Genomic DNA, 57191 nt, shown 5'->3' with positions numbered 1-57191 from the left:
CAGCTCGGCTGGGTGGAGCTGGTGCTGTACGACGAATGACCTGTGCTTGATCCGCCACAGACCCTGGCCCGTGCCCAGGGTCGGCAGGAGCGACTGCTCCGTGCCGGTCAGCCCCAGAGCGGCAGCCGTGGAGCCGAGTTGGTCTGACTCCTGCCGGTAGACCACCCGGGTCTCGGCGTTCGCCAGCAACGACAAGGCCAGGGCGCGCATGGCAGAGCCTTGGTCGCCGACGTTGTCGAGGTCGGAGAGCTTGTGGAAGATCAGCATGTTCGCGATGCCGTAGTGCCGCGCCAGCCGCCAGTGAGCATCCATTCGTCGCAGCAGTGCGGGGTGGGACATGAGTCTCCACGCTTCGTCGTAGACCACCCAGCGTTGCCCGCCATTGGGGTCGAGCAGGGCGGACTCCATCCACGCCGATGCGCACGTCATCAGCACGGAGATGAGCGTTGCGTTCTCCGTGACCCGGGACAGGTCGAGCGAGATCATCGGCAACTGGGGGTCGAACCGCACCGTGGACGGCCCGTCGAAGAGTCCGGCCAGGTCACCGGCGACGAGACGCCGCAGCGCGTGACCAGCCAGCCGCCCGTCCTCGGCCAGTCGACCGTCGGAGTCTGTCGCTTGGTCGGGCGCAAGCAGCCGGTCGACCACCATCGGCAGCACCGGCACGTCAGAGGACCGCACAGTGTCAGCAAGTGCAACGTCGATCGCGGTGTGCTCCAGCGGCGTGAGTCGCCGGTCAAGCACCGTCTCCGCGAGAGCGCCGACCAGTTCGCGCCGCCGTGCAGTCACCTGAGCTGCCCACTGGAGGTCGTCGAGCCCGGTGGGTCGGTGGCCCTCGTCGAGTGGGTTGAGCCGGTTCGCCATGCCGTGCCCGAGCAGGATGGCCTTCCCGCCGACCGCCTCGGCAACAGCGGTGTGCTCGCCCTTCGGGTCGCCAGGGACGTAGACACGGCGACCGAACGGGATCGAGCGGGTGTAGAGGCTCTTCGCCAACGCCGACTTACCTGACCCGACGATCCCGGCGAGCACCAGATTCGGTGCAGTGATCAGCCCCCGGGCGTAGAGCACCCACGGGTCGTAGACGAACGAGGACCCGGAGTAGAGATCCTGGCCGACGAACACTCCGTCGCTCCCGAGACCACCCTCGGCAAGGAATGGATAGGCGCCCGCCAGGGTGGCCGAGGTGTCCTGATGGCGTGGCAATCGCAAGCGACCAGGAGTGCGCAGTGCGGCGGGACCGGTTTCGCCGGCCTTGGGCAATACGACGGTCGCGCGCCGCTCGGCCGCCAGCTCCTCTGCCTTCGCTTTCGCGGCGGCCTTGCGGGAGTCACGGTCCTCAGCGAGCAACGACTTCGCAGCGGCTTTGCGTGCCCGCCGGTCACGGCGACGCTCACGTCGAGGGGCGACGAGGACCGTACTGTGCAGACGCCCTTCGTCCCTGCCGCTCACAGTGACAGCCCGTGGTCTGCGGAGGTGCGTGACACGGGTGGCTCAGGAAACTCGCGGTGGTAGGCAAGGATCGCTTCCGCCTCGTGGGCGTTGGCGATGACTTCGCCGACCTGGCGCACCATCTCGCCGGCTCGGTGGAGATCCCACGACACTCGGTACGCCGCCGAGCGAGCTTTCGGCGAGTCCATCGGTGTCCACTCCGTCTGCTTCTGACGTCCGTCGTGGAACGCCGCGATCTGGTGCAGCGACTGGCTCAGCGACGCAACCGCCGACGTGAGCGACCCGAGCACCGAATAGATCTCGCGCGGGTCATCGATGGAACGCGTCGCGTGCGCCAGAGCGCGCAGCGCGGTCTGGACTTCGTCTGCGTCAGCCGCCGGGTTCTCGAACGTGGGCATCAGAGCCTCCTTCTCGATCTGGTCGAGAAGGAGGTGTGCGGGTCAGCCCGCTGCCGAGGCCACACGATTGTCGGTTCCGCCGCCTATTCTCTGGACGGGCCCGAAGGAGATCACCGGATGAGTAGCAACCACACGAGCAGCGAGGCCGAGGCTGTCTACGACGCTTGCGCGAGCATCCCCGAGGGCATGGTCATCACCTACGCCGACCTCGCGCAGCTCGTCGGACGTCCGACCACTCACGCGCGCACGGTGTCGACGATTCTGGGTCACCGCCCCAACGGAGGCACGTCGCTCGACCCGTTGCCTTGGTGGCGCGTGGTGCGCTCCGACGGGTCGTTGCTCGACGCTTCGCAACTCGCCGGTCCCCGGGCGCAGTGGGTCAACTGGGCGCTCGACCGACTCGCCGATGAAGGCGTGCCGCTGATCGGCGAAGGCGTCAACCGCCGCGTCGAGATGGGGCGAGTGCGCCGCATGCCCATTCCCGACGGCATAGCACCGCATGTCCCGTTTGATCGAGCGAGGACAAGCCGTGCCACCGTGCGCGCCGCTGAGCCCTGCTGGCGACACGACACGGTGCAGTACACCTGCCGCGACTGCACCGCGTAGGGCGCCGACTTATGTCACTCGCGGCAAGGCCCGAGGCGGCCGCCACTACACCTGACGACACAGCGGTAGCGCGGCTGCGCTGAACGCCTGGGCCTGTTGCCCCCACAACCTCCGAGTCTCGCACGACGCTTGGATCGCGGCCTGCTCGATGTCAGCGACCGCGCGTTCGAGCTCTTCGAGATCTTGGGCGCTGACGGCGATGAGGCCCGTGGTACGGAGGATGCCGTGGCCGGCGGTCAGGTCGGCTTCCTGCTGGAGGACGTCGCTGTACTCAGCCGACTGCTGGGCGTCCTCGATCTGGCCGATGCGTTGGCGTTGGGCGGCGTCGGAGATGTACTCGGTCTTCTTCTTGCGGATGTCGCGCGCGGCCTGGTCGGTGCGCATCGGGGTGTAGAGCAGGGTGAAGGTGCGGCGTACGCCCGACGACAGCAGGACCGGGGCTAGGAAGCCCGGGTAGACGAGGGACCGCGGCCATTCGCTGATCCAGAGCACGCAGTGATGCGCGGAGTCGGAGCGCACGCTCGACCAGTTCTCGGTGACAGCGACCGGACCGGCGGTGGCGAGGTCGCGGCCGAGGTCGCCGTGACGCTCCAAGGCACCTGCCACGACGGGGTCGTACGCCGAGCGCAGGATGACCGCGAGGTCGCCCGGCTCCAGCCACCCCGACGGGGCGAGGTCGGCGGCCCTCAGGGCAGCGGTCATGGTCGACATCTCCTGCCTCAGCACCGCTGCGGCGCCACGATTGCCGCCACCAGCAGCTCGGATCGCTCGGCCTGCTGCCTTCATGTCGAGGGAGATCGAGACGGTGCTGGCGTGACGCTCACCGGCCGGTCCGGCTCGGTTGATGAGTTCGCCGTACGTCGAGGATGTCCACGAGTCGTCGTGCCGACCGTGCTGTGACCACCACTCGGCCAGGCCTTTGCCGGAGTCGGGCAGGGTCCGCTCCATCACCTGCAACGAGGCGATGCGTCCCGAGCGGCAGGCGGTGGCGAGCGCGCGGCCCCAACTCGTGACTCGGCGTTGCTGTTCGAGTGGGTCGAGCAGGATGAACGCGGGATGTGTGACGCCGATGATGGCGGTGAGCGTTGCGGCATGCGGGTCGTGGACCATCACTGCACCCGACTCGGGATCAAGCCACTGGCGCAATCGGGCCGCGTCACCCGGCAACGACAGCGTGCCCGCAGGGCGCGGCCTGACGATGTGGCGACGGAACAGCAGTTGCCCGCCAGTCGAGCGCCACAGCCACTTGGTCACGACGGGGAGCCACTCGACGATCTTGCGACCACCGACGCCAACGAACGCGAGGGCCGCGCAGAGCAGAAGAATCGGGACGACGTACAGCAGCGACGGCCCGCCGCCGAAGTAGAGCGCGAAAACCAGGACGATCGCTCCGAATCCGACGACGACGAGTTGGGATCCGGATAGGCCGAGGAGCAGGCCACGTCGGGTGAGGCGGGAGAACTTCACCGGCGCGAGCTCGTAGTCGTGGATAGCCGCTTGGTTGCTCATTGTTCAGACCTTCTTGCTGTTGGCCTGGGCAGGAATCGAGTCCGCGACGTGAGGCGACAGCGGCGCGCCGTCCGGTGCTACAGGTGTCTTCTGTGCCGCGTCTGTCTGCTGGGATGTGGCGCCACCCACGGCTCTTCCAGTGCGGACGCCAGCGGTGGCGGCTTCCTTGGCCACGACAACGCCGGCCGCGACGCCTCCCGCTGCCGCACCACCGGCGGCAGCGCCTCCGCCACCGGAGGATGCGCCGGCGGTGCCGGTCGACGGACCGGTGCCCTTGGCGGGAGCGGCCGGTGCCGGTGAACCGCCAGAGCCACCCGATCCGCTCCCACCGGCGCCGCTCGACCCGCCGTCGAGCACCTTGCTCGGCTGGGAACTCGGCGCGCGGTTCATCGGGATCGGCATGGGCCGGTTGAGCGCCGACTTGCCTTCCTGTTCGGCCGACATCGCGTGGTACATGTCGAAGCCCATGAAGTTGATCGCCTTGTAGGTCATGTACGGCGCGAACCCGGCCATCAGCATCAGCACGACACCAGCAATCGGTTCGGAGACCGACTGGATGTCGCCGTCGATGGGCGCGGAGACCTGCGCGGTGGCGAGGAGGAAGATCACCACCAGGACGACCTTCGAGACGATCAGCGCGATCACGAACGACGCCCACTTGCTCACCCAGCCGCGAGTGTGGTCCCAGCTCGACCCGGCCAGCGCGATCGGGGCGAACACGATCGCGATCAGCAGCAGCGCCTTGCGGACCAGCAGGCTGATCCACACGATGCCCGCCGCGCCGATGGCGAGGCCGGCGATGAAGATGGTCAGGATCGCGCCCGCACCGGGAGCGGCGAGGTTCATCCCGACCAGGCCCGTGGTCAGCAGGGCGATGCGGTCGCCCATCTGCTCCATGTTGGTCCCAGCAGCCTTGACGATGCCGATGCAGAGCTGGTCGGTGACCTCCAATGCCGTCGCCAATAGGGCGAGCGCGACGAAGGAGCCGAGGATGGACTTCGCCAGCCCGAGCGCTGCCCGCGACAGCGCGGCGGGTTCGCGGCGGATCATGCCGCCGATCACTTGGAGCATGAAGAATCCGAGCATGACGAAGACGGCGACGCCGAAGAGGATGTTGTAGACCTTCGTGTGCTGGCTGCTGGTGACGTCGACCATCGTGGTCGAGTCGAAGACCTTCCACACCGCCTCGAACATCCAGCCCGCCGCGTGCCCCATGCCCTGAGCCAGCCAGTCGAACGGCGCCGACACCAGGGCTCCGGCTGCGTCGCCCGCGACGTCGCAGACTCCAGAGATAACAGGTACGTCGCAGACGTCGACCATCGTCGTACTCCTCTCAACTCGGTGCAGCTCAGACCTGCTGGCCGACGTTCCAGAAGAAGTTGACGAGCGCGACGGACGCGCCGGTGATGATCGCGGCGCCGAGGCCGACGAGGACGCCGAACTTGCCGCGGCCCGCCAGGTGGGGGTTGGACGAGTTCGCGCCGAGCGCCCACACGATCGCGGAGATGATGAGGGCGAGTACGGCGAGAATGAGCCCGACGGTCATCGACGCTCCGACGATGTTCTTGAGCTGGCCGATGCCGGGCAGGCCGTTGGAGTTCGGGCCGATGTTGATGTCCTGCGGCAACAGCGACACAACCGTGGTGGGTAGACCGAGATGGATCACGGTGTCCTCCTGGGTGAGTGGATGGGTTCACTCGCTCAGGTGTTCTCACAGGTCCTCCGTGAATGTCGGAGGTGTGCGGAACAATGTCGGTGTGGACGAGGAACGGGCATCGGAGGACAGCGGGCTGGTTGCTGCCGAAGGCGGCGAGCACGTCGTGATCAGAGACGGAGATAGCCTCGCGGTCATCGGTGAACCCAGCGCCGTTGAGCAGTACCTCCGTCGAGCGGGTCTTTGGGAGGATTCGGCGCGCCTGGACCTGAGTTGGCTTCGTCCGCTGCTCATGTTCGGTGCAGACGCGGCAGACGCGGTGGCCGACGCGGCAGCAAGCTCGGGTCGTTGGGTGAAGTTGACGAAAGAGTCAGCGGAGGCCGTCGATGAGCATGGCTTCATGGACACGAAGACGCCGGGTGTGCGTTGGTTGATGGCCGGGAAGCGCGGCGACATCAGCAAGTGGCTTGCGACAGAGACCGGCCCGATCGCTTCCAACGTCACCAACCCGCAGACCCTCGGTGGCCTTGGATCCCTCCTCTCGAATGCCGCAGGGGCGATGGCCCAGATGGAGCGGAAGCAGGAGGTCCGTGAACTCACGGAACTCCTCACCGCCATTGACGGGAAGCTCGACGACCTGCGACGGGGTCAGCGGGATGCTGTTCTCGCGAAGTTGGATGGAGTCTCGTTCGCAATCGGCGAAGCCATGAGCATCCGCGAGAAGACAGGACACGTATCTGCGCCGTCGTGGTCGAAGGTGCAGCATCTGACCGCCGACATCGCGGAGATCGAGTCGAACGCCATCCGAGCGCTCGACGCGCTGGCGTCAAAGGCCGGCTCGGCCGCGAAGGTTCGGGCGCTTGCGAAGCTCGCGCCCGAGATCGCAAGCGAAGTGGACGTCTGGCTGTCGGTGCTCGCGCGGTGCTTCCAGTTACACGAGGAGGCCGCCGTTCTCGAACTCGACCATGTCCGAGAGGTGGCACCCCAGGATCTCGATGGACACCGCCTTGTACTGAATGAGTCGCGGGACGGACTGCGCGAGCGCATTACCCAAACGACGGTTGGGTTGGTTCGAAGGCTCGACCAGGCGGCCAGTGATGCCGACCTCGAAGTCCTGCTCCACTCCCGCAGCGTCCGGGCCATCGTGCAGTCGAGCAACCAGATCGGTGACTCCGTGATCGCGTTCCACGGCCCGTTGGGCATCGAGACCGATCGCGAGCTCGTGTCTTCGACCCGTTGGCGGTCCGCCCTGGCGAACCCTCAGCAGCTCAAGGTGGCCGCCAAAGAGGCCGGAACGAAGACGCTGTACGGAGCAGGAGCCGCTGCCTTGACAGTCGCGAGCATCGTGACGGCCCGAGCGGCAAGCGAGAAGGACTACAGAGCGTAGAGCGGGCCGCTCGGGCACAACCCGAGATGCTCAGTCGACGAGCCCGATGGCGGAATGCGCGGCGCTGCGGGTGAGCTCCGGCCGGAGGTCGTGCGGGTGACGAAGGCACTTCGCACCCTCGACAACTCGGTCCGGGTCGACGGCGGTGTGCGAGAGGTCGTAGCCGCCCCACGGCGAGCGGCCGGGGACGTGCCGTGTGCCATACGGGCGGCGCTCGGTGATGATCGGGGCGCCAGGCACTTGCATGGACTTCGGGTAGTGCTCGGAGATCCATTGGCGCGCGGCCTTCGACAAGCCGTCCTTGTCCATCATCCGCAGCCGCGACGGCACGATCGGCAGCTCGCGCCAACCGGGTAGCGCGTGGTCGTGCCACATCTCGACCGCGTCGTTCTCACTGTCTGTGATTCCGTTCCACCCGCACGGCTCGCAAATCGCCTGGTACATCAGTTCGCCCAGGCAGGTGCAGTCTCCGTGCTTCTCGGTGTGCTTCCAAGGCTCGCAGCGGAGGTCGGCTGTGTAGAGGACGAATCCGTGCCCGGTGACCCGGGCTCTCTCGGGGACGGTGATCGAGCGGTGCCACATCCGGCTGTTGACGTGGGCCTTGTCGTGGGCGTGGAGGAACTGCCAGTGCTCGAAGGCGGCATCGAGCTCGGCTGGCGGATAGTAGGCCGTGGTGAAGTGCAGCGGAGCGCCTCTCCACTCGGGCGCGGCCTCGACCGCCGCGTCGTGGAGCATCCCCTCGATATCGAAGGCGAGCTGCTTGTCGTTCACAACGTCGCTCCCACGTCTAGCAGCCAGTTGGCCCACGCGAGCGCGCCACCGGTGAGGACCGCGCCGCCGAGCGCGACGAAGAGGCCGGTCTTACCCTTGCTGGCCGTTTGCCAGCTCCCGTTCGCGGAGCCGATCGCCCACGTCGCCGCGCAGATGATCACCATCAGCACGGACACGATCAGGCCATAGGTCAGCAGGGCGCCGACGATCGCCCGAAGTTGGCTGGATCCACCGACGGCACCGAAGTCAGGGCCGACGAGAGGGAGCAAGGAGGGCAAGGTCTTCATGGTGGTCAGGTGCTATGCCCGAGCTGTCCAGTGCACGTGATCGAAGTGGCCGCCGGTTACGTCGGCCGGATTGTGCATCCCTCCGCCGTCGTACGGGCGCCAGCCCTCGGCGGCTCGTGCAACCGACCAGATGCGGCCTTGCCAGATGAGGTACTCGACGCCGAGTGACTTGGCGTTGTCCTTGAGCCAGTTGGTGATCTTCCAGCCGTAGTCGAGCGCGTGTCCGGTCGCGGCGGTGCCGATCGAGTTCCCGAAGGTGCCGTCGCAGGCCCGGCCGAGCGGGTGCTCCGACTTGGTCCCCGGTCGCGGCGACCAGCACGCCCAATGGGAGTCGGGGAAGTTCTTCTGGACCTCGGCGAGGATGTGCGCGGTCCGCTTGGTGATCTGGCCATCCGAGGTCGGGTCGTCCACCAGACCATCGGGATTGGTGCCGTTGTACGGCGATGCTGGGCCTTCGTCGCTGCACCCTGCGTCACCCGCGGCTGAGCCACCCGCCACGTCGGCTGCTCCGTTGGAGGCCAACCAAGGCTCCGGGTCCACGGGTGCGGCGTCGGCACCACCGGGGCGCACCTCGAAGTGCAGGTGCGAGCCGGTGGAGTAGCCGTCGCTGCCGACGTCAGCGACGTACTGCCCAGCCGTCACCGTGTCACCGACTTTGACGTGGATGCCGTCGGCGTACATGTGCGCGTATCCGGTCGCGACTCGCTTCCCGTCGACGGTGTGCTCGATCAGGATGAGGTGGCCGTATCCGGTGGCAGGCCCAGCGAAGGTCACGCGACCGTCGGCTGCGGCAAGGATGTGCGTACCGGTGGGAGCGGCGAAGTCGACGCCGGTGTGCAGCTTGCGTACTCCGGTGATCGGGTGAACGCGCATTCCGAAGCCGCTGGTCCGGACCCATGTGCCGGCCGGGAGCGGGAAGACCACCCGCGCCGTCTCGGGCAGCGTCCCCGCGACGGTCGAGACCGACGAGGTCGATGGCGCGATGAGGCACCCGCTGTGCGCTTGGGCAGCTGGGCTAAGCAACGCCCCGAGCCCGAGTAGGAGGCTGGCAGGCGCGAATAGCAGTGTGACCAGTCCGAGGGCGGCGACCTTGCCCATTGCTCAGTCCAAGGGCTTGTCGAGCATCGACAGCCGGAGCAGGTGGCACTCGGGGTACGAGGGGCCGCAGACGAGGAAGATTGTGAACGCGACGTCGTGTTGAGAGGCGACCGGGTCGCCTTCCCAGATCCCGGCGCGGTGCCGAGTGCCGTGGATCGTGAGGGCGGTCGTTCCCGGTAGCAGCTCGTTACCGGCCTGGATTTGGGCTTCGGCCCACTTGGTCGGCATGTTCACCGAGTCGACCGTGAGCCACTGGCGGGTCTCGTATTTCGCCAGCTCAACCCAGGCGCCCTGGGTGGGCAGGTAGTTGTCGAGGTCGGCGACCAGACCGGGGGTCGACTCGCCGGTCGGATCGGCGACCGCGACGAGCTGCTCGATGTGATCGGTGCGGGTCAGGAGCGTGGCGGTGTCCCAGGCGAACATTGCCTCCGCTACCTGCTGAGCGAAGGTCTCGGGATCCGAGGTCGGGCGGAGCGCCGGGAGTTCGGTGATCACAGGCTTCGTCTCGACCGGCGTCAGCTCGACAGTGTCCTGCGCGGTGTCGATCTGTGCGTTGGTGCTCGGCGAGTGTGTCCGGTGGACCAGGAGGGCGTACGTCACGAACGCGATCAGCAACAGTGCGGCTGCGATGCCGGCGACGATGAGGCGGCGTCGGCGGAGGTCGTCGGGAGTGGTCGGATAGAGCATCGGCTTGCCTTCGAGAGTCGGGTGGTCACGACTCAGGTGTGCCGCCCGACTCCTTCGCGAGGGAGACTGCTTCGGCGAATGCTTTGGTCTCGTCGATCACGCGCAGGAACAGCGCCCAGTCGTCGGGCTTGATCTCGCGGGCGATCTGCTCGACGTCGTACTTCTTCGACCAGCCGTCCATCTCGGCCCACTTGAGGTTGAAGGAGCGGGTCGAGCGCTTCCTGTTGGCCGCTTCTGCCTGGCGGCGTGCACGGTTCTCCCGGGCGCGACGGAGGCGGTCCTCATGCTCGTCCTTGACGGCGTCGTCCAGGTGCTCGTCGAGGGGAGCATCGCCGGGCTTCATCAGTTCGTAGAGGCGCTTTGCTGCCCTCACACGCTGGTAGCCAGGGTCAACGGGACCACCGTTGCGGATGAGTGCCAGCTCGTCTTCGGCGACCTTCCGTAGGTCCTTCGGGAGGTCGCGGTCGGCGGCGACCCGCTCCATTTCCAGGATCTGCTCCAGCCGGTTGTACGACGCCTTCCCGGTCACCATCTCCGCGGCGCGTCGACGGGCGTCCCCGAGACCGGCAAGCTCCGGCCCCGCCGATTCGGCGGGGCCGGTCTGACCTGCAGTTTTGTCGCTGTCGTGCCCGAACTGGTTGGCCTTCATCCGACGCTCCGCGTCCTCTTGGAGCAGGACCTTCATCTCCTTGTAGAGCGCCGTCGCCTCCATCGTCGACAGTGGCTTGTGGGTGACGTTCTCGTCGCGTTCCGCCAGGAGCCGGGTCAGCTCGTCGCTGATCCCGGACCTCACCCACACCCGCAAGGTGTTCCACCCGAGCTTTTTGGCGGCTTCGAGGCGTCGGTAGCCACAGATCAGGTAGCCGTCGGGCGTGATCGTGACGGGCTGGAGCAGGCCGACGCGCTTCAAGGAGTCCATGAGCGGGGTCAGGTCGCCGGGGTCGCGGCGGTGACGTTCGCCGACGACGATCGAGGCGATACTGCGTTCGAGTTCGATGTGCCCGCGATCAGACATGACTCTCACCGACCTGCTTGGCAACCGGATGAACGGGGGCGATCGACTCGACTGCTTCCGCCAGGGCGTCATCGGCGAAGAGGTCGTCCAGGTTCTCGCCAGAGCAGAGCCTCAGCAGGACTCCGCGGGCGCGGTCGGTGCCCTGGTAGTCGACGCGCGGATCGCCCAGCACCACTCGCAACATCGTGAGCCAGCCCTGTTGGTCGACGTCGAGCCACCCGGGGCCGTTGCCGTCGCGGCGCAGGGAGATGTACGCGGTCCTCGGGTCGCCGCAGCGGTCGAGGCGTGCGGTGATGTACTCCAGGCCGAGTCGGGCGTCCCGTTCGGGCCAGCGCAGCTCCTCGAAGAACTTCACCGCCTCAGCGAGCGCGAAGAAGGCATTGGTCGGCTCGTCCTCGGGCTCGTTCGGCTTCGTCGCGTACGGGTCGGCCATCTTCGCGAAGAAGTGGAACGCCGGGTGGTAGTCGGCGATTTCGGAGTCGCGATCGGCGAACCGCTCGGCGTCGTGGTATTCGAGGCCGGCCGTCTTTCGTGCTTGTCCGGTCGAGCAGAGCAGACCCTCGGCACGCGACTCGTAGATCAGCGTCAGCTCGACCGCGTGAGTCACGACGGCCCACGGGTCGTCGGCCACGCGGGTGGAGCGCATTCGCATCACCTCGAAGGCGGCGGCAGCGGCGTCGGTCGGCTCCATGCCGTACTTGTGGGCGAGCCCGGCGTACTTCTCCATCGTGTAGGTCATCAGCTCGGCGGCTTCCGGGCTGGTCTGCCACGCGCGCCGTCCGGCGTAGGCGAGGTCGAGCAGGAGGAGCCGCAGCCCCTCGGCGGTTGCGAAGGCGGGTTGGTTCATAGCCCGAGTCCTTCCTGGTCGGTGATGCTCGGGCTTGCCGTCTCAGATCGAGCGATCGAGGTGCGAGTGATACGGCGCGACGCCTTGGAGACGGCGGCGCCTGGGGTACGACGTGCGCGGCGGGTCAGCTCGGACTGGAGGTCGATTCCGCGGCGTACGAACTTCGATCCGAGCAGGGTCGGCATCTCGCTCGGCCGGACCCAGGCGACACTGGGCTGGGAGCGTTCGGTCTCCTGCGTGACTCCGGCCGTGGGCACGGAGGGGTCGCGATGCACGGCTAGAGCATCGATGGCCTTCTCAGCTTCGGGTGGCGGAGCAGGTTCAGGGAGGGTGCGGTCGAGGCGGCGCTCGTAGGGGTCTGGAGTGTTCACAGTCCCACCGCCTCAACCGCCTGCGTAGGGCGCGGCTCGTTCGCCGGACCCAGGCGCGTCGCGATCCGGTACGCCGACCGGATCGTCGCCATCGCCTCCCGCTCGGGCAGGCCAGCGGCGTACGCCGCTTCGCCGAGCAGCGAGGTCGTGGTGCTCAGGTCGTGGCCCTCCTCGGCCATCCGGCAGGCCGCCCAGAACAGGCCACCATTGCGGCCACCCTCCGGGCGGGAAGCCACCCAGGCGGCGAGCTTGTCCGGTCGAGCGCCGACGGCCGGGATGTCGGTCGGAGGCCGCATCGGCCGGGGTGGGTCGAGGAAGCCGCGCAGCCCGTTCGCGTCGACCGGCCACGGGTTGTGGTGCTCGGCGACCGCTATCTGCTGGTAACTGCGGCTGACGCCGTCCTCGCCGGTGACCTGGGATGGCGGGATGATGATGTAGCCGCCGTCACCCCGGAAGTCGATGTGCTTGCTCGGTACCTGCCATGAGCGTTGCTCGCGTTCGGACGTGCGTAGGAAGTAGGCGTGCAGGCCGCCCGACGGGGTGCGGACCAGCCAGGCCCAGCCCTCGACGAAGCCAGCCCTTCGGGCGTGCTCGAAGGCGGCGAAGCCGGAGCCGGTCTTGTGGACGTCAACGTCGACCACGTCGATGCCGCTGGCCGCTCCCGTCGGGACGCCGATGTTGGCGTCGGGCTGGCGACGCCACCAGAAGCTGATGACGTCGGCTTCGGCGCTGGCGTCTTGGAAGCCGTGGGCGGTCAGCGGGCGCTTGCCGCCGGGGACGCATGGGAAGACCGGAATGCCGCTGGCTCCCAGGTGTCCCGCCGCCGTCGCGAGATCCGGTGCTGTGACGATGCTGTTGAGGAGCCGCGGAGTCCACCGGACCGTCGCGGCTCGCCGTTGGTGCAACTGGTTCATGCACTCGACAGTCCTCAGCCTGCGCACCAAAAATCGCCCCTCCAGAGAGCGCCCCTCCGAGGGCGGGCGCAGGACGGGCGCAAAGGTTCAGTCGGAGTTTCCGCAGGTCACACGCAAATTCGGACGCGCCCCTCCACGAGTTGAGAATGTTTCCGGGAGGGGTTGCGCGCCCAGGATCGGCAGGGGGCTCCCGTGGTCGAATCGTCCATATCGTCCCCCCAAGAGCAGTTACGCTTGTCAGCGTGTGCACGTTCGAGGGATGTGACCGACCGCTTGGCGAGAAGGGCGGTAAGTCCCAAGGGCTGTGCAGCGGTCACTACCAGCAGCTCGTCCGCGGGAAGCCGCTCGCACCTCTCCAAGCCAAGCGCCCCAAGGGAGCAGGTCGGGGTGTCTGCACCTTCCCAGAGTGCGGGCGAGAGGCTTTCGCGCGCGGTCTTTGTGCGGGACACAACAGGCAGCGCCGACTGGGGAAGGACCTCACCCCGCTGTCGGTCAAGGCCAAGCCGTCGGCCATGACGAAGGACCTCCCGTGCGACTACCTCGGGTGCGAGAACACCCAGTACGCCAAAGGCTTGTGTGCGGGTCACTACGAGCAGCAGCGTTCCGGACGCTCGCTTGTTCCACTCCGAAAGCCGACCCGGCCGTAGCCACGGTCGCCAGCTAATTCGGACGGCGGTTGCTGCCCCACCCCTCCTTGCGCGCGATGTCGCTTGTCCTCTGGGGCGGGTCGATGGGCGGGAGGTAGTCGTCGGTGCGGTTGAACACGTCGTCGTTGAGCATCTTGTCGACGGCCTCGCCGTGGCCTTCAATGGCAGCGACCTTGACGAGATCGAGGCGGCAGATGTCGTCGTAGGGCGCCGCCTCGCATGCGGTCTCGGCGACCTCACGGGCGTAGTCGACGTCGCCCTTGGCGAGCGCATCGACCACGAGGATGTGTGCGGTGTCGACGATGGCGCAGCCGACCGTCTCGTGGACGCGTTCGGTGTCGAGCAACCAACTCCAGCCCTTCGCGCGCAACAGGCTGAACGGCATCCCCTGGACGAGCGACATGGCCGTCTTCAGATCCTCGATGCCCTCCGCGCCGCGACCCTCACCGCGAGCACGCAGCCGTCGGAACAGGTCGAGGTCAACCAGCACGTCGAGGACTTGGTAGGTCTTCACACCGGACTCGTGGTACACCGGCGACTCATTCGCGGCTGGAAGATAGGGAGTCTTCGTCCGAGGGTTCGTCCCGAGCCAGTCGCGCAGCGCGCTGACGTCCGTGCGTGCCCGTGACGCGGCGATGCCGAAGTTGTCGGAGATCTCACTGGCGGTCGCGCCTTTGGGGTGCAATGCCAAGTACGCGAGGATCTCGACGATGTACGGGCGTCGCTTCAGGATGATCGGCTTGACGATGCCGAAGGCTTCGGCGTTGACGGCGCCCAACAGGGTCAGACGGGGGCGCTCGCTGTCCGAGTTGAACCAGTCGGCCACGTCCTCATCGAGTGTGGGGTCGGCCTCCTCGACGGTGCGGCGTACCGGCTCAGGGACGACGGGAGCCAGGCTCTCGACGTCCTCGAAGGTGGTCGCGGCTGCCTCAACGTACTCCTCGGCGGCCCCGGGAAGCAGCGAGCCGTCGCCTGCGGGTCCTTCCTCGCGGATGTGAGTCAGCTCTTCGCGGAGCCCCCCGGCTTGGTCGGCGAGGGCACGCCAGCCGTCGGCGACCTGCTCGAAGGGCGGGACCTTCACCGGCTCGCTCTCGCGGGTCAGGTCGACGATGGCTGCGCACGCCTTCGCTTCCTCGCTGGTCAGGCCGGCGGCTTGGAGGTCGAGTCCGAGGACGGGCGCCGTCAGCCGCCCGGCGTGGTCGACCTGGAACACGGTCGACTCCGCGATCGGCGCAGCCAGCGACACCAGCGCCGTGCCGACTCGTGAGGAGGGCGCGGCAAGGAGGGGCGCAAGGTCGGCTGTCCCGTCGCTGGCGGTGATGACGGCCCGATACGGGTCGGGGTCCCCCCAGCCGTGCTCCAGCGAGGTCGTCACGTCACGCACGAAGCCGGGCACGGTCTGCTCGCCGTCGGTGTGGTGGCGCAGTCGGAGCGTGTCGAGCGGGGCAAGTTCTTCGCCGACTCCGATGACGTTCACCTCGACGATGGTCGACCACGGGTTGAGCGCCAGCTCGGCCGCGATGTGCCGAGCGAGTGCTTTGGCTCGCTCTGGATCACCTGCGAGCGTCACGACACCGAGGTGCTCCAGGTTCACCAGGTGGAGGCCGCCGTCGTCTTGGCCGACGGTGACGAGCAACGGGTACGGCGGGAGCACGTCGGCGCGCTCGACCAGGGCTTCACCGAGCGTGAGGGACCACTCGGAGCCTGCGCCCGTCCACGGCCCCGGCAGGTCGGAATCCTCGGCAAGGTGCAGGGCCACCGTGTCTTTGGCGAGGGTGGCGGTGACGACGTGGGGCAGCGCCCGTCCTGCGTCGGCGCATTCGCCGGCCAGGTGCAACAGCACCCGGTCGAGGTCCTCGATGGTCGCCGTGAGCGGCGCACCGGACACGAACGCTGTCTTCTCGACCGCGCGCAGTTCCTCGGGCGGAGCGGCGATGGTCTGGCCGGGCCGACGGTAGCGGAGCTGGGTGTTGCGGTGGGCGCGTACGGCGAGCAGGACCAGCCCAGCGAGGATCGCGCCCGCCCCGGTCAGACCCGGAAGCAGCCAGCCGGGGGCTGACGACTCCACATCGTCGGCATCGTCAACGGCAGCAACCTCAGGCTCCGCCTCTGGTTCGGCGGCGGCCGTGGGCTCTGGCGTCGGCTCGACGGAGGGCGTCTCGACCGGAGGTTCATCCTCGACAGGCGGCACCACCTCGGCGGGAGGTTCCTCGGGCACCTCGGCCCTGTGCTTGGCCTGCCCGGGGATGGTGATCTCCCAGCCTGGCCGGATCAGATCGGGATCGGTCAACGTGGCCCCGTCGGGCTGCACGGTGTCCCGCGACGCCTCGAAGAGCTCCGGGTAGCGCATCGGGTCGCCGAGCTTGTCCTCGGCGATCTCCGACAACGTGTCGCCGGGCTGCACGACGTACTCCTCGGCCTGGCGATCGCCGTCGACCTCGGTGACCTCGTTCGGCACCTTCAGCAAAGTGCCCGAGACGATGAAGTCGGGCCGACCGTTGAGCACGTCCTTGTTCAGCTCGACGATCTCGGTGAACCGCGTGCCATCGCCGAGCAAGCGCTCCGCGATCTTCCACAGACTGTCGCCGCGCTTGACCGTGTAGTCGATGGTCGACTGCTGCTTAGTCGGTGCCTCGGCAGCAAGGAGGGGCGCAGCTTCGAGCAGGACGGGCGCAGTCGTTTCGACCGCGAGTCGAGGAGCTTCGAGGACGGGCGCGGCCGCAGCGGCGTGGGCGGGTGGAGCTGGGAACGCTGCGACGACGGTCGGCGCTGCAACGAACAAGAGCGCCGCCACCGCGACGAGCTGTCCGACCGCACGCTGGGGAGCGCCGAGACCAGGCAGCGACGGTGTCGGCAGCCCCCGTACCTGCGAGATCACTTCGAGCAGCACCGAGACGGCGACGAACGCCCACGCGATCCAGGCGACGGCAGCGATGACGCCCATCGCGAGCGTGCCGTCGTCGGGGCTGGTCAGCAGGGTCCGCAGCTCCTCCAGGTCTGCCTGCCACGGGGCGGCACCGATGGCGATGAGGAGGAACGGAACTCCGGCGACGAGCAGCAGGATGAGCAGGGTGGCCGCGAGTCCCTGGAGTCGCTGGGCGAGAGTGGGCTGGTTCATTGTTCGCTCCCTCCGAGGCTGCGGATCAGTCGTGCTGAGGCATGGCTGGTGACGGTGAGGTCGCCGATGCCGATGAAGCCCAGGAACTTCGGGCTGTAGGTGTCGGTCACGTTCACCGCGATGGTGTCGCCGCCGGTGATGGTCACGGTGCCGGTGACGCCGGAGGCGGAGAGATAGTCCTCGGCGGCGTTGCGGGCTGCGACTGCGTCGACCGCGACGTACTGCCCTTGGATCGCAGGAGCGGCCTGAACCTGTTCGCCGCCCGTCCTGGCGGCTTCGGCGGCGACGTTGTGGGCCCGCTGCTTGGCGTGGACCTGTCCACCGAGGTCGACCGCCAGCCCGACGAGGATCATCATCACGAAGCTCGACACCGCCAGCCAGATGCTGATGGAGCCGCGTTCGTCGCGAGTACGTCGCTTCATCCGCGCTCCCTGAAGGTGTCCAACGGCGAGGTGCTGGTGGCCTTGATCAGGCGACTCCCTGGGACTCCGGGCACGGACAGGTCGCCCAGGTCGAGAAGGCATTCCACGGTGGCGGAGACCGAGCCGGCCTGCCCGACGCTCTTGGCGAAGTCGGAGACGTCGACGGTCACGGTGACGCTCAGGCAGCGGATGTCCTGGTTGGCGAGGCTCGACTCTGCTGCGGTCTTGGCGTCGGACTTGGCCGCGGCCGCCGTACGTGCGATCGAGGCGGAGCGGGCGGCGTCGGCGGCGGCGGACTCGACGGCCGAGTGGGTGGTGGCGGTGCGGCCACCGAAGATGATGAGCCCGACGAACAGCACGAAGGCGGGCACGCCGACAGCGGCCTCGACCGCCGCCGAGCCGCGCTCGTCCCTCACGCGTCGCCGCAACATCATGGTGCCGTGACCCTCTCCACCGGGAGCGAGGCCGACTGGACGATCACGGGGTTCCATCCAGGGATGACGCTCAGACTGTGCCCTCGAACTGTCACGGTGACAGTGGTCGCGGTGCGGTTGGCCGTCGCGGTCGCGCCCGACAACACGTCGTCGCCACCGGCTTCGTCGACGAACGAGGAGGCAGCCGAGACGCCGTCGGCCTCCTTGCCGTTCTCACCGCCAGCGGCCTTGGCGCCCTCTTGCGCGGCGGCGATCGCCACCGTCCGGGCGTGGTAGAACAACGCGGCCTGCATCCCGAGGAACATGACCGCGAAGAGAGCGGGCAGCAGGATGACCAGCTCGATGGAGACCGAGCCGCGTTCGTCCTGCCGCCTACTTGATCTGGCCCGCTTGGCTTTCAACGTAAGCCTTGATCGCCGCGACCACGATGCCGACGATGGCGATGACGGCCACCGCCCAGAGCACGTGCTCAGTGGTGACAGAGCCTCGCTCGTCGCGGGCACGCAGACGCGCATCGACTCTCAGATGGAGCGTGAGCAGGAGGGCGAGCAATCGGTTCATAGGGGCTTCTCCCTTTCGTTGATGGGTTCCCTTTCTCGGTGGTGAGGTGGGGGTCGTGGGTGTCAGGTGTTGCTGAACATCCGCAGCAGGGATGGGGCAACGAGCAGCGCCATGAAGATGACGCCGAGCAGGGAGCCGGGGATGGTCATGCGCTCACCGACGGCATTGGCCTCGGCGATCTCGTCGTTGAGCATCGCGGTGCGCATGGCTGCTGAGCGGGCACGCAGGTTGGCGTAGACCGACGCGCCCTCCTCCCCGGACAGCCGCATGATGTCGGCGAAGTCGTCGAGCTCGGGCAGGCCCAGCTCGTCGGCAAGGGCGTGCAGGGCATCCCACGGCGGCTGGCCCGACCAGCGCGACCTCGTCAGCTCCTCGGAGAGTCGGGTGAAGACCCACGAGTCGCCGACCTCAGCCGCGGCTTCCATCGCTTGCCGTACGCCGGAGCCGTTGTGCCGCTCCAATGCGACGAGGTCGATGTAAGCGCCGAGCGCACGCGCGAACTCGAGCCGGGCCTTCCGGGCATCGTCGACCGCGTTGTAGTTGGGCAGGAAGAACATCACCACAGCCAGACCGACCGACGCGATGGCCGGGACCGCGCCCGGAAGGCCCAGGCCGATCTGCTCGAAGAAGAACGCCAGCAGCGGCGGGATCACCAACCCCATGAGTGCCATAACGATCTTGTCGCCGTAGAACCGGGCCAACGGGATGCGCAGCAGCGCAAGCTCCCTCGTCGGCGTCCTGATCCAGACGGCCGGCGGGAGTGCCTTGATCGCCCACACGCCGATCCGCTCCTTGCCCTTGGCGGTCGTGACCGGGCCACCGGCGTTCGCCCGTCCCTTGGCGGGCGTCAGTCGTGACAGAGCTTCGGCGAGGTCCGGCTCGGCCGGCATCAGGCGGGCGATGAGCAGCACGACGCCGAGACCGAGGAACGCCCCTCCCAGCAGAGCAACTTGCAGTCCGGTGGTCATGCTGCGCCCTCCCTGGTGACGGGGACGGGCGACAAGAACCTGGGCATCGCCCGTCCGAGCGCCATGCGTTTCATCCAGACGAGCGTTGCGATGTAGAGCGACAGCAACACCACCAGGACGACCTGCCCGAGCGGGCTCTGGTACGGCCGCACGTAAGTCCCCGACACCGCGAGGATCACCAGCACGCCGACGCTGATCAGGGTGACCCAGCGTGCGGTGGCACGAGGCTTGGCGCGGTCTGCCTCGACCTGACGACGAGCGCGTACGTCGGCCGCAACCGACTCCGCGAGACCTTCGAGCACGCTCGCGAGCCCTGCGCCCCTTCTGCGGGCGCCGAGGATCAGGTTGGCGGCCACGAGGTCGCCGGTTGCATCGTCGAGCTCGTCGGCGAACGCGCGCAGGGCGTCCTCGGTGGGCCAGCGGGCGCGCAGCCGGGCCACCAGTCGGGTCACCTCGGGGGCAATCGCGGCAGGAGTCGAGCGCAGCGTCGCGACCAATGCCTGCTCCAGGCCGACGCCGACCGTGAGCACGCCGGAGAGGGAGCGGGTCCATTCCTCCATCGCTTCGAGGCGGGCGATCCGCTGGGCGGCCGAGGAGGAGGAGAGCAGGACGGGCAGGCCGACGAAGGCAACGGGCACGACGACGAGGGCGAGCACCCAGCCGGTTGCCAAGAATGCCACGACTCCGGCGGCGACTCCGCCGACCAGGAGCATCCGGGTCTGCTTGGTAAGCGTGCGGACCTTGCGCGGCCGGGAGGGACGCTCGACCACCGGGGACGGGCGCAGGCCCACGACGAGAGCGATCAGGCCACCGACGATCAGCGCGCCGGCGAGGGCAGGGACGAGGACGATCACGACCGCACCTCCTGCTGGGCCAGGTAGGAGCTGAGGTCGAAGCCGTACGCCGCGAGCGCCCGGTAGGAGTCGGGCAGGATCGCCGGAACTGCCGTGCCATCGAGGTCGGGCGCGAAGACGTGGGTGGTCGCATAGCCGGTCTCGCGCTCGCCGGGGTCGAGGGCGATGATCTCGGCCACCCGGCGTCGCCGAGCCGAACGCCCGCCGTCGTTGGTGGTGCGCATGTTGAGGTGGACGATCACGTCGATGGTCGACGCGAGCTTGCTCGTGGCCAGCGCGTGGGTGACGTGAGGCCCGGCTTCCATCGCGCAGGTGACCAGCTTGCGGATCGCTGCCACCGCGTCTGAGGCGTGAGTGGTGGAGATGGACCCGGTGCCAGACTCCATCGCCTTGATCATCGCCCAGACTTCTTTGCCTCGGACCTCGCCGACGATCTGGCGAGCGAGGTTGAAGCGGAAGGAGTCGACCAGGGCGTCGTCGAGCGTGAACTCGCCGGCCATGCGCCCGTCCGCACCACGCTCCCCGGAGCCCGGACGTGCCTCCCACGGGTGGACGATCTTGTGCCGCCCCAACTCGTGCAGGTGCAGCTCGTACTCGGTCTCGAAGGTGCCAATCGCCTCCAAGGGATCGATCTCAGCGCAGAGCGCCCGGACCAAGGTCGTCTTGCCCGCTCCCTGTGCGCCGGAGACCACGATGGACTTGCGAGCACGCACCGCCGCCCGCAGGAACGACGCGGCGACCGGCGTGAGCATCTCTCTGGCCACCAAGTCGTCGAGCGTCACCGTCATCAGCCGGTGCCGCCGGATCACCACAGACGGGCGCGGCGTGACCCATGCGGCAGCGGCGAGACGCGAGCCCCCGTCGAGCCGCAGATGCAGGCGCGGTTGTGCTTCGGAGAACCCGCGAGCGTTCACCTCGGAGCGCGAGGCGAGGAAGACCAGGAAGTCGATCAGCTCCTCGTCGGAGTCGGCGACTGGAGGGCCGTCGACCTGGGAGCCGTCGATGAGTTCCAGGACCACGCTGTCGTGACCGGTGATGATGATGTTCTCCACCCGGTCGTCGTCCACCAGCGGTTGAAGCCGGCCGAGCCGGAATAGCGAGTCGAAGACCGCCCGAGCGAGCGCATCCTGCTCAGCGACAGGAAGGGTGGGCATCCCCGCGTTGACGCGGTCGGCGACGGTGGCCTCGATGAGGTCCAGCACGATCGTCCGCCCCAACTCCTCCTGCGCGAGCTTGTCGAGCCGTCCTCGGTCGGCGGCGACCGACTGGCTGAGCTGCTCGGAGGCTTGCGCACGCAGCGCAGAGACCAGCGACCAGTCCAGGTTCCTGCCGATAGATGCAGTGGTGCTCACAGCCGACAGGTGTCCCACCGACGTCAGCGGGCGGGCGATGTCGCGGCGCTCGGCGACGGGCGGCACTGGCTGGGTGAACAGCGGCAGCCCGGCTGGCGGGGTCTCGTGATCCTCGTTGGCCTCAGGAGCGCGCTCCGTCGTCACGACCGGGCTCCTTCGAGCAGCTCGTTGCGACGGCGGGTGATCGTCGAGTGGATCGAGGCGATGGCCGCGTGGAGTGCTCGGGCCAGAGGTCCCGTGTCGAACTTCTTGGGAGGTGGCACTCCTCGGGAGAAGACCGCTGCAGACTCGGGGTCGTTCGGCAGAGAACCGAGCACAGGGAGGCTGACCGTCCCGGAGACGTCGCGGGCGCTGTAGGGCTGGCCCTCGCCGATCAGCAGGACCGCAGACTGGTGCCAGTCGAGTGCGGGGCGCTGGAACACTTCGGCCCACGACCGAAGCGCCGACAGGTTCGGCAGCGTCGTACGACTGACGAGCAGCGCCAGGTCAGCAGCATCGAGCAGGGGCTCCGGCGACCCGTGAAGTCCCAGTCGACCGGCATCGACGATCACGTCCTGCCCGGTGGACTCAAGTTCGCTCAACACGTCCGCCAGTGGAGTCCAGAGATCCCGGAGCGCGCTGGCCTGGGTGTGCGATCTGGTGCCGGCGACGAACGACACAGTGGTGCCCTCGATGGGACGGGCGACGTCGGCGAGTGCATCGCTGAGGTTGCTCGCCGTCAGCGCCAACTCGATGAGCCCGGCGTCGTACTCCCGCGTGCCACGGAAGTAGCCCGCCAACAACCCGGAGCCGCCGGTGGGATCGGCCTCGACGAGCAGGACCGGGCGCGGCCAGAGCAGCGCCAGCCCGAGCGCCGTCGTGGTGACGCCGGGCGAGCCGGAGGCAGAAGTGAGAGCGATGACGGCCATCAGCGCTCCCGTGACTCCAGGATGAGGGCGATGTTGCCGGTGGCGATCCGCGTGGCCAGCACCGCGGCGTCAGCCTTCGGGACGAGCAGGTCGACTACGGACTGCCCGGTCTCCTCGGAGACGTGGACCCCGACGACGGTGGCATCGTTGGTCAGCGGCGTCCCGGCCGGGAGTTCCTCGCCCTGGGTGGGAGTCACCACGACGAGCACGCGGTCGCCGTACTGAAGATCCAGGCCGGGTGCCTGGGCCTGGGTCAGCGCGACCCCGACCACCGACTGTCCCTCGCCTGGAATGACCTCGGCGGTGAACGAGCCCGGCGTGAGCATCCCGCCCTCGGCGATGTCCATCGCTGCTCGTTGCCCGAGGACCTCCTCCAACTGTGAGGCCGCGACCGGCTTGAGGGCAGGGTCGGCGCTGAGCCGTACGCGGGCGAGATCGTCGGCTTCGATCACCGCGCCGCGCTCGATGGAGTGCCGTGCGACGAGGACCTCTTGGGTATTCGTCGTCGCCGTCCATGCCCATCCGGCGAGCAGGGCGCCGATGCAGACGGCACCGATCGCGGAAGCGATGAGCGCGGGACGTCGTCGCAACCTCGGTGGCGGCGCGAGGGCAGTCGCGGCCGGACCCTCCTGGTTGAGAGTCCCGTCGATCCGGGTGGCTGTACTCATACTCACTGCCTCTCCGCTGCCCGTTACTGCACGAGCACCTGCGCTTCCCCGACCGCGATCGCGGCCGATCGTGTGAGGCCGTTCAGCCGGATGGTTCCGGTCTGGCCCGCCCCTTCCCATGTGATGACCCAGTCCGAGGTGGCGGTCACCGTGTACTTCCCGTCCGGCTTCTTCGAGCTCGACTTCTCATAGGTGTGCCCGCAGTCCGGCGACTTCGCTCTACCGAACGACGCCTTGTACGCCGTGCCGGCGCTCATGCAGGTCACTTCGGTGCCATCGCCCATGTCCCACGTGATCTTGTGGAGCGTCGCTGTGGCGGTGACGGTGATCCCGCCGGCGCTGGCGGACTCGGTGATCGGCCCGACCGTGTGCTCGTCGGGGCTGGCAGCCCACATCCACACGGGCATGCCGACGATGCCGATGCTGTCCTCACCAGGCTCGGGTGTGATGCCGATGTCGATGGCGCGCAGGTCCATCTGCTCGATCGCGATCTGCGCGACCTCGCGTGGAGTCGGGCCGGTATCGGAGTTCGGTGGCGGATCCTGCGACCAGATCCAGATCAGGATGCCGGTCTGCGGTTGGTAGCAGTTGTAGATCGCACCGTCGCCGGGCTCGTGGCCCTGCCAGTTGGGATCGCCGGCAGGAGGCTGCGGGTCGAGCATCGAGATGTAGCAGTTGTAGCCGTTCGACCAGTAGCCGTACTCCGACGAGCAGGGCACCGGACCAGGTGGCGGCTTATGGATGTTCTGCTTGGTGCCATCCCAATAGCACGCCGCGCCCGAGCCGGTGTCCTTCGGTCCGTCGTCACCCTCGTCGCCGGGATCACCCGGCTCGCCCGGCACCTCAATCCATATGAGACAGACGCCCGTCTCGGGGTCGGTGACCTGGCAGACCGTGTCGGCGTAGGACGGCGCCGGGGCGAGGATCAGCAGACCCGCTGCTGCGAGTGAGAGTGCGACGACACGGGCTACAAGGCTTCGCATGGCGTGCGCTCGATGTCCTGGCTGGAGGCGACACGCCACGAGCCATCGGGATCGGTGTCCCACTGGTAGTTCGACACCAGGAACTGAATCCAGCCGGTGTCCGGTCGGTCCGGGGTGACGACCGACTTGCCGTCCTTGTCGATGACGTCCACATCGCTGACGTCGAAGCACAGGTCGATCTGGACGGTCGGAACCTTGCCGGCCTTAGGGTCGGAGTTGTCAAGGTTGACTGACTTCACGTCCAGCTCGACGACCTTCGTCTCCCCGGTCTGCCGCACCCCCTGCTCGCGCTCGCGCTTGAACAGGTTCTGTTGGGCGGCGAGCTCGGTGCTGATCGCGACGTCGTCGAGGAGGGTCAGCGGCTGGCTGGGGTCTTGGCGAAGCTGGTTGCGGACGTCATAGAACTTCCGCAGCACGACAGACGCCGCCTCTGAGGCAACCTCACTGTCAGACGGCGGCGTCGGTGTGGATGTGGTTGGGGCCGGCGAGCTCGGGCTGGGGCTCGGACTCGCCGCTGGTTCATTGCCTTCGGCACACGACGTCAGAGCGACGACAATCAGTGCTGCCGTCGCGACACTCTGGACTCCTCGTACGCGCGTCATGACCGAGATCCTCTGCTCGACACCAGGGTTGGTGTTGAGCGCGGACGACGCCTTGCCGACGGACCGGCGAGGTCGCCGTGCTCGTAGTCTACGTCACATTTCGGACCCTGAATCTGGCTACCTTCCACGTCCTTCTCCTTCCGCTCGCGGCCGAGACCGCCGTCTCTGCTCCCCAGGTGCTCCGCGCCGTACGCCGCCTGCGCCCGTCCCACGCGCCCCTGCCCTCCTTCTCGACATACACGTCATGCAGAACGAGGTGGGCTCCGTGGCCCGGGGCTGTGGATGGACCCGCATGAAGTCGGGTCTATGAACACCTCGGCACACCTTCACGCCAAGGAGGTGTGCGCTGATGACCGTCTCGGTGAAGGCGATTCGCGCAGGCAGGGGCTGCGACTACCTGCTCAAGAGCGTGGTCCGCGGAGACGCCAACATTGGCGACCCGAACCCGGTCACGAGGTACTACACCGAGGAAGGCACGCCGCCTGGGCGCTGGATGGGCTCTGCGCTGCACGCCTTCGGCAACGGGGAGATCAAGCGCGGCGACACAGTGACGCCGCGCCAGCTTCAGGCTCTCATCGGCGCCGGGCTGGACCCTGTGACCGGCGAGAAACTGGGACGGGCGTTTCCCGCGTTTCCTCCGCTCGAAGAACGCATCGCGGCCCGGGCGGCGGAACTCCCCGCAGACCTGGGCGACGAGCGACGCAAGGCCGCACTCGCCGAGATCAAGTCCGAGGAGTCGGGGAAGGCATCGAGCGCCGTGGCCGGTTTCGACTACACGTTCAGCGTTCCCAAGTCAGTCTCCGCGCTCTGGGGCGTGGCCGACGCCGGGACGCAAGCGCTCATCGTTGAGGCACACCACCAGGCCGTCGCGGAGGTGCTCGACTTCATCGAGCGAGAGGTCGCCTGCACGAGGAGGGGCGTTGCCGTAGGAGACGGAGCGGTGATGCAGGCCGACATCATCGGAGTCGCTGCCACGGCCTACGACCACTGGGATTCACGTCTCGGCGATCCGCAGCTGCACACCCACGTCGTCATCTCCAACAAGGTCAAGACGACAGCGGACGGGCGATGGCGAAGTTTGGACGGGCGCCCCATGTTCGAGGCAAACGTTCCCATCTCCGAGCACTACAACGCCGTGTTGGCCGACCGCATGACGCGCCTCTTCGGCATCGAGTGGGAGCAGCGCGAACGTGGGGCGGAGCGGAACCCAGCCTGGGAGCTTGCGCCCGTCCCGGAGACCCTTGTCCGCGAGTTCTCCAGCCGGGCCAGCCATATCGACGAGGAGAAGGACCGGCTCATCGCCGAGTACACCGAGCGCACAGGGCATCGCCCGTCCTCGGCGAAAGTCATCCAGTTGCGCGCGAAGGCCACGCTCGCCACACGCCCAGAGAAGGAGATCCACTCCCTGTTCGACCTGACGACCGAGTGGCGAGGACGGGCGCAGAAGATCCTCGGGAGGGGCGCAGTCGATTGGGCGAAGGAGGTCACCGCCCGTCCCATCGCCCGTCCTACACTCCGAGCCGACGACATCCCCCTCGGGGCGATCACCGAGGTCGCGGCTTCTGTCGTCGGCGCGGTCGAGGAGAAGCGCTCGACCTGGAGGCACTGGAACCTCTGGGCCGAGGCATCACGGCAGACGATGGGCTGGCGCTTTGCCAGCGCCGAAGACCGCGAGGCTGTCGTCGGGATGATCGTTGACGCCGCCAAGCAGGAGTCGCTGCAGCTGACGCCACCTGAGCTCGTGGCCGTCCCCGAGACGTTCCGCCGAGCTGACGCCACCAGCCGTTTCCGTCCCCGGCACGCGGTCGTTTTCACGTCGGAGGCGTTGCTCGCTGCCGAGGACCGGCTCTTGGCTCGCTCGAACGACATGGCAGCTCCGTCTGTGGACCTGGCAGTGATCGAGCGCGTGACCCGCAAGGAACACCTGCTGTCTGCCGAGCAGTCCGAGACGCTGGTGAGCATTGCCGTGTCCGGGCGACAGGTCGACCTTCTCGTCGGCCCTGCCGGGGCTGGCAAGACGACGGCGATGCATGCTCTGAAGACAGCCTGGACGAAGGCTCACGGTAAGGGCAGCGTCGTCGGGCTGGCGCCGAGCGCCGTCGCCGCCCAAGTGCTCGCCGAAGACCTGGGCATCGGCTGCGAGAACACCGCGAAGTGGCTGCACGAGCACGACCGAGGCCGTGCGCGGTTCCGCAAGGACCAGCTCGTCATCATCGACGAGGCGACCCTCGCCGGCACTCTGACGCTGGACCGGCTCACGGCGCTCGCCGCCGATCCGGGCGCGAAGGTGCTGCTGGTCGGTGACTGGGCACAGCTCCAGTCGGTCGACGCCGGAGGGGCATTCAGCCTGCTGGCCTCCGCCCGTCCTGACACCCCCGAGCTGACCGAGGTCCACCGCTTCACCCACGAGTGGGAGAAGACAGCCTCCCTCGACCTTCGGTTCGGGCGCGCAGAGGTGATCAGCACCTACGTCGCGAACGAGCGCGTCCAGGAGGGCACGACCGACGAGATGATGGACGCCGCCTACCTCGCGTGGGCGGCCGACGTACAGACGGGGCGCACCTCAATCCTCGTCGCTGAGGCGACGGACATGGTGACCCGACTCAACCAGCGCGCTCGTGCAGACCGGATCGTCGCGAACCCCGTCGGCGACATCGAGGTCAACCTCGCCGACGGCACCCAGGCATCCGAGGGCGACCTCGTCATCACCCGGCACAACGACCGCCGCCTCCACACCCTGCGCCGTGGCTGGGTCCGCAACGGCGATCGCTGGACCGTCACCCGCGTCCATAAGGACGGCTCGATGCAGGTCCAGCGGCTCGGCGTGGACTTCGGCGGCACCGTCACCCTGCCCGCGGCGTACGTCGCCGAGCACGTCGACCTCGGCTATGCCGTCACTGCACACCGAGCCCAAGGGATGACCGTCGACACCTCACACGTCGTGGTGACCGGCTCGACGACCCGGGAGAACTTCTACGTCTCCATGACCCGCGGCCGCGACTCGAACATCGCCTACGTGGCCCTCGACAAGCCCGACGAGGGCCACGCCCCTCCCGAACCGGACGAGGTCAACGCCCACACCGTTCTGTACGGCGTGCTCCAGCACCTCGGCGGGGAGTTGTCGGCCCACCAGATGATCGTGGCCGAGCAGGAGCGCTGGTCGTCCATCGCCCAACTCGCTGCGGAGTACGAGACCATCGGCGCGGTCGCCCAGCGCGACCGCTGGGTTGCAGCCATCAAGAAGAGCGGCCTCACCGAGACCCAGGTCGACCAGGTGCTGACCTCGCAGTCGTTCGGTTCGCTGACCGCCGAGCTGAGGCGTGCGGAATCGAACTACTACGACGTCGAGAAGGTCCTGCCGGCCGTCGTCACCCGCCGGGCGCTCGACGACGCCGAGGACATCGGCGCCGTGCTCATCAGCCGCGTCCAGAAGGCAGCCCAACCAAGGCGTGGGAAGCATCGCCCGACCCCGAAGCTGGTCGCCGGCCTGATCCCGGTCGCGGACGGACCGATGAGTCCAGAGATGGCCAAGGTGCTGACCGAACTCGCGGACCTGATGGAAGGACGGGCGATGGCGCTGGCCGAGCAGGCGGCCAACGAAAAGGCACCCTGGCTGAAGCGGCTGGGTACCCCGCCCACGATCGAGGCAGCCCGGCATCGTTGGCTCCACGAGGTCAGGACCGTCGCCGCGTACCGCGACCGCTACAAGGTGGAGGGGCGCAGGACGCTGGGCGACCCAGACAACGAGGCTCAGAAGCTCGACGCCGCCCGCGCGGAGCAGGCCATCCGCCGCGCCAGAGCCATCGCCGAGGACGCGGCCAACCTCCAGGACGGGCGCAGCCAGAGGCTCGAATCACCGGGACGGGTGATCGCGTAGCGGTACACAGCGGCAGTTCCAGGCGAGTTCTCCCCAGAAGGGGCGATGGTGCGCCCGTCCTGTCGAACCACCGGTGTAGGGAGGAGATGAGTCCGACCGAAGGAGACCATCATGCTCGCCGCACTCTGGCACCTCAGCGCCGCGATCCGCGGCTACCTCCGCTTCTACATGCCTACCAACCGCGCAGTCGACTGGTTGCGCAGCCCGCGTGGTCTCAAGTGGGCGATCCCGGTCGCCCTCGTTGCCACGCCCGCCTACCTCGGCCTGACCGTCTTGGCGATCCACTTCGCCACCCGCCCCGGCCTCGGTTTCGCAAACGTGCTGGTGTTCCTCTACTTCTGGAACGCCGCAAAGTTTGCCTGGATGGCCGTCCTTTCGCCGCTGCTGATGCTCAGAGCGGCCGCAGCGCGACACCGCGAGCAGCGGATTGCTCAGTCCTTCGTGTCGGCCTGACCGAAGAGACGCTCCCGCTCTGCGGCGACGACGAGGCGGGCGAGTTCGGCATCGGTGACATCGACCGCATCCGGCGCTTGTTCGGCGATCACGCTGTCGCGGGCGAACTCGTCGAAGAGCTGCTTCTTGTCGGCGAGGATCTCTCGTATGCGCTCGTCCACGCTGTTCTCGCTCAGGAGCCGGTGGACCTGCACGGTGTTCGTCTGACCCATGCGGTGTGCGCGTGCGATCGCCTGGGCCTCCATGGTCGGCTTCAGCTGCGGCTCGCAGATCACCACGACCGATGCTGACTGGATGTTGAGTCCGACGCCGCCGGCGGTGATCTGAGCGACGAGGGCTGCCCCGTGGCCAGCGGAAGCGAACTTGTCGACGAGTGTCTGACGGTCCCTGGCTGGCATCGATCCGGTGAGGGGGCCGAAGACTTCTCCCCGGAGAAGCCGCGCGACCTCGTTGAGGACTTCACGGAAGTACGAGAACACGATGACCTTGCGGCCGTTGGATTCGGCCTCGTCAACGATCTCAAGGAGTCGTTCGACCTTCAGCGACCTTGCGGAGAGCATCGCTGCCCTCCGCATCAGCATGAAGTGACCTTCCTGCACAGCTTCGCGGTAGGAGCGCTCGTCGGCGTCAGACATCCCCATCCACTCGTCGATCTCGACAAGCTCGGGCAGCTCTGTGAGGACGTCTTCCTGGTTTCGACGCAGGTAGGCAGGTGCGACGTGCTTGCGGAACTTCGATGCCAGGAACTCTGGGGCAGAGTCGGATAGGTCTGAGCGGATGTAGCCGATCAGGTTGCGGAACTCCTGCACGCTGTTCTCCAGCGGGGTGCCCGTCATGAGGACGACGTACTTCAGGGAGTCCATGACCTCGGCGGCTGCGAGTGATCGCTTCGCATTCGGGTTCTTGATGTAGTGCGCCTCGTCAAAGACCGCCGATGCGACCTCGACGTTGTTGATGTGTTCCTGTGCCCACGGGAGCAGGTCGTACGTCGTCACTGCCACGCCACCGTTGCGAATCCACGACTTGGCGGCATAGTTGCGCTCCCAGAGCGGGCCGTGAAGTCGGGCCGCACTGAGCTTGGTGTGCTTCGACGTCTCGCGAATCCAGTTGCTCACGACCGCTGCCGGGCACACCACCAGGAAGTGCGAGTGCCCTGTAGCGCGAAGGTGGGTGAACACGGCCAGCGCCTCGACGGTCTTGCCGAGCCCCATCTCGTCGCCGATGACGACCTTCTCCTGCACGAGCGCGAAGCGAGCACCGAAGCTCTGGTAGGTGCGCAGCGAGGCAGTGAGGTAGTCCCTCTTCAACTCCTTGGCTCGGACTGCCTCGATGATCTCCTCGGGGAGATCGCCGTGCATCTTCTTCTCGTCCTCAGTCACGAAGCCGAGTTCGGTCAGCATCCCGAAGTAGTCGGCCGGTCGTGACAGGAAGTCGGTCCATACATCCGAGTCGGTGCTAGCGGGAACACTGCGCTTGAGCGCGTCAGTGAGCATCTCCACGACACGTGCCGCGCCGGTTGCGGCTCCTTGCGTGAAGCTGACGACGTGCTCCGCGGATCGGTTGGAGCCGAAAAGCGTGCTCAGCCTCTTCGCGAGCGCAACTTCATCCTTGCTGGGGTCAAACCGTCGGGCGGCGTCCCATTGCCGCAGCGCGTCGAGAAGGGCACCGGTCTTCTTGGAACGCCGCTTGACGTCGATGCGCACAGGCGTCTCGTCTCGCACAGCTTCGAGCAGCCGCAGCGACGCTTGGGTGATGGCTCTGGCGGAGGTCTCACCCAGCCCGGACAGTGAGGCCAGGAGGTACTTCTCCTGAAATTTCAAAACGTCCCACACGTTGTGGAGGTCGTACGCCTCCAAGGGGGCGGTCCGAAAGCGTTCGGTGTTGGTCGATGCCTTCCGAAGCGCGTCGAGGTCCATCGCCTTCAATGCATTTGCTACGTCGTTCGCCTGTACGTCCTCGGCCGCCTTCTTCGCCTGCTCCGCGGCCTCCTTCGCCGCCTTGGCAGCGTTGATGATCGTGCCCACACTGGCCCGCGCGCGAGCCGTCAGAGCCTTGTCCAGCAACTCGACATTCGACGCGTCGCCTGGCAAGAACGACGTGAACGCGAGTGAGGGTTCTAAGAGCCGGTCGAGGTTGCCGCCGCTCTCGACACCTGGAGGTGTCAGACGATCCAGGTTGCTCTCGACCGTTGTTGCTGACTCCAGGAGTCGCGCGGCCTCGTTGTGTGCTGCCAGGCAAGTCCCGCTGCGCGGGCACTTCCAGGCGCCGTCGAAGGAGGGCGTGATCCGAGACGCGACTGTACTGGCGAGTTCACCAGCCGCGGTCAGGTCCGACTCGTCGGCTGATGTGAGCACGAACGAACTGAGCAGTTTGAGGTTCGGTACGAGGTCTGCGTCAGCCGGCGCGAAAGGGATGAGCCGCGTGGACGGGATGCCCTTGACGTCGACCGCCGAAGCCAGAGCCGTCTCGATCGTCGACTCGACATTCTTGAGAGCGTTCACTCGGGCGTCGCGGATGGCCTGTGCGCGAGCGGTCCACGTGCTCGCCTTCTCCGCAAGGTTCTTGACCTGTGCGCGCTCCGTCGTGAGTTGAGCATCGACACGTTCCCGAGCTGCAAGGATCTTCAGATCCAGCCCTGAGGCGTCAGCCTCCTGTTCAAGGTCGCGCAACAGGCGGGCCGACGAATGCCATGTCGAGCACGCGCCGGTGGCACAACGCGACGGGTCGAGAAGGTGTTCGGCCTCGGGGGCATGGAGGTCGACCACTTGGATGAGCGATTGCATCGCAGTGTCTTCCTCGGCCGTCAGCACCTTTTCGCGAGTGACCGGCATGTGGGTGGCATCGAGCAGGATCTCCGCGGATTCCGCACGCAGCGAACCCAGTGTCGTGAGGAGCGTTTGAAGTTGGTCGCGCTCGGCGGCCGACTGGGCGGCCAGCCGCCCGTGCAATGCCGCCAGCGTCTCGTCCGTGGAGGCTGCTTTGACCTGGCCGTGGAACGAACCGAGCCGGGCCGCCGCCTCGTGGGCGGGCTGGAGTTTCTTGCGTCCGTCGAACCACACGGTCTTCGCGAGCTGGCCAGCCGTGACCAGGTCTCCGGATGCCGTGACCTGGCCCAGCGAGTCGAGGAGTGACAACTCGGCGGTCGGGTCGATCCCCGTCGAGAGTGGGAGGTGTGCTGCGAGGTGTCGGACCTCTTCGGCAGTATTGACCCAGGCGCGGACCTCGTCGATGACCGCGCCAAGTTGCTGCCGGTCGGCGCGCTTCATCTGGTTCTCCTTGGCCTGTGCGCAAGCAAGCCTAGGAGAAACCTCCGACATTGTCGGCGGTACCGGGTAACGTCGCTCGACTCAGCGAAGGAAGGAAGAAGAATGAAGCTGGAGGAGTTGGCCTCCGGGCTGCGACTGACCGGGGTCGTGCCCCACGAGGTCGTTCAGGTCATCTTCGCTCAGCCTCACGGTGCGGACGCGGTCGAGATCACGTTCAAGACGTCGGGCGGCGACCTTGGGCAGCGAGTCGTGTTCCGACGCGACGAGGAGACGCTCGCCGTCTCGACTTCGGGCAGCCGAGCGTTCGACGCTCCTGCGTCCGATTTCAAGATGGTCGCCGAGGCCCAGCGCATCAAGTTGGCCGGCCTGTACGACCCGATGCTCGCGGTCGCCACCAGCAACGTGCAGCCGCTCCCACACCAGATCCGAGCCGTCTACGGCGAGCTGTTGCCGCGCACTCCGCTGCGGTTCCTGCTCGCGGACGACCCCGGTGCGGGCAAGACCATCATGGCCGGCCTCTTCATCAAGGAACTGATCCTTCGCGAGGATGTTCAGCGATGCTTGATCGTTGCCCCTGGTGGCCTTGTCGAGCAGTGGCAGGACGAGCTGTTTTTCAAGTTCGGTCTCTCGTTCGAGATCCTCACGACGCAGATGATCGACGCGAGCGTCCACAACAACGTCTTCGAGCATCACCCTCTGCTGATCACGCGGATGGACCAAGTCGCCCGCAACGAAGACCTCCAGCGGCAGCTTCGCGACTCGCATTGGGATCTGACGATCGTGGACGAGGCGCACCGGATGGGCGCCCACTACTTCGGCAACAAGCTGGAGAAGACCAAGCGCTTCCAGCTCGGCGAAATGCTCGGCGAGGTGTCGCGCCACTTCCTCCTGATGACGGCCACACCGCACTCCGGCAAGGAGGAGGACTTCCAACTCTTCCTGAGCCTGCTCGACAAGGACCGCTTCGCGGGCAAGAACGCTGCCTCCGTCGACACGAGCGACATCATGCGGCGCATGGTCAAGGAGGACCTCCTCACGTTCGACGGGCGCAAGCTCTTCCCAGAGCGGGTCGCGGAGTCGATCCCGTACGAGCTGACCGAACTGGAGAACGACCTCTACGAGCAGGTCACCGACTACGTCCGCAACGGGATGAATCGCGCCGCCAAACTCGATGGCAAGCGCCGCAACACCGTGGGATTCGCGCTCACGGTGCTCCAGCGCCGACTCGCGTCCAGCCCCGAGGCAATTCTCCGCAGTCTCATCCGCCGAGCCGAGCGGCTGGAACTGACGAAGCGCGGTATCGAGAACGGCACCTACCGCGAGGACCGCGACGTTCTGCGCGAGGACCGTTACAAGTACGCCGTCGAGTCCATCGACGACGACGAGATGTCCGCCGAAGACCTTGAGGACTTCGAGGAGAACGTCGTCGACGCCGCCACGGCTGCCGAGACGATCGCCGAACTCGAAGCCGAGATCCTCGAACTGAACGCACTGGCGAAGGTTGCCAAGGAGGTCCGCGACCGGGGCGACGACAAGAAGTGGTCAGAGCTGAGCCTGATCCTCCAGGACAACGTCATCCCGCTCGACAGCAACGGCAAACCACGAAAGCTCATCATCTTCACCGAGCACCGCGACACCCTGAACTACCTGAGCGATCGGATCAAGGCACTCATCGGACGTCCCGAGGCCGTGGTCGCAATCCACGGCGGGGTGCGTCGCAACGACCGCCGGGCGATCACCGAGGAGTTCACCAAGAACCCCGAGACGCAAATCATGCTCGCCACCGACGCCGCCGGCGAGGGTCTCAACCTCCAGGCCGCTCACCTCATGGTCAACTACGACCTCCCGTGGAACCCGAACCGCATCGAGCAGCGCTTCGGCCGCATCCACCGCATCGGCCAGGAGGAAGTCTGCCGCCTCTGGAACATCGTCGCAGCCAACACCCGCGAGGGAGAGGTCTTCACCGCACTTCTCAACAAGATCGAGGAGCAACGCAAGGCTTACGGCGGCAAGGTCTTCGACGTCCTCGGCGCCGCCTTCTCCGAGACTCCGCTGCGTGAACTCCTCATCGAAGCAATCCGCTACGGCGAACTTCCCGAGACCAAGGCCCGAATGCAGGAGGTCATCGACCACAGCGTCTCCGAAGGACTCGAAGAACTGCTCAACGAGCGCGCGCTTGCCAGCGAGCACCTCTCCGACGCCGACCTCGCGACACTGCGAGCCGCGATGGACGAGGCCCGGGCCCGACGCCTCCAGCCGCACTACATCGAACTTGCCTTCAAGGAAGCATTCACCCGCTTCGGCGGCCGCATCGCCAAGCGCGAGAAGGGCCGCTACGAGATCAACAACGTGCCCGCTGTGCTCCGCAACGGCAAGTACGGCCCAATCGCCTCCCGCTACGACCGGGTGACCTTCGACCTCGACACTGTGCACCCCGACGGCTTGGCGCGCGCCGACCTGATCGCGCCAGGACATCCGCTGCACGACTCCGTCATGGAGCAAGCTGTCACCAGCCTCGGCGGCATCCTCAACCGAGGAACTGTGCTCGTCTCCGGCACCATCGACGCCCCGCGACTGCTTGTCGGGGTGATCGAAGAGGTCGTCGATTCGACCGACGCCTCTGTCGCCCGTCGATTCGGCTATGCCTACGTCGGCGAAGACGGGGCCGTCGTGGAAGCAGGACCCGCCCCCTATCTCGACTGCGTTGCGGCACCCGACGTCCCTGCTATCCAGCAAGCCAAAGCACTGCCGTGGCTGCATGACGCCGAGTCGAAGGCCGTCAGTTGGATCATCGAGCACGAACTGCCCCAGTACCTCACCGAGGTTCAGCCTCGCCGCACTACTGAACTGGAGAAGCAGCGAGTGCTCGTGGAAGCCCGGCTGAAGCACGAGAGCGAACGACTCATCATGGACGCGATGGTCGCTGCCGACAAGGAGCGCATCGGCGAGAAGCCCCGCGAGTCATCCAGCAGTCTCTCGAACAAGGCCGCCGACCTCCAGGTCCGACTGGACCGGCGCCTTGAACTGATCGACCAGCAAGCGAAGATGTCGACCAAGCCTCCGCTCGTAGTCGCCGCTGCTCTCGTCTTGCCGGTCTCGATGCTCGACGCGGACCTACCGGCAGAGGCCCCGATCCGCGCCAAGGAGACCAAGGGAGTCGAGCGCCGCGGCGTCGAGCTGGTGCTCGCAAAGGAGCGGATCCTCGGTCGCCTCCCCGAAGAACAGGCATTCAACAACCCCGGCTACGACATCCTGTCCACGGACCCGACCACAGGCGACACCTACCGCATCGAGGTCAAGGCCCGGCTCGCCGGCGCCACCGACTTCTGGGTCACGCACAACGAGGTCGTCACGGGCAAGAACGCGGCGCCGAAGTACCGACTCGCGCTCGTGAAGGTCGACCACGACGGCCCCGACAAGGACGAGGTTCGCTATCTCGACGATCCGTTCGCGAACGTCGAGATGGGCGACTTCGACGCGACCGGCCACAAGGGTGACTGGGCAAAGAGCTGGGCCAAGGGGAAGCCGCCGTTCTGACTGCGGGCGCAACTTCAGCTAGGTCGAGCCTTGATTGCCGATCCAACTTCTGCTGTCGAGACGTGACGCGCCGTCTCTTGCACGAGAACGAGACGAAGTTCGGAGTTCTCGGGAGACTGCCGGTCGGTGCAGTGTTCGTGGTCCACGAACACAACCCAGTTCTCCGAGGTCGAGTCGATGCTGCTCGCGAAGCGAATGGCTTCGGGCGGTTCGATTCCGGCGAGGAGGAATGCAGTGAAGACCTGGGTAGGCAGGTAGTGCCCTTCGTCGTTCGTGTCGTTGGGTTGGCTGATTGAGTCGGCGAACCGTCGAAGGAACGCCAAGGCATCGTGGGAGTCCGCCGCCCCGATGGCAAAGGGGGATGGCGGGTCGGGGACCTCGAAGACATCGAGGTGATAGATCGGCCGTGACGGCTCAAACTGGCCAATCCAGAACTCGGGTGCTTCGCCGGCGTGTTTGGTTGATTCGAGGATCGCGCCGCGTTCGGTGGTGCTTCCATAGAAGCAGGAGTGGCCCGCGGCGTTCAGGCGCCCGGCCGAGGCTCGACCGGCGGGGGCTGTGCCGAGGTCGGGCGCCGAATGGTAGTTCTTGTCTTGCCCGCCGGCCCGGCAGCGCCACAGGCTTGGTCGCGTGACTTGGAATAGCCCCTTCGCCGCTGCAACCTGTGTCACGCGCTCAAGCAGGGCGACAGTGCGCGGGTTCAACCGGGTCAGCAGGTCGGTTGCGGCCTTGCCGACGTCTCCGGACCGTGCTTCAACCATGAAGGCGCGCCACGCAGCTTCGTCGTGGTCGTACAGGCTTGCCCAGATGTCGGCCTTCCGGACGAACCCATACTCGACCGCGTTGGCGGCAGCAGCGAACCGCGTGAGCGGGACGACGACGGGGCTGTCTACGGCGTCTCCGAGCCAGTCGATCAGAATCTCTTGAACGTCCTCGACTCGCTCACTCCAGTCGCCCTCCTCGTGGTACGCACCTGATTCGTCGGCGGTGACGTAGAACTCGTAGAGGGCCTCGGTAATGCCAGCCGTCAAGTCCTCAAACGTCGCGGAGTCGGAGGTGATGCCGCAGAAGTCGCACCTCCCGAGCGTGGTGTCGGCTTCGACCCGCCTCCACAACTCCCGATCGACGACACATTTCGAGCAGACATGCGTCGCGGCGACCGAGAGGGCGTAGACCTTCGCTTCCCATTCGTCGAGGTAGTCGTGCATCAGTCGTCCTCATGAAGCCGGACCACAACAACGCCGGCGATGTTATCGGGCATGTTCGAGGTCAGATGGTCCTCATCCAAGTCTCGGGTCATCGCCTCAAGGACGTAGTCGGGCGGGGCCTGTCGGAGGGGGTCAAGGACGTGGCGGAAGTAGCTCAGCCCGTAGTGGCCCATGTCCTCGGGTAGCTCGGGGAAAGCCGACCCGAGTCGGTCGTGCCGACCGTCCGGAGTCGCGAGCGTGACGGTCGGTGCCGCATGCTGGAAGGTGCCGATGCGCACGCGCAGAACTCGGTCGATCATCGACCGTGTAACTGCTCGGGTGCCGTCCTGCCGGGTCGTGAGGAAGTCCAGGAGGTCCGGCGCAAGTTGCCTCCGTAGTTCCGGGATCAGCGGCGCGAGTTTCGGGGATGGTGTCCACAGATCTTCCAGTGCGACCGACTGGTCGTAGGTGTCTGTGGCGTTGTCATTCACGAACTCGTCGGCGAGCAGGGCAGGCATCAGAGAGACCGACCGCTTGACGCACTGGAGGCATCGACCGCTTCGATGCCCGTCCGGGCACGGCTCCCAACTGCGGTAGCTGCCGGTGCCGAGGTAGAGGGCGTAGACGGGGAGCAGGCCGAGGGTGGCCGAGACAGCCATCAGGGTGCTGCGCTGCGTTCCGGTTCCCTTCGGGTAACTGAAGTCGAACTTCCACTTGCTTCCGTTCACGGTGACACGCTTGGCCTGAACGAGCATCCCGTATGCGCCGCGGGTGTCCACCCACCACCAAATCCAGTCGGCCCCGCTGAGCGCTTCGGCTCGCTGGGTGAAGGGCACGACAGTGACGGCCTTCGCTGCGCGCGAGGTGACGACCTCGGTGATCGATGTCTCACCCCATCGGAGGAGAGCGCGTTCGCAGGCATCCATGTGGCGCACGGCGTGGATGCGCGCCCACCGGAACGCCTCCTCGACCGGTGTCATGAAGCAATCGTCCCACGGGCAGATCGGGCGAACTTGCACATTACCCACGGTTCTGTCGGACGTCGCCGATAGGTTTGGACCTGAAGCTACGGCGCTCCGGCGCCGCTTGGTCATGCCCAGGGATGGGCCAGAGGGGTCGAAGTGGTTCAGAAGCGCAAGTTGATCGAGGTGGCTCTGCCGCTGGAGGCTATCAACCGGGAGTCAGCACGGGAGAAGTCAATCAGGCACGGCCACCCGTCGACGCTGCACCTCTGGTGGGCGCGCCGGCCCCTCGCTGCCTCGCGGGCGGTCATCTTTGCTCAGCTCGTCGATGACCCGAGTTCGCGTCCGGATGAGTTCCCCACAGAGGAGCTCCAGCGCAAGGAGCGTGAGCGGCTCCATGAACTGATTGAGCGGCTCGTGGTGTGGGAGAACAGTCGTGACGAGAAGCTCTTCGCGGAGGCGTACGACGAAATCTTGAAGTCCACGGGAGGAAACCCGCCGCCGATCCTGGACCCTTTCGCCGGAGGAGGGTCGATCCCGCTTGAGGCACAGCGGTTGGGTCTGGAGGCTCGTGCATCTGACCTCAACCCAGTGCCGGTACTGCTCAACAAGGCGCTGATTGAGTTTCCGTCAAAGTTCAGCGGCCGGCCTCCTGTCTATCCTGGGCTCGCAGAGTCGCAGATCCGACAGTGGATTGGCGCGGCGGGTCTCGCGGCGGATGTCCAAGCGTACGGAACGTGGATGCGCGACGAGGCAAGCAAGAGGCTTGGCGACCTTTACCCCAGTGCCAACGGGAAGACGCCGATCGCGTGGCTCTGGGCGAGAGCAGTCACTTGCCCGAATCCTGCCTGTCAGGTTGTGACTCCGTTGGTGAACTCGTTCACGGTCTGTACGCGCAAGGGAAAGCAGGCGCACGTCGTCCCAGAGGTCGTGGGCAGGCAAGTCCATTACACGGTGACCAAGACTGGTCCCGCAGTCCCAGGCACGGTCGGCCGGAATGGCGCTCGCTGCTTGGCCTGCGACACGGCCATTCCGCTCGACTACATTCGTGCAGAGGGTCTTGCCCAGCGACTGGGACGGCACCTCCTGTGTGTGGTCGCTGAAGGGAACCGAACCCGCATATACGAGGCCCCGGACCAATACGCCGTCGATGCGGCGGACGTCGCTCTGCCAGAAGCCTTCCCGATCGTTCCCCTGCCGAAGAAGGCCCTGGGCTTCCGTGTTCAGGCGTATGGACTCAGCGAACAGAGCGACTTCTATTCGCCTCGGCAGCAGGTACTCCTGATGCAACTCGTCGAGTTGGCTAGAGAGGCCCGAGACAGCGTCCTCGCGACGTCGGGAGACGGCGAGTACGCCAATGCGGTAGCGGCCTACTTGGCGCTGTTCATCGGGCGGGTGGCCAACCGTGCGTCGAGCCAGAGCTTTTGGCACCCTGGCCGGGAAACGGTTGAGCAGGTCTTCGCGCGCAACGCAATGCCGATGATCTGGGTTTACGCAGAGGCCAATCCATTCTCTGATTCTTCGGGGAACGTCGCGGGTCAGCTTGGCTACTTGGTTGAAGCCCTTGAGCGAGTGCCAGCAAGGGGCATTGGTACGGCGGTCCAGAGGAGCGCAAGTGAGATGCCGGCGGGCCGTCTTGTAATCAGCACGGACCCCCCTTACTACGACAACGTGCCGTATGCCGACCTGTCGGACTTCTTCTACCTCTGGCACCGCCAAGTGCTTCGGGAGTACATGCCCGATCTCTATGGAACCCTCGTCACCCCCAAGTCGGATGAACTCATCGCCGAACCTGCGCGGCACGAGAGCGCCGCCGCGGCGGCTCGCTTCTTTGAGGATGGACTGCGAGGTGTTTTCGATGGGGCGATCACAGCTCACGACGCTGAGTTCCCGATGACGGTCTACTACGCGTTCAAGCAGTCTGACACCGACGACTTGGGCACCGCCTCCACTGGCTGGGAGACCATGCTTCAGGCCCTTATCGACGCTGGTGGACAGGTAACGGCGACGTGGCCAGTGCGCACCGAACTCGGAGGCGGTCTCCGCGAACTCGGCAGGAATGCGCTGGCGTCATCCGTTGTCCTGGCAGTTCGTAAACGCAGTGCATCAGCAGGCACGATCGACCGGCGCGGCTTTATCGCAGCGCTCGAGTCCGAACTCCCCGAGGCCCTCAAACGGCTGCAACAGGGAGCAGTAGCTCCGGTAGACATGCCCCAGGCGGCCATCGGCCCCGGCATGGGCGTGTTCAGCCGGTACGCAGGGGTGATTGAGGCTGACGGTTCACGGATGTCGGTCAGGTCTGCGCTGGCGCGGATCAACGAAGTCCTCGACAGCGTCCTGAATGAGCAGGAGGGCGACTTCGACGCGCCCACCCGGTTTGCGATCGCCTGGTATCGACAGCATGGATACACCACCGGAAAGTTCGGCGACGCTGACAGCCTTGCTCGCGCTCGCAACACGAGCGTCGACGTCATGGATCGTGACGGCATTGTCGTGTCGCGCGCGAACAGCGTTCATCTCATCAGACCAGGTGATCTGAGTTGGGACTATGACCCGGTTGCCGACCTTCACACGAGCAACTGGGAAGCGCTTCATCACCTCATCAAGGTCCTGGAGCGGGACGGCATCGCGCCTGCAGGCGACTTCCTCCAGGCGGCATTGAGTCGCACGGACGGGGCGGTCGATGCAGACCTGGTGAAGGAACTGGCCCATCTGCTCTTCCGAGTAGCAGAGGGTAATGGTTGGACGAAGGACGCCTTGTCGTTCAACAGCTTGGTGACGAGCTGGCCCGAGATCCTTGAGGTTGCGCGCGAGGCCAAGAAGGCCGCCGCTACTCAGGGCGCTTTCGATTTCGACGAGGACGAGTGACATGGCAGTCAGCAACCGTGACCGCGTCGGCAAGATGTTCGAGACCATCGCTCCTGCCCTGGACGACTACATCGCGACGGTGATCGGCGCTGTGGACCCCGCGGTCGGCGCCGAGTGGATCAAGCTGATTGAGGCGCGGGATGGAGACAGCGGACGTGTCTACGACCCGCTCGATCCGGCTGCCCAGTTGCGCATGTTGACGGATACGTCGATCACGACCAACGTCAAGCCGCGCTGGTACCCGTTCTCGGACACCCTCGGCCGTGTCGGTGAAGCCTTTGCTACCGAGCTCAAGAACGCTCGGAACACCTGGGCGCACAACGGTTCGTTCACTGACGATGATGCCTACCGAGCGCTGGACACCGCCGAACGGTTGATGACGCTTCTCGGCAAGCCCGCCGAAGCGGACCAAGTGAAGTCGATCCGGCTCAACCTCCGCCGAGTCACCGCCGATCGTGACGACAAGAAGGTTCTCAAGGCTGCGGTCGACAACCCAGAGGCCATCGGCGGTCTCAGGCCGTGGCGCGAGGTGTTGCAGCCGCACGACGACGTCGCAACGGGCAACTTTCACGCGTCGGAGTTCGCCGCAGACCTCTACAAGGTCGCCACGGGCGGTGAAGCGGACTCCGACTACGCCGATCCGGTCGAGTTCTTCAAGCGCACCTACCTGACCGAAGGTCTGAGCGACCTGATCAGCCGCGCCGTGCGTCGACTGTCCGGTGACGACAACGCATCGCCGGTCATCAACCTGCAGACGAACTTCGGTGGCGGCAAGACCCACTCGATGCTCTCCCTGTGGCACGTCGCCGCAGGCCTCCCCGTCGGCAAGTACCCACAAGCAACGCAGGAGTTGCTGCTGGCCAGCGGCTACAAGGGCGACAAGGTCAACCGCGTCGCGATCGTCGGTAACCATTTCAGCCCATCAGGCGTGGTGAAGGACGACGGCACCCAGGTCAACACCATCTGGGGAGAACTTGCCTGGCAGCTTGGCGGAAAGGATGCGTACGCGCTCATCGCGCAGTCCGACGCCGACCGCACCCACCCGGGCGAGAAGCTCCACGAGCTGCTCAGCACGTACGCACCCGCCGTGATCCTCATCGACGAGTGGGTCGCCTACGCCCGCTCCCTTGTTGGCCGTGACGACCTCGCGGGCGGCACCTTCGATGACCAGTTCACCTTCGCCCAGTCACTGACCGAGGCAGCCAAGGGCACCTCCGGTGTCCTGCTCGCCATCTCGATCCCGGCATCGGAGTCGGGCGACAGCGGCGACAAGATCGTCGCCGGCAACGCCGAGGAAGTCGGCGGCGCCAACGGCCTCGAAGCACTCAAGCGGCTCCAAAACGTCGTACGCCGTGTAGCTGATCAGTGGCGTCCGGCTTCGTCGGATGAGGCCTACCACATCGTCAAGCAGCGGCTCTTCAAGGACGCCGACGCCGCCGCACTCGCGTCCATCGGCGCGACGGCGCGGGCGTACGTCGAGATGTACCGCAAGTACACCGACGACTTCCCCCGCGAGGCACGCGACGCGGCGTACGAAGACAGGATCAAGCGGACCTATCCGATCCACCCGGAGATGTTCGACACCCTCTATGAGGAGTGGTCGTCGCTGGAGCGGTTCCAGCGCACCCGAGGTGTGCTGCGGCTGATGAGCACGGTCATTCACGCGCTCTGGACGGGCGAGGACGCCTCGCCGTTGATCATGCCCGGCTCGATCCCGCTCGCCACGGCTAACGTGAACGCCGAGCTGACGCAGTATCTCCAGGACTCGTGGAAGACGATCATCGACGCAGACGTCGATGGACCGAACTCCGAGCCGGGACGTATCGACAAGGAGAAGCCGCTCTTCGGACAGCGTGCGCTCACCAAGCGACTGGCTCGCACGGTGTTCTTCGGTGCCGCTCCGACGATCGCGCCGGGCTCCACCCACAAGGGCATCGGGACCCAGCGAGTATTTCTGGGAACTGCCGTCCCGGGTGATGTGCCGGGCAACTTCCATGCCGCGCTGACGCAGCTCGGTGACCGCGCGACCTACTTCTACTCAGGCTCGGGCAAGTACTGGTACGACCTCCAGCCCAACATCACGCGGACCGCGAAGGACCAGGCCGAGCGGCTTCACAAGGAGGACGTGTGGGCCGAGATCGTGCGCCGCCTCCAGGGCCAGGGCCGCACGCGAGGTGACTTCGCTGGTGTTCACGTCTGCCCCGAGTCCAACGCCGACATCCCCGATACCGATGAAGCCCGCTTGGTGATCCTTCACCCGAAGGTCGCGCACAAGGGCAAGACCGACTCAGAGGCCAAGGCGTTTGCGCAGAAGGCCACCGAGCAGCGTGGTAGCGCCAACCGCACGAACCGCAACACGGTCGTCTACCTCGCCGCCGACGAGGCCCGGCTCGAAGAGCTCAACGCTGCGACCCGTGACTACCTCGGGTGGAAGCACGTCCTGGACAACGAGGCCGACCTCGACCTCACTCAGAACCAGAAGAACCAGGCCGCGCAGCGTCGCGACCAGGCCGACCAGACGGTGACGGCGCGCCTGTTGCAGACCTTCACCTGGGCGCTCGTGCCAACCCAGCCCGACCCGAGTTCGCCGTTCCTGATCCGTGAGACCAAGGTGGAGGGCCAGTCCGAGTCGCTCGCTGAGCGGGTCTCGCGTCGGCTCGGCAATGACGGCGACCTTTCGACCCGGCAGGCTGCTGCCACCATTCGATTGGCGATCAGCAAGGTGCCGCAGATCTGGAAGGACGGCCACGTCTCGCTCGGCGCGCTATGGGGCCTGTACTCGCAATATCCCTACATGCCGCGGCTGCGTGACAGGAAGGTCCTCAACGAGGGCATCGTCGACATGCCGATGATCTGGCAGACCGACGCCTTCGCGCTCGCCACCGGCTACGACGAGGCGACCGGCCGCTACATCGGGCTGTGGGCTCCAACGACCGACGTGAAGTCACTCCCGCCGGCCACCACCGACACGCTCCTGCTCGTCAAGCCGGAGGTCGCGTCCAAGCAGATCGACGAGGAGTCGGCTCCGAAGACGTCGCAGGAGGAGCAACTCGCAGCGCTGGTGGAGCAGCACGGCGGCGGCACCGAGCGCGACCCGAACGCCCCGAAGGTCGACATCGTCTTCCCGAAGCCGAAGACCCGCTTCTACGGCGTGAAGACCCTCAACTCCGACAAGATCGCGATGGACTTCAAGAACATCGCCGACGAAGTCATCGCCAACCTCCGCGCCGACGACTGCACCGAACTGACCGTTCGGATTGAGATCGAAGCCACGAACCAGAGCGGCTTCGGCGACGGCAAGGTCCGCGCCGTCTCGGAGAACGCCCGCACCCTCAAGTTCGACCAGTCGGGCTTCGAGGAGAGCTGAACCCAGCGCATGACCGAGGACACGCTCGAAACCGAATCGGATGCCACTGCTGACGAGACCTCCGACCCACGCGCGATGCTCGCTCACTGGGCGAACAACAGCGATGAATGGGTTCGTCTTCTCGTCGCCGAGGTGTTGACGACAGGAAGGCCCGTTAGTGAGTCCGTCATCGGCTCGGCGTACAAGTTGTTCCGTCAGGAGAAGGCACTCGACCCGCGTGAGATCGATACAGTCGAGAAGCTGAGCACCGAAGCCAGGCAGGACGAGGCGGCCCCTCCGCTCAACCTCGTCAAGCTCTCAGAGGTCCGGGGTGTCAACGCGCTGGTGACTGGCGCAGAGATCGAGCCCCATGAAGGGCTCACGATCCTCTACGGCGAGAACGGGACGGGCAAAACCGGCTACTCCCGTATATTCAAGGCATTGGCAGACAGCCGAACGGCAGACGTGATCCTGGGCAATGTCGATGCCGAGGAGGAGATTGCCCAGAACGCCAAGCTGGACTACAAACTCGGTGACGACCTGCATGAGTTGCAGTGGCAAGGAGACCGAGGGGTCTCGCCATTCACTCGCATGTCGATCTTCGACAGCCCGTCGGTGTCCACGCATGTCGACGACGATCTTGACTACGTCTACGTGCCCGCCGTGCTCGCGTTGTTCAACCACGTCATCGCTGCCATCCAGGGTGTGACGGCGCAGATCGACACGGCGATTTCCAGCCTCGGCAGTGGGTCGACCGGATTGCTCTCGCGATTCCAGCGGGGATCGTCTATCTACCCACTGATCGAGACTCTCGGTGCCTCCACTGACCTCGTTGCGCTGAAAGCGAAGGCATCCACTGTTCCAGATGTCGAAGGCAAGATTGACACCCTGACGCAGGCCGTTGCCGCGCTCCGGGCGAACACCATCGGAACTCAACTGACTGCACGGCGCCGAGAGCATCGCGCAATCCAGCAAGCGGTGGATGCGGCCGCCGCACTCAACGCGCTGGACGTCGCCGCGTACAACGATGCACTGGTCAAGCGCATGCAGTTGGCCGCCGACTACCAGGCATTCCGCTCGGAGCTCTTCGCGGCGGCGGACCTGCCCGCCGAGCCGGAGGAGACGTGGAGCGCCTTCATCGAGGCCGGTGACTCCTACCGCCAGCACCTCATCGAGGCAGGGGCGCATAACGCCGACCGATGCTTGTACTGCCGACAGTCGGTGTCCGACACAGCGCGCGACCTATTGGCGAAGTATTCGACCTACCTCGAAGACAAAATCTCGGGGGACATTCGTGCCAACGACGCCGTCATCGTTGCCTTTATGCAACGGGTAGACGAGATCGTGACAGCAGACTCTGTTGGGCTGGCTCAGGAGTTGGCTGACGAGGAGACGAAGCCCGCTTACTTTGGAGGACTCAACGACATCCTCGAAGCGGCGACAGTCGCTGCCTCCGCAGTGCACGCGGGCGACCCCGTTGCGACTGACCTCGCGACGTCTTTGGCGCAGCCCAGCGCCGACTGCGTGTCCGCTGCGGAAGCAGTCTCCGCAGACGTGGCCCTACTGGATGAGCAGGTTAAGAACCGGGCCAAGGCGCTCGAGGACAAGCAGGCCGAACTCCTGGAGCTGAAGGATGCTGCGGAACTCGCCAACTCCTGGGCCGTCATCGAGGTGCAGGTGAAGGCTGCAAAGGAGGCTGACCAACTTCGTACCTTGAAGCGTCCGCTGCCGCAGTTGGCGCGAGGTGTCACCGAGCTGTCGAAAACTGCAAGTGACCAGTTGATCAACCAGAGTTTCGACGCCCTATTCATCGAGGAGTGCGAGGCGCTGCGCGCGCCCTCGCTCAAAGTCCAGTTCGTTGGTCGGGAGGGTCGTGCGCAGCGGCGCAAGGTGCTGAGCGGACGGCACAAGCCATCCAAGGTGCTCTCCGAGGGAGAGCAGAAGGTGCTTGCTCTGGCTGACTTCCTGGCCGAAGCGCGACTGGCCGGCATCACCGCGCCGGTCATCTTCGACGATCCCGTGTCGAGTTTGGATCACCGACGGGTACGCGAGGTCGCTGAACGGGTTGTGCGCCTGGCGGAGGACAACCAAGTGGTCGTGTTCACCCACGACATCCTCTTCACCACGACCCTGTTGGCACTGTCCGAGAAGTCGAGACGCTGTACGTACTTCCAGATCACCGATGAAGACGGCAAGGGGAAAGTCACCCGCGCAAGCCACCCCCGGTGGGACACGCTGAACGGCATCAAGGGAAAGATCAACTCCACGATCGAGGCTGCCAAGGACGAGGAGGGTGAGGCTCGCGATGCACTTGTCCGGGTTGGCTACGGCTGGATTCGATCCTGGTGCGAGGTGTTCACGGAGACTGAGTTGCTCCAAGGCGTTTCACAGCGCTACCAGCCGAACATCGGCATGACGAAACTGGAGAAGATCAACACGGAGAAGCTCGGCGAGCTTATCCCGAAGGTCACCGAAGTGTTCGAGGACGCCTGCCGCTACATTGACGGCCACTCGCAACCACTCGCAACGCTGGGCGTCAGCCCGACGTTGGCGGCCCTCGAACAGCACTGGTCCGACTTGCAGAATTTGAAGAAGGTCAACGACGGCCGAGCCTGACTCACCACGACGACGCCACTCGCGATGCTTCGCTCGGCGCGGCTAGATCTCCCATCCCTCGCCGATGTCGAGCAGGGCGTCGGACAGGACGGCGACCTCAGTTGCCTTGACAACACGGTGCGCCGAGTAGTGCAGGCCGAACTGGCGGCGACGGCGATCGGGGTAGAGGGCCTCCACTTGTGGGACAGCGTCGTAGGTGAGCAGCCATCGCCCATCCGCCTTGGCATTTAGATCCTTCGCGAGCGCCTCATGATCTTCGGCCTTGAAGTAGTTCATGTAGAGGGAGCCGGCTTTCTCAAAGTAGGGCGGGTCGGCGTACACGAAGGTTCCGGACTTGGCGGCGTACTTCTTGACGACGGACCGGCCATCGAGGCAGGTCACGTCGATCTGGTCGGCGAAGAGCCCGAGCGTGCGGACGCGCTCGGATAGCTCTTCGCGGTTGAACCGTGCGTCGATCAGGTAGTTGCCGGTCTGGGCGACACCGCCGATGGGGCCGCCGTTGAGCACTCCCGACCGATTGGTCCTGTTGAGGTAGAACGTCGCGAACCCCAGAGCGCTCATGTCGGCGTCCGTGGCGGCGTAGATCTCCTTTTGCCTTCGCCACTCCTTGACGCTCAAGGGGACCTTCTTGATGCGAGCGATCATGGCGTCCGGGTCGGACTTCAAGGATGCCCAGAAGGCATAGATCGCCGGGTCGAGGTCGTTGATGACAACCTTGGCGACTTGGCCTGTGACCAAGAGGGCCAGTCCTGCGCCAGCACCGCCCGCGTACGGCTCAACGTACGTGCAGCCCGCGAGGTTGTTGTCGCGGATCACCCGTCGGAGGCGGGCATAAAGCGAACCCTTGCCGCCTGGGTAACGGAGTGGCGACGCCATTACCCGTCTTCTACTGGTCGCATACGTTGTCATGGAGCGAGCAACTCTCGGAGCAGTGGGTCGATCGACTGCCAGGCTCGCTCGACCTCGTCTGGGTCGACACTGAACTTGTAGTTGTGGTTGGCAGCGTTGAGGGCGGCCTTCGTTGCGGTGTATTCCGCGAGCCGGCCTCCCTGGACCCGCTTCGTGGGGTCGACCAGGTCCGTCTTGCTCTTCGACCAATACTCGACTACCCAGTTCAGGCAGTTGTGCAGTTGGACCCGGCCGTTGTTCTGATGCTTGGTGCTGGCGATGTCGACGCCCTTGGCATCGGCGTACGCCTTAATCGACTTCTCCAAGATGGCTCTGAGCATGAGGAATGCGGCGTTCGGGGTGCGTTGGATGTTGATGACCGAGAGTTCTGCGAAGTGAGCCTTGAGTGGCTCCCCGAAGGCATCAGGCACCGTGACGCTCCCAATGGGAAGCGAAGTCGTCTTGACCTTGGTCTTCGTCTTGGCGCCACTCGCGCCGCCTGCGGCCTTCGCGCCCTTGCTGGTCGGCCCGCCAGACGTGCCGGGTCCTCCACCCTGCGATCCTTGGCCTCCGCCGGTTTGGCCAAGCCCGCCGCCGGTGCCGCCGCCTCCGTTTCCTGTAAGTCCGGGGCTCACGGCTGGCGTGCCGATGGTCGCGCGGATTTCCGTCATCAGTTGGATGAATCGTGGGCTGGTGACCTTGTTGAGCGTTCGGGTATTGATGCTGCGGTCCTGCAATCCCTGAACGATCAGACGAGCAACCGCGTCCAGTTCGGGGTCGGACAGGGAGGACTCAAGGTTCCCATCGCTGTCGAGTCCGATGCCGGTGACGTCGCGGAACTCCTTCGACTCGAAGACGCGGGTCAAGGCCGAGAATCCGGTCTTCCACTCCTTGCTGCCGATGAAGTCAGCCAGCTCGGGTTCGCCCGCGACAGCCGACTTCAGACGGTTCACCAGGCGTGCTCGCAGGACGAAGTCGGGAACGTTCACGGTGGGATAGCGAGTTAGTAGTTGCTTATACTTCCGGCCGGCATCGATCTGCGCTTGAAAGAACGCCGCCTGACGGGCAGGCGACCATGGCTTCCGAGGGTTCGACGTATGCAGGGCCGCGATGAGTTGGTCCGCCTGCGTCTGGTTGGGCGCGACGAGGACCTCGATGCTCACCAGATTGTCCCGAGCCTTACCCATCGTCTTGACGGCCGCGGTGACGCGAGACTGGTAGGAGGGGACAATCTTCGGGTTCTGGATGGCCTTCAGCGCGGCAAGGCGTCGGTTGCCCTCCACGACGATGTACTTGCCTTGGCGCTTAACGACGATGGGGACCTCGTGGGTGAGGTAGCCGATCTTGGCGATCGCGTCGACGAGGTCAAAGGCGTTCTCGTTGTCGAAGAGGTCCTCGATGATGTCCGCTTCGACCTGAGCGCTCGTCGTCTCCAGTCGCACGTTCTTGGGGTCGAGGAACAACTCATCCTGGACGCGCAGCGTGAGTCGCTGCCATTGCGATGTGTCCAGCACGAGTTCCTCCAACCACCACCAATCAACTGGGCGTCGATGGGACAACCCTATCGGTGGTGCCCCGGACATGGTGGACATTCCGCGCCAGCGGTTGCCGGACGGAGTGACGACAGGCATCAGTCGTATGGCTGACGGAAGTCGATGCGTGGTCCGTGGACGAGATCGACCCTGGTTGCGTGAGCTGGCTGGCGGCCTCGCAGCAGCCGAGCCAGTAGACGTTCGAGCCGACTGTCGTGCTGCCACCGGTGGTAGGTGTTTCTCATGCGCCTATCCTCAGATGCCATGTGCGGGACGTGCGGAGCCGAAGTGCGTGCTCGCCTGCGACCGGGCGAAGTCGGAGGCACGGTCGATGCCGCGCTCGGCGGGTAGAGACTTCCCGGCCTCCCACTCGCGTGGGTGCATCCCCGTCTGGACGGCTGCCGCGACGAGGTTGGCCAGGGCGTAGGGCTTGCCCTTGGGCACCTGATCGAGCGCGCACCATGCCATCGCGCCGTGGCCGCTGAGCCAGCTCCCGAAGGCGAGAAGGGAAGCCGGGGCGGCACGAACCTCGTCGGGTGCCCGCTTGGTCAGGTCCGTCCAGAGGGCGACGTGGGAGGCGGCGTTGCCCCGTGTCATGTCGAGCCAGAGCCGGTCGCGGATCGGGATGGACTCGACGGCTACCAGCAGCCTCGCGGCGTCCTTGTCGTCGAGGCGTACGCCGTCGCGGTGGAAGCGCTGCACGCGGCTGTGCGCCCAGCGCCCCTCGACCTGAGCCGTGTTCTCGCGCGCCGCCTCGCGGGTCTCGGGCAACAGCTTCGCTACCGGCTCGCGGTCGCCGACGAGCGAGTCCGCGAGAGCGCCGCGACTGGCCACCGGCTGCGTGCGCCCGCCCATGACGGTCATCGCCGCGACGCGCTCTCGCGCGGCGTCGGTCTGGAGCCCCATGTCGCCGGTGTCGAGATCCGCCCACCTGGTGTCATCCGCCCATAGCAGGACACGGGCGCCGATCCCCATAGTGTCCAGCCGGGCCGCGAACTCGGTGCCGACATCGTGCGCCATCTGCCGGTCCGCTGTGAAGGCGACGATGCCGACGCTGGCGCCGGGCGTGGCGTATCGCGTGAGGCCGTGGCGGATGGATCGCCAGACCAGCTCGCGGTCGCGCGGTGTCGTCGGCAGATCGACCCGGGCGACGGGCAGGTCGGAGCGCATCGGCACGAAGACGATGGACTCCTGGGGCTTGAAGCCGAGCAGGTGGGGGATGGCCGCGACCAGTTCGTCGGGGTTCTGTACGGAGAGCGTCATGCCATGCAGGTGCGCGATGCCGTCCCCGCGGGTTGCTCCGAGAGGTGTGGAGACCCGTCGCCGGAACTCGGGCGAAGGCTGTCTACGACGAGCGCTGTTCCAAGGTCTCCAGGACGAACTGACACCAGACGTGCGCTGACCCGACCGCAAGTCGGGCATGACGAGGGGTCACCCAGGTGGGCACCTCGGCCTGCCCGTGGCCAGTCCCGACCTGGTTGCGTAGTTCTGCCATCCCCACCCCGATCCGGGACACCGCACCCAGCAGGGTGCGGATACCGACGGCGTTCTCCGCACCGCCCTCCACCTGCTTGGCGTTGAGGCCGAGTGCGGTGTGCGCTTTCGCCACGAGTCCGGGCAGGTCGTCGCTCTTGCCGTACTCGACCCCAGAGCGCTTCAGCACCAACTTCGCGGTGGACTCGACAAGCTCTTTAGCGGAGCCGACCGCGAGTCGGGGGTCGTCGTCAAGGTTGCGCTCGATCCGATTGAGGTGGTCGCGGATCGCACCTGGGTCATCCAGGGCGGAAAGCGCCTCGTCGGTCACCTTCGGCCCTGACCCTCCTGCGGCGAGGGCTTCGAGGCGGTCGTGGATCGGGTTGAACAGGTCGGCGAGCAGGTCGCGACGCGCCTGCCATCCGCCGTCTCCGGAAGCACCTTTGCGGATCCAGAAGCTGCGGAAGCTCTCGAAATCCCGAAACCCGAACTCGACGCCACGCATCCCGATTCGCGCCAGGACGGCCTTCAGCGTGGTGAGTAGTTTGCGGGCCTCGGCGTTGTCGAGCTCGCTGCCCCTCGTGCCGTACTTCTGGTACTCGTCGTGACTGAGCTCAGCCAGAGCTTTCGCGACCTCAAGGTCCGACCATGTGGAGGACGGTGCTGCTGCGAGCTGGTCAAGTAGTTCCGTGTGAAGCCGAGTCGCCTCGCCTGTTCCCCACGGGCTGGTGTCCTGCTCGGTGGTGAAGAACTCGCTGCTGTCCACGCCACTATGGTTCCAGTCGGTGCGTGGGGCCGTGCGCCGCATCGCCGAGCGCGCCCTGAGCGGCGTGCACCTCGGAGTTGCGTGCGATCGGCTGGATTCGACCCATGTCCATCAAAGGACGAGTTAACTGGACAAGCCCCGCACTGGGCCCGGTTCACCCCTCCGCAGGACGCTGATGAGGGCTGGCTGTGCAGTCCGGCCATGACCGAACTCATCAGCCTCACGCCCGACCTCGCCCTCGAACGTCTCGTCGCCTGGCAGCTCGCGATGCGCGCCGAGAACAAGAGCCCCGCCACCATCGCCTGCTACTCCGACGCCGCCACCCGCTACCTCCGCTGGTGCGCCGATGCTGCCCAGCCGCCGATGAGCCGCACGGCGCTCAACACGTGGATCAGCCAGATGCTCGCCGACGGGGCGGCGCCGGCGACCGCCCGCACCCGTCAAATGTGCATCCGACGGTTCGCGTCATGGCTGACCGAAGGCGGCTACCTTCCCGCCTATCCGTTCCCTGGCGTCAAGGCGCCCCGAGTCGAACCACCTGTGGTCCAGCCGCTGACCGTCGACGAGATCCGCGCGCTGATCCGCACCTGCGACTCGATCACCGACGACGCCGAAGCGCCGCTTCACCATCGACGCGACGAGGCCATCATCCGGCTCATGACGGAGACGGCTATCCGCTCCGGTGAGGTCATCGGCCTTGAGGTCGACGACGTCGACCTCGACGGTTGGCTCGTCACGATCCGGCGAGGCAAGGGAGGCCGCGGGCGAGTTGTCCCCATCGGACCGGACACCGCCCTGTCGATCGAGCGCTATCTGCTCGCGCGCGCAGGCCACCCACTCGCCGACGAAGCCGCACTCTGGCTCGGCGACAGGGGCAGCGCCTACAGCCAGAACGGCCTGATCCGCTCACTCAAGCGACGGGCCACACGCGCGGGGATCGAGAACTTCCGACCCCACCGGCTTCGACACACCGCAGCTCACCGCTGGCTGGCCGCCGGCGGCTCTGAGACCGGCCTCATGGCCATGGCCGGATGGACCCGCAGCGAGATGCTCATCAGGTACACCCGCGCCCGTGCCGGCGAACGCGCGGCCGAGGAAGCCTGGCGACTCAACCTCGGCGACATCTGATGCGTCCTAGAAACCAACTCGCGACCTACGTGTCTCCGATTTTGGAACGCTCGCTGCAGCTGCTGACGCGCACGCCCAGACCGGATCAGGCGGCGGCCGTGGGATCACCGGTCCGTCGCGCGTCACCGGGAATGAACGCGCAACCGGTGGACACCCCGAACTTGGCGAAGATCACCGCTGCCGGGCAGAACCCAGTGACACTGGACTGCAATAGGTTCAGGCCGACGAACGTGGTCAGCAGCAGCCACCAGCTCGATACCAGCACGGTCAACAGCACACTGATCAGCACCATGGTCCCGGCCAGGGCGAGGACGGCACGGTCGAGGTTCATCGGCCTCCTCCACGGTGTCCGAAGAACCGGGCCACTAGCCCGGGCTGGGTGGTCTGGTCGGCGTGCCCGCCGCACCACTGGTCGGCCGGCACCCGAGCCTTCACCTGGGCCACGTGCGCACCGCACCCGGCCCAAGTCGTCTTCCCGCAGCTTCGGCACTTCTTGGCGTGACACATGTCCGTGCTCCTCTCAGGCCGACGCCGCGGCTGCGGCGTCGGCGGCGTCGGCGAACTCGCAGAACGCGTCGTAGGCACGTGGCCCGTAGATCGTGGCCGGTCCACCTTTCATGAGGAAGGTGACACCGATGGCCTCGGCAGCCTCCTGCCGGGTGGCGCCGGCCCGGACCGCGGCCTGGGCGTGTGAGGCGATGCAGCCGTCGCAGCCCTCGACCACGCCGATCGCCAGGGCGATCAGCTCCTTGGTCCGGGTGTCCAGGTCACCGGAGGCGAACGCTGCCTTGTGCAGCTCGCCGAAGCCCTTGTAGACCTCAGGGATGCTGCGACGCAGCTCGCGGTGCAACGGGGAGAGCTCGTCGAGGACGGCCTTCCCGTGTCCGGCGTCGTGGCTGGTTCCGGCGGTGCCGGACGAGGTGATGGTCAACGTGGTTCCTTTCGTGGGAGAAGGTGGTGCGTGCTCAGTCATGGGCGAACTTGATGTCGGGCAGGATCCGCCCCAGCCAGGCCGGGACGTACCAGGCGGCCTTGCCGGTCAGGCGCAGCAGCACCGGCAGTAGCACCAGACGGATCAGGAAGGTGTCCAGCAGGACGGCGATGCCGAGGATGATGCCCATCTCCTTGGGCGGCAGCGGCCCGGAAAGGGAGAAGGTGAAGAACACCGCCACCATCACGGCGCCCGCGGCGAAGATCACCCGGCCGGAGTGGGCTACGGCGCCGATCATCGCCTCGCGTGGGTCCTTGCTGTGCTCGTAGTGCTCCTTGGCCGACGCGAGCAGGAAAACGGTGTAGTCCATCGCGATCGCGAAGATCATCGCGAAAAAGAAGACCGGCGCCCAGGCGTCGAGGAAGCCCTGGGACTCGAACCCGAAGAAGCCCGAGCCCCAACCCTCCTGGAAGACCAGTCGCGCCACGCCGAAGGCTGCCGCGGTGGAGAGCAGACTCACCAGGGTTCCGAGCAGGGCGATCAGCGGTGCCTGCAGGGCGATCAGCAGCAGCAGGAAGCCGAGGCCCAGGATGACGCCGATCACCAACGGGGTGGAGTCGTCGAGCTGGGCCTTCAGGTCCAGGTTCTCCACGGCCGCACCACCGACCAACGCGCCGGACGGCAGGTCCGCGCGCAGGCGGTCGACAGTGGCCGAGAGGGCCGGGTCGGAGGGATCCACGGTCGGGACCGCCTGGATCATCGTGTACGGGCTCCCGTCAGGCGCGGGCACCGCCGGCATGGCGCCCGCGATCCCCTGGTCGGCCGAGACCACCGCTGCGGCGGTGTCGGCCTGCGCGGTCGGGACGACGATCTGCAGCGTGCCGGGAGCTCCGGGCCCGAAGCTCTGCTGGACGAGGTCGTAGCCGATGCGCGCCGAGGCGTCGGTGGGCAGCACCTTGATCGAGGGCATCGCGGTCTTCAGTCCGAAGATCGGAGCGGCGAGCGCCAGCAGGACGACCAGCGAGCCGAGTCCCCAGACCAGCGGGCGCTTCCACAGCCGCTCGCCCCAGGCGGCGAACTTGGGCGAGCGGTGCTCACCGGTGTGCACCCAGGGCAGGGCGAACTTGTTGATGCGTCCGTCCAGCTTGAACAGCACCAGTGGCAACAACGTCAGCGTCGCACCCAGCACGAACAGGACCGCGAGCATGATGCCCCCGGCCATCGACCGGAACGAGGGCGAGGGAACCAGCATCACCGCGGACAGCGAGATCAGCACGGTGGCCCCGGAGAGCAGCACTGCCTTACCGGCCGTGTCCATGGTCTCGGCGATCGCCTGACGTGGTGACTCGTGCGACCCCAGCCGGGCGGCGCGGAAGCGCACCACGATGAACAGGGCGTAGTCGATCCCGAGTGCGAGGGCGAACATCATCGCGAAGTTCATCGCCCAGATCGAGACCGGGACGAACTGGTTGATCAGTACCAGGGAGCCGGCCGAGGCGACCAGTCCGGAGAGGGTCAGGATCAGTGGCAGGCCGGCCGCGACCAGGGCGCCGAAGGCGAGCACGAGGATTGCCAGGGTCACCGGCCAGGAGAACATCTCCGACTTCAGCATCGCCGACAGGTTCGCGGCGTTGAAGTCCGACCACAGCAGGGACGCGCCGGTCGGGTTCACCGTCACGCCGTTCCCGGACAGGGCCTTGAGCGGGTCCTTCAGGTCGTCGGCGGCGCGCACCATCTCGTTGGTGTCGGCGCCGGCTCCGGCCAGTAGGACGGCGGTCCGGCCGTCCTTGCTCAGCGTCGCGCCCGGCTGGGGTTGGATGACCTCGGCGATGCGTGCGTCCTTCTGGAGGAGCGCGGTCGCCTTCGCGAGCACTGCTGCTCCGGCGCCCTGGGTCACCGGTCCGTCGGCGGAGGTCACCACGACCTGGATCGCCGAACTGGCGTTGCCGCCGAAGTGCTGGGTCGCCAGCTCGCGCGCGGCGACCGAGTCGGAGCCGTCGGCCTGCCACCCGGCGCCGGACAGGCTGCCCTCGACGCGGGGAGCGAAGAAGCCGAGGCCGACGACCAGCAGCAACCAGATGACCGCGGTCAGCCGGCGGTGGCGGGTCACCGACACGCCGAGTCGGCCGAGCGGGCCCGGGTGGAAGCCGACCTCGGGGTCGATCGGGGGCTGCGTCGAGCGGGTCGCGGTCACGGTCATGTGGATGTCTCCTCGGCGTTCAGATCAGGCAAGGAATACCCTAGGGGGTATCGGTCGTTCTGGTCAAACACCCCCTGGGGTATCCTCATTCCCAGGCCTGACAAGGAGGCGCAGATGAGCACCATCGCCCTGAACGACGACAACTTCACGACGACGATCTCCGGCAACGAGATCGTCCTGGTGGACTTCTGGGCGTCCTGGTGCGGCCCGTGCCGCCAGTTCGCCCCGGTCTACGAGGCGGCGTCCGAGGCGCACCCGGACATCGTGTTCGGATCCATCAACACCGAGGTCGAGCAGGGGCTCGCCGCGGCCGCCCAGGTTCGCTCGATCCCGACGCTGATGGCCTTCAAGTACGGCGTGCTGGTCTTCAGCCAGGCCGGTGCGCTGCCGGCAGCCGCGCTGGAGGACCTGATCGCTCAGGTCCGGCTCCTGGACATGTCCGCCGTCGAGTTGGAGCGGTCCGGTCGATGAGCACCTACACGTTGAGCACCACCGTCGAAGCCCCGTTCGCCGCGACCCTCGACCGCGTGCGCGAGGGCCTGACCGACGTCGGATTCGGGGTGATCACCGAGATCGACATGGCCGCGACGATGAAGGCCAAGCTCGATCTGGACCTGCCACCGCAGGTCATCCTCGGCGCGTGCCGACCCGCGCTCGCGCACCAGGCCATGCAGGCCGACCCGTCGATCGCCGCCGTGCTCCCGTGCAACGTGGTCGTCCGCTCGGTCGACCCGGCCACGACCGTGGTGGAGACCTTCGACCCCGCGTTCATGGCGAACCTCGCCGGCGACGCGCTCCGCGAGGTCGCCACCGACGCGGGGGAGCGCCTGAACGCACTCCTCACCACCCTTGCCCAGGAGGCCTGAGATGCAGCTCGAGACGGAGTCGATGAAACCGGTGATCAACCGGATCAAACGTGCCCAGGGACAGCTCGCGGGCGTCGTCCGGATGCTGGAGGAGGGGCGCGAGTGCGAGGACGTCGTCACGCAGCTCGCGGCCGTCTCCAAGGCACTGGACCGTGCCGGCTTCGCCATCGTCGCGGCCGGCCTCCAGCAGTGCATCACCGAAGGCGGCAGCGACAGCCTGGACACCAAGAAGATGGAGAAGCTCTTCCTCTCGCTCGCGTAAGTCGAGCGCCCGAGCGGTGAAGTGAGCGGCTGAAGCGCTTCCTACGGCTTGGCCACTCAAGTTGCAGCCAAACCGAGGGGCGCCGGTCGGGCACGACAAGCTATCCGATCGAACGCACCACTCGATGCATGCCATCACCTCCCGGCGCAGCAACTCCGCCGATAGCGTGGCGGTGATGCTCGACGCCCGGCTCCGTCGACGAGTTTGTAGGAGGCTGGCTAAGGCGGGACCTGGCCGGATTCGACCAGGGTCCATTTTGGGTCCAGATTGAGCCGCTGTGGATCCGTACCTAACGGGTATCCTGTGATTGGAAGCAACCCGGTTTCCCGCTCAGAACAAGGGAATCCCGTAGCAACCGTCTTGACTCCGTAGCTATCGCAGGCGCCCCGATCTCGGCCAGAGGTCGCAGGTTCAAATCCTGCCCCCGCTACAAAGTAGAACTGCAGGTCAGAAGCCGTTTCAGGAGCAATCCGGAGGCGGCTTCTGTTGCGTCTGGAGGGCCTTGCGGTAGCCGCACGGTAGT

General features: G+C 66.5%; 49 protein-coding genes (1 of these 49 running past the window's edge). 12 read left to right on the top strand and 37 right to left on the bottom strand.

All coding sequences use genetic code 11. From position 1 onward, the window contains the following. Both AB7I40_RS10120 and AB7I40_RS10115 read right to left on the bottom strand, forming a co-directional pair. A protein-coding gene (locus tag AB7I40_RS10120) for an ATP-binding protein (protein WP_428346086.1) crosses the window boundary here: on the bottom strand, nucleotides 1–1449 show its 5' portion. The gene continues 42 nt to the left of window position 1, outside the view; only the first 1449 of its 1491 coding nucleotides appear in the window; it begins with the start codon at nucleotides 1447–1449; its stop codon lies beyond the left edge, outside the window. Beyond that, the gene (locus AB7I40_RS10115) at nucleotides 1446–1847 is read right to left on the bottom strand and encodes a hypothetical protein (protein WP_428346085.1); all 402 of its coding nucleotides are present in this window, start codon (nucleotides 1845–1847) and stop codon (nucleotides 1446–1448) included. The genes AB7I40_RS10120 and AB7I40_RS10115 overlap by 4 nt, the downstream gene beginning before the upstream one ends. Before the next feature lie 117 nt (nucleotides 1848–1964). Between AB7I40_RS10115 and AB7I40_RS10110 the strand changes: the two genes are divergently transcribed. Then, nucleotides 1965–2453, top strand: coding sequence for an MGMT family protein (locus AB7I40_RS10110; RefSeq protein ID WP_428346084.1), 489 nt, complete (start codon nucleotides 1965–1967; stop codon nucleotides 2451–2453). A 45-nt stretch (nucleotides 2454–2498) separates the two neighbouring features. Here the strand turns inward: AB7I40_RS10110 and AB7I40_RS10105 are convergent, their stop codons facing one another. Genes AB7I40_RS10105 through AB7I40_RS10095 form a run of 3 tightly spaced genes read right to left on the bottom strand, consistent with a single transcriptional unit; the run spans nucleotide 2499 to nucleotide 5628 of the window. Next, nucleotides 2499–3962 carry an SCO6880 family protein gene (locus tag AB7I40_RS10105; RefSeq protein ID WP_428346083.1) on the bottom strand — a complete coding sequence of 488 codons (1464 nt, stop codon included), beginning with the start codon at nucleotides 3960–3962 and terminating at the stop codon, nucleotides 2499–2501. 3 nt (nucleotides 3963–3965) lie between these two features. Next, the gene (locus tag AB7I40_RS10100; protein WP_428346082.1) at nucleotides 3966–5282 is read right to left on the bottom strand and encodes a conjugal transfer protein TrbL; all 1317 of its coding nucleotides are present in this window, start codon (nucleotides 5280–5282) and stop codon (nucleotides 3966–3968) included. Nucleotides 5283–5310: 28 nt separating this feature from the next. Next, nucleotides 5311–5628 (bottom strand): DUF6112 family protein, encoded by a 318-nt coding sequence (locus tag AB7I40_RS10095; protein WP_428346081.1) that lies wholly within the window; start codon nucleotides 5626–5628, stop codon nucleotides 5311–5313. Nucleotides 5629–5719: 91 nt separating this feature from the next. On the opposite strand from AB7I40_RS10095, the gene AB7I40_RS10090 reads away from it, so the two are divergent. Further along, entirely contained in the window at nucleotides 5720–7003 is a 1284-nt protein-coding gene (locus tag AB7I40_RS10090) for a hypothetical protein (RefSeq protein ID WP_428346080.1), read from the top strand. A gap of 30 nt (nucleotides 7004–7033) precedes the next feature. On the opposite strand, the gene AB7I40_RS10085 is transcribed toward AB7I40_RS10090, so the two are convergent. The 20 genes from AB7I40_RS10085 to AB7I40_RS09990 all read right to left on the bottom strand — a co-directional run bounded on the left by AB7I40_RS10085 (nucleotide 7034) and on the right by AB7I40_RS09990 (nucleotide 24324). Then, nucleotides 7034–7774, bottom strand: coding sequence for a DUF6349 family protein (locus AB7I40_RS10085; protein ID WP_428346079.1), 741 nt, complete (start codon nucleotides 7772–7774; stop codon nucleotides 7034–7036). Continuing rightward, nucleotides 7771–8061 (bottom strand): DUF6112 family protein, encoded by a 291-nt coding sequence (locus AB7I40_RS10080; protein ID WP_428346078.1) that lies wholly within the window; start codon nucleotides 8059–8061, stop codon nucleotides 7771–7773. Before AB7I40_RS10080 ends, AB7I40_RS10085 begins: the two co-directional genes overlap by 4 nt. Before the next feature lie 12 nt (nucleotides 8062–8073). Continuing rightward, entirely contained in the window at nucleotides 8074–9159 is a 1086-nt protein-coding gene (locus tag AB7I40_RS10075; RefSeq protein ID WP_428346077.1) for a M23 family metallopeptidase, read from the bottom strand. A 3-nt stretch (nucleotides 9160–9162) separates the two neighbouring features. Next, a complete protein-coding gene (locus tag AB7I40_RS10070) occupies nucleotides 9163–9846 on the bottom strand; it encodes a hypothetical protein (RefSeq protein WP_428346076.1) in 684 nt (227 codons plus the stop codon). 25 nt (nucleotides 9847–9871) lie between these two features. Next, a complete protein-coding gene (locus AB7I40_RS10065; RefSeq protein ID WP_428346075.1) occupies nucleotides 9872–10861 on the bottom strand; it encodes a ParB/RepB/Spo0J family partition protein in 990 nt (329 codons plus the stop codon). Beyond that, nucleotides 10854–11708: a hypothetical protein gene (locus tag AB7I40_RS10060; RefSeq protein ID WP_428346074.1), complete on the bottom strand. Its 855-nt coding sequence runs from the start codon at nucleotides 11706–11708 to the stop codon at nucleotides 10854–10856. Before AB7I40_RS10060 ends, AB7I40_RS10065 begins: the two co-directional genes overlap by 8 nt. Then, nucleotides 11705–12079, bottom strand: a complete 375-nt coding sequence (locus tag AB7I40_RS10055) for a hypothetical protein (RefSeq protein WP_428346073.1) — start codon at nucleotides 12077–12079, stop codon at nucleotides 11705–11707. Before AB7I40_RS10055 ends, AB7I40_RS10060 begins: the two co-directional genes overlap by 4 nt. Next, nucleotides 12076–12993, bottom strand: coding sequence for a bifunctional DNA primase/polymerase (locus AB7I40_RS10050; RefSeq protein ID WP_428347954.1), 918 nt, complete (start codon nucleotides 12991–12993; stop codon nucleotides 12076–12078). The genes AB7I40_RS10055 and AB7I40_RS10050 overlap by 4 nt, the downstream gene beginning before the upstream one ends. A 660-nt stretch (nucleotides 12994–13653) precedes the next feature. After that, nucleotides 13654–16758, bottom strand: coding sequence for a LysM peptidoglycan-binding domain-containing protein (locus AB7I40_RS10045; RefSeq protein ID WP_428347953.1), 3105 nt, complete (start codon nucleotides 16756–16758; stop codon nucleotides 13654–13656). Then, nucleotides 16755–17180, bottom strand: a complete 426-nt coding sequence (locus AB7I40_RS10040) for a TadE/TadG family type IV pilus assembly protein (RefSeq protein WP_428347897.1) — start codon at nucleotides 17178–17180, stop codon at nucleotides 16755–16757. The genes AB7I40_RS10045 and AB7I40_RS10040 overlap by 4 nt, the downstream gene beginning before the upstream one ends. Further along, on the bottom strand, nucleotides 17177–17596 hold the full coding sequence (locus AB7I40_RS10035; protein WP_428347896.1) for a TadE/TadG family type IV pilus assembly protein: 420 nt from the start codon (nucleotides 17594–17596) through the stop codon (nucleotides 17177–17179). Before AB7I40_RS10035 ends, AB7I40_RS10040 begins: the two co-directional genes overlap by 4 nt. Nucleotides 17597–17610: 14 nt before the next feature. Next, nucleotides 17611–18015: a TadE/TadG family type IV pilus assembly protein gene (locus tag AB7I40_RS10030; RefSeq protein WP_428347895.1), complete on the bottom strand. Its 405-nt coding sequence runs from the start codon at nucleotides 18013–18015 to the stop codon at nucleotides 17611–17613. After that, nucleotides 17987–18175 carry a hypothetical protein gene (locus AB7I40_RS10025; protein ID WP_428347894.1) on the bottom strand — a complete coding sequence of 63 codons (189 nt, stop codon included), beginning with the start codon at nucleotides 18173–18175 and terminating at the stop codon, nucleotides 17987–17989. The genes AB7I40_RS10030 and AB7I40_RS10025 overlap by 29 nt, the downstream gene beginning before the upstream one ends. A 62-nt stretch (nucleotides 18176–18237) precedes the next feature. Then, nucleotides 18238–19143 carry a type II secretion system F family protein gene (locus tag AB7I40_RS10020; RefSeq protein WP_428347893.1) on the bottom strand — a complete coding sequence of 302 codons (906 nt, stop codon included), beginning with the start codon at nucleotides 19141–19143 and terminating at the stop codon, nucleotides 18238–18240. Then, on the bottom strand, nucleotides 19140–19997 hold the full coding sequence (locus AB7I40_RS10015; protein ID WP_428347892.1) for a type II secretion system F family protein: 858 nt from the start codon (nucleotides 19995–19997) through the stop codon (nucleotides 19140–19142). Before AB7I40_RS10015 ends, AB7I40_RS10020 begins: the two co-directional genes overlap by 4 nt. Further along, complete coding sequence (locus AB7I40_RS10010) at nucleotides 19994–21493, bottom strand: CpaF family protein (protein ID WP_428347952.1); 1500 nt, start codon at nucleotides 21491–21493, stop codon at nucleotides 19994–19996. The genes AB7I40_RS10015 and AB7I40_RS10010 overlap by 4 nt, the downstream gene beginning before the upstream one ends. Then, nucleotides 21490–22257 (bottom strand): hypothetical protein, encoded by a 768-nt coding sequence (locus tag AB7I40_RS10005; RefSeq protein ID WP_428347890.1) that lies wholly within the window; start codon nucleotides 22255–22257, stop codon nucleotides 21490–21492. Before AB7I40_RS10005 ends, AB7I40_RS10010 begins: the two co-directional genes overlap by 4 nt. Then, nucleotides 22257–22925 (bottom strand): SAF domain-containing protein, encoded by a 669-nt coding sequence (locus AB7I40_RS10000; protein WP_428347889.1) that lies wholly within the window; start codon nucleotides 22923–22925, stop codon nucleotides 22257–22259. Before AB7I40_RS10000 ends, AB7I40_RS10005 begins: the two co-directional genes overlap by 1 nt. A 23-nt stretch (nucleotides 22926–22948) precedes the next feature. After that, a complete protein-coding gene (locus AB7I40_RS09995) occupies nucleotides 22949–23908 on the bottom strand; it encodes a hypothetical protein (RefSeq protein ID WP_428347888.1) in 960 nt (319 codons plus the stop codon). After that, a complete protein-coding gene (locus AB7I40_RS09990) occupies nucleotides 23893–24324 on the bottom strand; it encodes a hypothetical protein (RefSeq protein WP_428347887.1) in 432 nt (143 codons plus the stop codon). The genes AB7I40_RS09995 and AB7I40_RS09990 overlap by 16 nt, the downstream gene beginning before the upstream one ends. A 535-nt stretch (nucleotides 24325–24859) precedes the next feature. On the opposite strand from AB7I40_RS09990, the gene mobF reads away from it, so the two are divergent. Both mobF and AB7I40_RS09980 read left to right on the top strand, forming a co-directional pair. Further along, nucleotides 24860–28387 (top strand): MobF family relaxase, encoded by a 3528-nt coding sequence (gene mobF / locus AB7I40_RS09985; protein ID WP_428347886.1) that lies wholly within the window; start codon nucleotides 24860–24862, stop codon nucleotides 28385–28387. A 111-nt stretch (nucleotides 28388–28498) separates the two neighbouring features. Continuing rightward, on the top strand, nucleotides 28499–28840 hold the full coding sequence (locus AB7I40_RS09980) for a hypothetical protein (protein ID WP_428347885.1): 342 nt from the start codon (nucleotides 28499–28501) through the stop codon (nucleotides 28838–28840). Here the strand turns inward: AB7I40_RS09980 and AB7I40_RS09975 are convergent. Further along, nucleotides 28819–32106, bottom strand: a complete 3288-nt coding sequence (locus tag AB7I40_RS09975) for an SNF2-related protein (protein ID WP_428347951.1) — start codon at nucleotides 32104–32106, stop codon at nucleotides 28819–28821. The two genes, AB7I40_RS09980 and AB7I40_RS09975, sit on opposite strands and share 22 nt — an antisense overlap. A 102-nt stretch (nucleotides 32107–32208) precedes the next feature. On the opposite strand from AB7I40_RS09975, the gene AB7I40_RS09970 reads away from it, so the two are divergent. Further along, on the top strand, nucleotides 32209–35643 hold the full coding sequence (locus AB7I40_RS09970) for a helicase-related protein (RefSeq protein WP_428347950.1): 3435 nt from the start codon (nucleotides 32209–32211) through the stop codon (nucleotides 35641–35643). A gap of 14 nt (nucleotides 35644–35657) precedes the next feature. Here the strand turns inward: AB7I40_RS09970 and AB7I40_RS09965 are convergent, their stop codons facing one another. Both AB7I40_RS09965 and AB7I40_RS09960 read right to left on the bottom strand, forming a co-directional pair. Next, complete coding sequence (locus AB7I40_RS09965; RefSeq protein WP_428347949.1) at nucleotides 35658–36851, bottom strand: RES domain-containing protein; 1194 nt, start codon at nucleotides 36849–36851, stop codon at nucleotides 35658–35660. Next, a complete protein-coding gene (locus tag AB7I40_RS09960) occupies nucleotides 36851–37924 on the bottom strand; it encodes a hypothetical protein (RefSeq protein ID WP_428347948.1) in 1074 nt (357 codons plus the stop codon). Before AB7I40_RS09960 ends, AB7I40_RS09965 begins: the two co-directional genes overlap by 1 nt. Nucleotides 37925–37951: 27 nt before the next feature. On the opposite strand from AB7I40_RS09960, the gene AB7I40_RS09955 reads away from it, so the two are divergent. Genes AB7I40_RS09955 through AB7I40_RS09945 form a run of 3 tightly spaced genes read left to right on the top strand, consistent with a single transcriptional unit; the run spans nucleotide 37952 to nucleotide 46622 of the window. Then, complete coding sequence (locus AB7I40_RS09955; protein ID WP_428347947.1) at nucleotides 37952–40660, top strand: DUF1156 domain-containing protein; 2709 nt, start codon at nucleotides 37952–37954, stop codon at nucleotides 40658–40660. 1 nt (nucleotide 40661) lies between these two features. Further along, nucleotides 40662–44027: a DUF499 domain-containing protein gene (locus AB7I40_RS09950; RefSeq protein WP_428347946.1), complete on the top strand. Its 3366-nt coding sequence runs from the start codon at nucleotides 40662–40664 to the stop codon at nucleotides 44025–44027. 9 nt (nucleotides 44028–44036) lie between these two features. After that, nucleotides 44037–46622 (top strand): AAA family ATPase, encoded by a 2586-nt coding sequence (locus AB7I40_RS09945; RefSeq protein ID WP_428347871.1) that lies wholly within the window; start codon nucleotides 44037–44039, stop codon nucleotides 46620–46622. A gap of 42 nt (nucleotides 46623–46664) precedes the next feature. Here the strand turns inward: AB7I40_RS09945 and AB7I40_RS09940 are convergent, their stop codons facing one another. The 5 genes from AB7I40_RS09940 to AB7I40_RS09920 all read right to left on the bottom strand — a co-directional run bounded on the left by AB7I40_RS09940 (nucleotide 46665) and on the right by AB7I40_RS09920 (nucleotide 51281). After that, nucleotides 46665–47498, bottom strand: coding sequence for a DNA adenine methylase (locus tag AB7I40_RS09940; protein WP_428347870.1), 834 nt, complete (start codon nucleotides 47496–47498; stop codon nucleotides 46665–46667). Nucleotides 47499–47527: 29 nt separating this feature from the next. Continuing rightward, nucleotides 47528–49024, bottom strand: coding sequence for a hypothetical protein (locus AB7I40_RS09935; protein WP_428347869.1), 1497 nt, complete (start codon nucleotides 49022–49024; stop codon nucleotides 47528–47530). Between the two features lie 116 nt (nucleotides 49025–49140). Continuing rightward, on the bottom strand, nucleotides 49141–49287 hold the full coding sequence (locus AB7I40_RS09930) for a hypothetical protein (RefSeq protein WP_428347868.1): 147 nt from the start codon (nucleotides 49285–49287) through the stop codon (nucleotides 49141–49143). 10 nt (nucleotides 49288–49297) lie between these two features. Continuing rightward, entirely contained in the window at nucleotides 49298–50305 is a 1008-nt protein-coding gene (locus tag AB7I40_RS09925; protein ID WP_428347867.1) for a DUF4192 domain-containing protein, read from the bottom strand. A gap of 82 nt (nucleotides 50306–50387) precedes the next feature. Then, the gene (locus AB7I40_RS09920) at nucleotides 50388–51281 is read right to left on the bottom strand and encodes an abortive infection family protein (protein ID WP_428347866.1); all 894 of its coding nucleotides are present in this window, start codon (nucleotides 51279–51281) and stop codon (nucleotides 50388–50390) included. 201 nt (nucleotides 51282–51482) lie between these two features. Here AB7I40_RS09920 and AB7I40_RS09915 point away from each other — a divergent pair, with 201 nt between their 5' ends. Beyond that, nucleotides 51483–52409, top strand: a complete 927-nt coding sequence (locus AB7I40_RS09915; RefSeq protein WP_428347865.1) for a tyrosine-type recombinase/integrase — start codon at nucleotides 51483–51485, stop codon at nucleotides 52407–52409. An 85-nt stretch (nucleotides 52410–52494) separates the two neighbouring features. On the opposite strand, the gene AB7I40_RS09910 is transcribed toward AB7I40_RS09915, so the two are convergent. The 4 genes from AB7I40_RS09910 to AB7I40_RS09895 are packed head-to-tail and all read right to left on the bottom strand — an operon-like array spanning nucleotide 52495 to nucleotide 55540. After that, a complete protein-coding gene (locus AB7I40_RS09910; protein ID WP_428347864.1) occupies nucleotides 52495–52740 on the bottom strand; it encodes a YgaP family membrane protein in 246 nt (81 codons plus the stop codon). Then, on the bottom strand, nucleotides 52737–52916 hold the full coding sequence (locus AB7I40_RS09905) for a hypothetical protein (RefSeq protein ID WP_428347863.1): 180 nt from the start codon (nucleotides 52914–52916) through the stop codon (nucleotides 52737–52739). The genes AB7I40_RS09910 and AB7I40_RS09905 overlap by 4 nt, the downstream gene beginning before the upstream one ends. Nucleotides 52917–52929: 13 nt before the next feature. Further along, the gene (locus AB7I40_RS09900) at nucleotides 52930–53340 is read right to left on the bottom strand and encodes a carboxymuconolactone decarboxylase family protein (protein WP_428347862.1); all 411 of its coding nucleotides are present in this window, start codon (nucleotides 53338–53340) and stop codon (nucleotides 52930–52932) included. A 34-nt stretch (nucleotides 53341–53374) separates the two neighbouring features. Next, the gene (locus AB7I40_RS09895) at nucleotides 53375–55540 is read right to left on the bottom strand and encodes an MMPL family transporter (protein ID WP_428347861.1); all 2166 of its coding nucleotides are present in this window, start codon (nucleotides 55538–55540) and stop codon (nucleotides 53375–53377) included. A gap of 114 nt (nucleotides 55541–55654) precedes the next feature. On the opposite strand from AB7I40_RS09895, the gene trxA reads away from it, so the two are divergent. From trxA to AB7I40_RS09880, 3 genes are read left to right on the top strand one after another with little or no spacing between them, the layout of a single operon-like run. Continuing rightward, entirely contained in the window at nucleotides 55655–56011 is a 357-nt protein-coding gene (gene trxA, locus AB7I40_RS09890) for a thioredoxin (protein WP_428347860.1), read from the top strand. Continuing rightward, nucleotides 56008–56406, top strand: coding sequence for a DUF302 domain-containing protein (locus tag AB7I40_RS09885; RefSeq protein ID WP_428347859.1), 399 nt, complete (start codon nucleotides 56008–56010; stop codon nucleotides 56404–56406). The genes trxA and AB7I40_RS09885 overlap by 4 nt, the downstream gene beginning before the upstream one ends. A gap of 1 nt (nucleotide 56407) precedes the next feature. Further along, complete coding sequence (locus AB7I40_RS09880) at nucleotides 56408–56668, top strand: metal-sensitive transcriptional regulator (RefSeq protein WP_428347858.1); 261 nt, start codon at nucleotides 56408–56410, stop codon at nucleotides 56666–56668. The last annotated feature ends 523 nt before the right edge of the window (nucleotides 56669–57191 follow it).

Origin of the sequence: Nocardioides sp. (assembly GCF_050246775.1) — a bacterium.
Classification (GTDB): domain Bacteria; phylum Actinomycetota; class Actinomycetes; order Propionibacteriales; family Nocardioidaceae; genus Nocardioides.
The sequence above is the reverse complement of the archived record's forward strand: the minus strand, read 5'-3'. Positions and strand labels throughout refer to the sequence as shown.

Bases quoted from the DNA above. Each gene is read 5' to 3' on its own strand.
- AB7I40_RS09970 (WP_428347950.1), top strand. From the start codon at position 32,209: ATGAAGCTGGAGGAGTTGGCCTCCGGGCTGCGACTGACCGGGGTCGTG.
- AB7I40_RS10115 (WP_428346085.1), bottom strand. From the start codon at position 1,847: ATGCCCACGTTCGAGAACCCGGCGGCTGACGCAGACGAAGTCCAGACC.
- AB7I40_RS10070 (WP_428346076.1), bottom strand. From the start codon at position 9,846: ATGCTCTATCCGACCACTCCCGACGACCTCCGCCGACGCCGCCTCATC.
- trxA (WP_428347860.1), top strand. From the start codon at position 55,655: ATGAGCACCATCGCCCTGAACGACGACAACTTCACGACGACGATCTCC.
- AB7I40_RS09975 (WP_428347951.1), bottom strand. From the start codon at position 32,106: ATGAAGCGCGCCGACCGGCAGCAACTTGGCGCGGTCATCGACGAGGTC.
- AB7I40_RS09965 (WP_428347949.1), bottom strand. From the start codon at position 36,851: ATGCACGACTACCTCGACGAATGGGAAGCGAAGGTCTACGCCCTCTCG.
- AB7I40_RS10020 (WP_428347893.1), bottom strand. From the start codon at position 19,143: ATGACCACCGGACTGCAAGTTGCTCTGCTGGGAGGGGCGTTCCTCGGT.
- AB7I40_RS10080 (WP_428346078.1), bottom strand. From the start codon at position 8,061: ATGAAGACCTTGCCCTCCTTGCTCCCTCTCGTCGGCCCTGACTTCGGT.
- AB7I40_RS10040 (WP_428347897.1), bottom strand. From the start codon at position 17,180: ATGAAGCGACGTACTCGCGACGAACGCGGCTCCATCAGCATCTGGCTG.
- AB7I40_RS09910 (WP_428347864.1), bottom strand. From the start codon at position 52,740: ATGAACCTCGACCGTGCCGTCCTCGCCCTGGCCGGGACCATGGTGCTG.
- AB7I40_RS10060 (WP_428346074.1), bottom strand. From the start codon at position 11,708: ATGAACCAACCCGCCTTCGCAACCGCCGAGGGGCTGCGGCTCCTCCTG.
- AB7I40_RS10110 (WP_428346084.1), top strand. From the start codon at position 1,965: ATGAGTAGCAACCACACGAGCAGCGAGGCCGAGGCTGTCTACGACGCT.
- AB7I40_RS10050 (WP_428347954.1), bottom strand. From the start codon at position 12,993: ATGAACCAGTTGCACCAACGGCGAGCCGCGACGGTCCGGTGGACTCCG.
- AB7I40_RS09915 (WP_428347865.1), top strand. From the start codon at position 51,483: ATGACCGAACTCATCAGCCTCACGCCCGACCTCGCCCTCGAACGTCTC.
- AB7I40_RS10100 (WP_428346082.1), bottom strand. From the start codon at position 5,282: ATGGTCGACGTCTGCGACGTACCTGTTATCTCTGGAGTCTGCGACGTC.
- AB7I40_RS09885 (WP_428347859.1), top strand. From the start codon at position 56,008: ATGAGCACCTACACGTTGAGCACCACCGTCGAAGCCCCGTTCGCCGCG.
- AB7I40_RS09880 (WP_428347858.1), top strand. From the start codon at position 56,408: ATGCAGCTCGAGACGGAGTCGATGAAACCGGTGATCAACCGGATCAAA.
- AB7I40_RS09995 (WP_428347888.1), bottom strand. From the start codon at position 23,908: ATGCGAAGCCTTGTAGCCCGTGTCGTCGCACTCTCACTCGCAGCAGCG.
- AB7I40_RS09905 (WP_428347863.1), bottom strand. From the start codon at position 52,916: ATGTGTCACGCCAAGAAGTGCCGAAGCTGCGGGAAGACGACTTGGGCC.
- AB7I40_RS10000 (WP_428347889.1), bottom strand. From the start codon at position 22,925: ATGAGTACAGCCACCCGGATCGACGGGACTCTCAACCAGGAGGGTCCG.
- AB7I40_RS09925 (WP_428347867.1), bottom strand. From the start codon at position 50,305: ATGACGCTCTCCGTACAGAACCCCGACGAACTGGTCGCGGCCATCCCC.
- AB7I40_RS09895 (WP_428347861.1), bottom strand. From the start codon at position 55,540: ATGACCGTGACCGCGACCCGCTCGACGCAGCCCCCGATCGACCCCGAG.
- AB7I40_RS09930 (WP_428347868.1), bottom strand. From the start codon at position 49,287: ATGAGAAACACCTACCACCGGTGGCAGCACGACAGTCGGCTCGAACGT.
- AB7I40_RS09980 (WP_428347885.1), top strand. From the start codon at position 28,499: ATGCTCGCCGCACTCTGGCACCTCAGCGCCGCGATCCGCGGCTACCTC.
- AB7I40_RS10005 (WP_428347890.1), bottom strand. From the start codon at position 22,257: ATGGCCGTCATCGCTCTCACTTCTGCCTCCGGCTCGCCCGGCGTCACC.
- AB7I40_RS09950 (WP_428347946.1), top strand. From the start codon at position 40,662: ATGGCAGTCAGCAACCGTGACCGCGTCGGCAAGATGTTCGAGACCATC.
- AB7I40_RS09940 (WP_428347870.1), bottom strand. From the start codon at position 47,498: ATGGCGTCGCCACTCCGTTACCCAGGCGGCAAGGGTTCGCTTTATGCC.
- AB7I40_RS09960 (WP_428347948.1), bottom strand. From the start codon at position 37,924: ATGACCAAGCGGCGCCGGAGCGCCGTAGCTTCAGGTCCAAACCTATCG.
- mobF (WP_428347886.1), top strand. From the start codon at position 24,860: ATGACCGTCTCGGTGAAGGCGATTCGCGCAGGCAGGGGCTGCGACTAC.
- AB7I40_RS09945 (WP_428347871.1), top strand. From the start codon at position 44,037: ATGACCGAGGACACGCTCGAAACCGAATCGGATGCCACTGCTGACGAG.
- AB7I40_RS10105 (WP_428346083.1), bottom strand. From the start codon at position 3,962: ATGAGCAACCAAGCGGCTATCCACGACTACGAGCTCGCGCCGGTGAAG.
- AB7I40_RS10075 (WP_428346077.1), bottom strand. From the start codon at position 9,159: ATGGGCAAGGTCGCCGCCCTCGGACTGGTCACACTGCTATTCGCGCCT.
- AB7I40_RS10065 (WP_428346075.1), bottom strand. From the start codon at position 10,861: ATGTCTGATCGCGGGCACATCGAACTCGAACGCAGTATCGCCTCGATC.
- AB7I40_RS10045 (WP_428347953.1), bottom strand. From the start codon at position 16,758: ATGAACCAGCCCACTCTCGCCCAGCGACTCCAGGGACTCGCGGCCACC.
- AB7I40_RS10025 (WP_428347894.1), bottom strand. From the start codon at position 18,175: ATGAACCGATTGCTCGCCCTCCTGCTCACGCTCCATCTGAGAGTCGAT.